The following is a 45615-nucleotide window of genomic DNA, read 5'->3' on the forward strand; positions in this document are numbered from 1 at the left end:
GGGTCAGCCCGTGGGAGGCCAGGGCGCCGCTGACCGGTGGACGGCACCGAGCCGTACGCTTGGACTGAGAAGGGGGAGGCCTCGCGGCCTCCCCCTTTTTTCGTTGTATACACGTTGTGCTTTGGGACCTACCTCCCCCGTATGCGCTCTTACTCTTTGGCTGTATTTTGAGTCCTTCTAGTGTATTTGAGCGATAATTACTCGCATTGGCGTTAGGGAGGGCTTGATGTTTACCGTATTTGTCTTGGGCAATATTGCTTCGGGTAAGTCGACGGCCTGCCGCTATTTCGAATCTCGTGGCGCTATGCTTATCGATCTGGATGAGCTTGCAAAATCTCTGTATGTGCCGGGCTCTGATATCGTCAATACTCTCGCGGATGAATTCGGTTGGGACATTTTGGATGAGGAAGGCGGCATTCGCCGCAGCATCCTCGCTTCTCGAGCTTTCGCTTCTCCTGATTCGGTCGCACGGCTCAATGGCATCGTGCATCCCGTTCTGATTGAACAGCTTTCGCTTAGGATTCTCGATCCGGTTTGTTGTACGGTTTCATCTCCCCGTTATCCCTTTGCGGTGGTCGAGGTTTCTGCTCCGACTGGTTTTGAGGATGCATTTGGCTTGGCTGATGAAATTCTGGTCATCAGCGCCCCTTTGTCAGTTCGTCGCGAGCGCGCTATTCAACGTGGCATGGAGCCATCCGATTTCGATGCTCGTTCTGCTTGCCAGCCCGATGAGTCTGCGCTGTGCAATCTCGCTACAACGGTGATTGATAATGCCGCAGGCGATAATTCGCTCTTTGAGCAGCTTGACTCATGGCTTGCATGCCACGGGTTTATAGATACTCCGGATAAGGAGGAGGCCGATGCCTAAGGCACGTTTCTTTACGTGGTATCGCGTGGCGCCACTTGCCGTTGTGTTCGTCTTCGGCCTTATTTCGCTCGTCTACTCGTGTGCCCCTGCCGCTTTCTTTAAGCCGCTGTATCCGATTGACTACGAGGCGTATGTAAAGCAATCCAGTATTTCGCATAATCTGGATCCGTATCTGGTGTGCGCTGTCATTAAGTCGGAATCGAATTGGGATCCCGAGGCCGAGTCGAATCAGGGTGCTCAGGGATTGATGCAGCTGATGCCCGAGACTGCCCAGGATATGATTGCCAAGGGCCTTGTCGACGGAGGGGAGTATTCGGCCGACAATCTTAACGATCCGGCTACGAATATCGAGTTTGGCTGCGCATACCTCTCGTATCTTCTCGCCTATTTCAACGGGTCGACGGATAGTGCCATCGCCGCCTATAACGTCGGCATGGGCAATGTCGACGGATGGGCGCAGCAGGGTACGTCGCTTCATAATGCAATTACCTTTCCCGAGACGCAGGCGTATCTGATTCGTGTCAATAATGCCTGGGCTCGCTACAAGACCCTCTATCCCGATCGGTTCGTATAGGACTATGCCTGCCGCCTGCGTATACTGCAGATATATGAGTTAGGAGTATCCATGGCGGAATTTGAAGTAGAACGCGTTGGTGGTGAACTTAAGCGCTTTGGCGTTGAAGGCTCTGACGTGCCGTTTAAGGTCGTTTCTCCCTATGAGCCTGCCGGTTCCCAGCCTAAAGCCATTGAGTCGCTTGTGCAGGGCGTGAGGGACGGAGACCGCTATCAGGTTTTGCTGGGCGTGACTGGTTCGGGCAAGACCTTCACGATGGCAAAGACTATTGAGGCCCTGGGAAAGCCGACGCTGGTCATGGCTCCGAATAAAACGCTCGCTGCTCAGCTTGCGAGCGAGCTCAAAGAGTTCTTTCCCAATAACGCTGTGGTCTACTTTGTCTCGTATTACGACTACTATCAGCCCGAGGCGTATGTGCCGCAAAGCGATACATATATCGAGAAAGACTCCTCGATTAACGAAGAGGTCGAGATGCTGCGCCATCAGGCGACCGCGTCACTGCTCTCTCGACGTGATGTGATCGTTGTCGCATCGGTCTCGTGTATCTATGGCATTGGCTCTCCTGAGGACTATGCGGGTCTGGCTCCAAACGTCGACAAGAAGGTGCCGCTCGAGCGCGATGACTTTATCCATGCACTTATCGACATTCAATATGATCGCAATGACTATGACCTGGCACGTGGCACGTTCCGCGTGCGCGGCGATGTTGTTGACGTGTATCCGCCTTATGCCGAGCATCCGTTGCGGTTTGAGTTCTTTGGCGACGAGGTCGAGCTGATTGCCGAGATCGATGAGGTCACCGGTGAGATGCTTCGTGAGTACGAGGCCATTCCCGTATGGCCGGCATCGCACTACGTGACCGAGAAGCCGAAGGTCAAGGCGGCTCTGAAGTCGATCAGCGAAGAATGCGAGAAGCGCGTGGCGGAGCTCAAGGCGACCGACAAGTTGCTCGAGGCGCAGCGTCTGCAGCAGCGTACCGATTATGATCTTGAGATGCTCGAGACGATGGGCTTTTGCAACGGCATCGAGAACTACTCGCGTCATCTGGACGGTCGCAAGCCGGGTGAGCCGCCGTTTACCCTAATCGATTACTTTCCCAAGGATATGCTCTGCATCATCGATGAGAGCCATGTGACGGTGCCGCAGATTCGCGGCATGCACGAAGGTGACCGCTCGCGTAAGGTGACGCTGGTGGAACACGGTTTTCGCCTGCCCTCGGCGCTCGATAACCGCCCGCTTCGTTTCGATGAGTTTGAGGCAAGGATCCCCCAGTTTATCTATGTTTCGGCCACGCCGGGCGACTACGAGCTGCGGGTGAGCCAAAACGACGTGGAGCAGATTATTCGTCCGACCGGCCTGCTCGACCCCAAGATTGACGTGCGTCCAGTTCGCGGTCAGATTGACGATCTTGAGGACGAGATTCGCGAGCGCGTTGCCCGCAAGGAGCGCGTGCTGGTGACCACGTTGACCAAACGCATGGCCGAGGACCTGACCGACCATCTACTTGATGCGGGCATTAAGGTCAATTACATGCACTCTGATACGGCGACAATGGACCGTGTCGAGATCCTGCGAACGCTGCGCGAGGGCAAGATCGATGTTCTCGTTGGCATCAACCTGCTCCGCGAGGGCTTGGATCTTCCCGAGGTCTCACTGGTGGCAATTCTCGATGCCGATAAGGAAGGCTTCTTGCGCAACCGCCGTTCGCTGATTCAGACGATTGGCCGTGCGGCCCGTAACGCCGATGGCGAAGTCATCATGTATGCAGACGTTGTGACCGATTCGATGAAAGAGGCCATCGAGGAGACGCAGCGCCGTCGCGAGATTCAGATGGCATATAACGAAGAACATGGCATTGTGCCCAAGACAGTGCGCAAGGCCATCAACGACATCTCAAGTTTTATTGCCGAGGCCGAAAAAACTGTGGGCTCCAAGGGACGCTCGAAGGGCGACTCTCTTGGCCATGGCGCATTCTATACGCCCGATGAGTCGGGCGAGGGCGGTGTGCCGGAAACGGTGGCGCCCGAGCAGACACTTGCGGAGCAGTTGGAAGAACTGCCGCATGACGAGCTTGTGCGGATCGTCGAAACCATGGAAGAGGATATGCGTAACGCTTCTGCCGCTATGGACTTTGAGGAGGCGGCGCGCCTGCGCGATGTTGTCGTTCAGATTCGGGCGATGCTCGAGGGTGCGTCTGAGGACGAGACGATCGAGCGCTTACGCTCGCAGGCCCGCAAGGGTTCCACGTTCGCATCGGGCAGAAAACGCCAGGGTGCACGGTTTAAGAAATAGCCGCGAACAGGCCCCGAGTTCCCTGTGGAGCTCGGGGCCTATGTCTTTTGCGCGCTGGAATTTGTGCGTTAGAGGTCTGCGATCAGGGCTTCAGCACAACGGATGCCGTCGGTGGCCGCGCTCATGATGCCGCCGGCATATCCAGCTCCCTCACCACAAGGGTAGAGGCCCGGGGTCGACACGGCATGGCACGTTCGGTCTCGGGTGACAGTGACCGGTGAGCTCGAACGAGTCTCCACGCCGGTAAGAACGGCATCGGGACGGTCGTAGCCTCGTAGCTTTTTTCCGAGTAGGGGAAGTCCCAGGCGGAGCGACTCGACGATATGCTGCGGTAGGGCTTCGTCAATTGCCGTCCAGGTCACACCGAGCGGATAGGTGGGCTTTACCTTTCCGGGCGCCTTGCTGGCGCGTCCTGCGAGGAAATCTCCGACGAGTTGTGCCGGTGCGTTCCAGTTGGAACCGCCCAGGCGATAGGCGGCCGCCTCGCAGGCACGCTGGAGCTCGATGCCGGCGAGCGGGTCATCGTTGGGAAGGTCCTCAGGCGTGACGTTAACGAGCAGGGCGGCATTTGCGTTGCGTCCGTCGCGGGCATTGAGACTGGCCCCGTTGACGCACAGATGGCACGGTTCTGAAGAGGCGGCAACAACCTGTCCGCCGGGGCACATGCAAAACGAGAACACGCTGCGGCCGTTGGGAAGATGGGCGACGAGCTTGTAGGGGGCTGCCCCGAGCGCTGGATGTCCCGCCGAGGCTCCATATTGGGCTCTGTCGATGTCGCGTTGCGGATGCTCGATGCGAACGCCCATGGCAAAGGTCTTTTGTGCGAGGGCCACGTTGTGGTCCTTAAGGAGCTCAAAAATATCGCGAGCAGAATGCCCGCAGGCGAGGATGAGGTGCTTTGTCTCGATTGACTCGTAAGCGGCGTCTTGGGACGATTGGACATCAATGCCGGTGATGGCGCCAGACACGTCGATGCGAATGTCGACGAGCTTCGTTCGATAACGGACGACACCTCCGAGCTGCTCGATGCGCTGGGATATAGCGGTGACAACCGTGGGAAGGATGTCGGAGCCAATGTGCGGCTTGGCATCCCACAGAATATCGCGGGGCGCACCCGCCTCGACGAAGGTTTCGAGGATAAGGCGATGGGCGGGATTTTTTGTTCCCGTATTGAGCTTGCCGTCCGAGAAGGTCCCCGCGCCGCCCAGACCAAACTGAATATTGCTCTCGGGGTCGAGGATGCGCTCCTTTAGAAAGAGGTCGATCGCCTGCGAGCGGCGAAATGCCGGGTCGCCGCGCTCGATAAGCAAGGGCTTAAGACCTGCTTCGGCGAGCGTGAGCGCAGCGAAAAGGCCGGCGCATCCGGCGCCGACAACGACAGGGCGTTCTTGAGGTGCGTCGGAGACGGGGGAGGGGAATGAAGGCTCATCGTCTTCTATCGCGCGTACGCGCGAGCGGTCACGCTCGGCAACGCTGTCGACCGCTTCTTGCTCGAGGTGGGGACTAGTCAGCTCAACACGAAAGCTCAGGATAAAATGGACGTCTCGTTTTTTGCGAGCGTCGATTGACTTGCGGTGGAGCTCGATGGACTTGATCTCGGAGTCCTTGCAACGTAGGACGCGCTTGGCGACTCGCTTGCCAACAATGAGACAGGCATTTTCATCGCCGGCTTCATCGAGCGACGCGTTGACTTGGGTGATTTCGATCATCGAGGTCTCCTTAGAGGCAAGAAAGAGGCCGTCCGGTATTCCAGACGGCCCGAATGCGTTTTTGATTATAGACTGAGCGGCTACAGGCTGCTTGCAGCGCGAATGCCCGAGAGCCAGGCCCACGCAAGGTTAAAGCCTCCGCAATCGGCGTCGATGTCGAGCGCTTCGCCGCAGACGTAAAGCGGGGCGTCGACAACGCTGCACGCGCGTAGACTGGGTGTTGAGATGCTCTCGACAGATACGCCACCACGCGTGACCTGCGCCGAGCGCTCCTCGGCTGTTCCCTCGACGAGCAACTTAAAGTGCTTGAGGACCGAGACCAGGTGGATGACATCGTTGGAGCCTGGATGGCACTGCTCGAACGCCGTGCAGACGACGCGGGAGAGTTGCGGGGCGAGCATGCCGTCGAGCCAACGGGGATCGCGGGGCGAAAAGCCGCCGAGCAGCTCAACGCGTCGGTTGAGCATATCGAGCAGCTTGTCTTTGGAGAGGTCGGGGAAAACGTCGAGCAGGATCGTATCGCCGCGCTGGATACGACGGGAGAGGTTGAAGACAGCGACGCCCGAGATGCCGAAGGCTCGAAACAGGACTTCACCGTCTTCGTGCCAGAGCTCATTATGATTGCGGGTGAGCGTCAAGCGGGCGCGGACGCGCAGGCCATCCAACGTCTTGAGTGCCGTCCGATCGCCGACGACCGTTGCCGATACGGGGCAGAGGATGGGGCGCAGCGAAGTGAGGGGGAGGCGAAACGTATCGGCGATACCGGTGGGGTTGCCGCCCGTGGCGATAATTACGGCATGTGCCTGCAGGGCCTCGTTCTTGCGAGGGACATCGGCGAGCGCTTTCCGAAGCGAGCGGAGCTCCGATTTTCGGTCGTCGTGCTTTTTTGCCTTGAGCACCCGCGCTGGACGGTCTATTTGGAGTGCCCAGCCTTCGGAAGCTTTGTGCGCCGAGGCAACGTTGGCTCCGCAGATTAAGGTGATACCTAGGCGGTCGCAAACGTTGAGAAGCGCGTCGCGCACCGATTCAGCGCGAAGGGAGCGCGGGTACAGCCGGCCTTCCTCGGAGGTTGTCATGATACCCAGCGAGGAGAAGAAACCCATAAGCTCTTGTTCGGGCTGGGGGCCCATGACGGATTCGACGAATGCGGGGTGGTTATACCGCTGAGGATCAATCGATTCGTTGGAGAGGTTGCAGCGGCCGTTACCGGTCGCAAGGAGCTTAAGGCCACAGGCGACATCGCGCTCAACGATGCAGACGCTTTTGCCAGCGCGTGCGGCCGTAATGGCAGCGGCGAGGCCTGAAGCCCCGCCGCCGATTACCAGGATGTCATAGAAGGCGCTCGCGTTCACTTAGGCCTCGTCGGTCTCGTGCGGGGTAATGGCCTCGACGGCAGAGACTGCCTTGGGCAACATGTCATCGGGCAGCGCGGTCTCGACCTCGCCCTTATCGCAGGCCTCGGCGAGTGCCGGATTAATGGGAAGCTGGCCCAAGATGTCGAGGTTATAGCGATCTGCGACCTCGGGGAGCTTGCTCTTGCCAAAGACCTCAATCTTCTTGCCGCAGTCGGGGCACTCAATATAGCTCATGTTCTCGACAATGCCCAGAATGGGGACGTTCATCTTCTCGGCCATGTTGACCGCCTTGGCGACGATCATCGAGACCAGATCCTGCGGGCTCGTGACGATGACGATGCCGTCGACGGGCAGCGACTGGAAGACGGTGAGCGCGACGTCGCCTGTTCCCGGAGGCATGTCGACCAGCAGGTAGTCGATGGGGCCCCACGAGGTCTCGCTCCAGAACTGCCTAATGGCGCCTGCGATGACCGGACCGCGCCAAAGGACGGGGTCGGTCTCGTTTTGGAGCAGCAGGTTGGAGCTCATGACCTTGACGCCGTGCTCGGAGATTTCGGGCAGCATAAGGTTGCCAAGGGCATGGACGTGGCGTCCGCTCATACCGAACATCTTGGGGATGGAGGGACCGGTGATGTCGGCATCGAGGACGCCGACCTTGTGGCCGTGACGGGCAAGCTCGGTGGCGATGGCACCGGTGACAAACGACTTGCCGACACCGCCCTTGCCGGAAAGCACGGCGATGACGCGTTTGACCTCGGACAGCGTGTTCTCCTCAAATTGCGACGGCGACGTTTGTCCGCCGGCGGCCTGTGCGTGCTCGCAACCCATGTATGACTCCTTTGTATATGTTGGGGCCGGGGCCCCGTGATGTGACACGAGCGTCATTGTACCCTCGTTTGCGAGCGGGAGTCATTTGCGATGCATTTGGGCCGAGCGTGCTTGCAATACGATGGGTCCAAGCGAATGGGCGGGCTTACTGAACTTTGCTGGCAAACTCGAGGTATTGCATGCGCTGCAGCTTGTCGATCGTCGAGGCGTATGGGCTGTCTTCAGATTCCAAGTCGTAGCGCAGCCCGTCGGCACCAAGGTAGCCGGCGACATTGATGGTGGGCACATCTGACCTTGTTGCAAGCAGGGCCTTTTGATAGTCGGTGAGCGGGGCGCCGATCTTATTAAGGGTAATGGCTGCAATCTCGTTTGCCCCGACGGTGTCGTAGACGTTGAGCTCGGTATTGCCGGCGATTTCATAGTTAGCCCAGACGAAATAGGTCGACTGATAGATACGGAAAGCGTGGCTTGCCGTATCTTCCTGAGGGTACAGCTCATCGTTGAGAGTCGTTGCGGCGCTCGGCTGATGGTCGCCAAAAAAGACAAGGACAACCGGTCTGCTGATATTGCGGAGCTCGTTGATAAAATACTCGAGGTCCCGGTCGGACGCGTTGATGCAGGTAAGATAGGTGTTGAGCGCGCTATTGGCGCCCTCGCTGGCTCCCTCGACCCAATAGTTTGTCAGCTCTTCGGCGGGAACGGTGCCATAGTCGTAGCCGCCGTGATTTTGCATCGTGACGTCAAAGATGAACTGCGGCGCTTCGTCGGTTCTAAGCAGGTCGAGTATCTTGTCGTAGGTGGCGTAGTCGCATACGCCGGCATGGTAACAGGGCGCACCTTCGAAATCGCCGATTGAAAGAAAGTCTCCAAAGCCCAGCTGCTGATAGATCTTATCTCGATGGTAGTTGACGGGGTTTTGCGGGTGCATAGCGGTAGCGGTATACCCAAGCTCTTTAAGGTCCTTTGCCAGGCTGTTGACGCCATTCATCTGATACAGCTGATAGGGGATCTTGCCTAATCCGACAAAGGCCGTTGTCGCTCCGGTCAAAAATTCGAATTCGGAGTTTGCCGTTCCGCCACCGGTGACCGAAGCGAGCATGGTGCCGCGAACAAGTGTGTCGGGAAGCGAGTTGTAGAATGCGGGGCCGGTGTACCCGGCCGCCTGGAGCTGCTCAAAGCACGAAAGGTCGCTAAAACTCTCGTTCATGACGGCAACAATCGTCGGCTTGATTTCATTGAACTGGGCAACGGCAGCCGCGCGCTGCTCGCTCGAGCCATACGTGCTGTCGTAGGCGGCGGCGAGCTCCTGCTCGATGCTCTGCGCCTCATCGGGCGTATAGCCTTCGGGCTTCTCAATGGGCAACTCGTTGGCCATTTCGGTGAACGAAGTGATAAAACCCTGAGACGTATATGTGGTGATGGGCTGCCAACGGTCAAATCCAAAATCCAGCGCCTGCTCCAAGTCGATGCTGGAAAAGCCCGAGAGCTCCACAACGGTCACTAGCAGAAAAGCGCAGAGGTTAGCGGCGATTGCGGGGAAGACATGGGTGGGCGTACGGAGCTTTCGCGGTCGGATAAGCGAAAGAAGCCCCAGGGAAATCTCCAGCAGGGCGAGAGAGGTTACGATTCCGGCGGTAAAGGTAAACTCGTATCCCTCGCTCACTTCCATTGCGGTGCCGAGGGCCAAGATATCGCTTGGCAGGATGGCTTCGCCTTTAAACGTTATGACGAAGTGCTCGGCAATGCCAAGGATGCAACAGGCGACGGGCACGAGGGCCATGACGCCTCCATGACGCTGTCCCAGCAAATAAAGGGAGAGCAGAACCGTCGCGAGCAGCCCGACGGAAAACCCGAATGAGTTGGCGGGAATGCGATAGAACGTTTCGTTACAGGCAATTTCGAGTGAAACGAACGAGAGCGCTGAAACAGCGGCGATGACAAGGATGTCACGGCAAATACAGGCAACCGTTCCCGTCGCAAGATCGGTTTGGTCGATAAGTCCCGAAACCAAGGGCTCGACAAGAAGTATGACGGCGGCAGCACCGAGCGCCGAATAAGAAAGGACCCATAGGGAATTGTCCTCATTTACGAGCAATTGATTCGTAATCCATGCAGCTACCATGCCGAGCGGGATGAGGAGCGTCGCGCACCAAAAGACGCGGGCAATGGGCGGCTTTTCATTGTGTTTGATTGAAAAATACACGCGCACGACGACGGTGGCCACGATAAGGACGGCGATGAATATGGGCAGATTGGCCATGTCGCTCGAAGTGATTTCAAGGGGGATATCTTCGGTCATGGACGTTCCTCTGTTACAGCAAATTAAGTTCAGTAGTAGATTACTGTAACCTTTCCACGGCATTTCGAGAAACAAAGCATCCGATACGCAAAGCTAAAGGTCTGCGAATCTTGTATTACGAACATCTGTGCGCGTCGAGTGCGCTAAACTCATCGACAGTATGATTCGATGCAATAGGAGGCAAGGAGCTTCCATGTCTGATTCTTCTATCGTTATTCGCGGCGCTCGTGAGCACAACCTCCGTGATATCGATGTTTCCATTCCGCGTGACCAACTCGTGGTCATTACCGGTCTTTCTGGCTCGGGCAAGAGTTCGCTGGCATTTGACACTATCTATGCCGAGGGCCAGCGTCGATACGTCGAGAGCCTTTCGAGCTATGCGCGCCAGTTCTTGGGCCAGATGGACAAACCCGACTTGGATTCAATCGACGGCCTTTCGCCGGCGGTGTCGATCGACCAAAAGACGACGTCTAAAAACCCTCGCTCGACGGTTGGCACCGTAACCGAGATTTATGACTATCTGCGCCTGCTGTTCGCCCGTGTGGGCACCCCGCACTGTCCCGAATGCGGCCGCGTCATTGAGCGTCAGACGACCGACCAGGTTGCCGACAAGGTCTTGGCGGCGGGGGAGGGCCGCCGCGCGTTTGTGCTGGCACCGGTGGTGCGCGGGCGAAAAGGCGAGTACACCAAACTGTTTGAGGACCTTCGCGCCGAGGGCTTTAGCCGCGTGCGTGTCGACGGTGAAGTGCGCTCGCTCGACGATCCGATCGATCTGGACAAGAAGTTCAAGCACGATATCGAGGTCGTAGTCGATCGCATCGTGATCCGTGAGAACTCTCTGGGCCGTATCGCCGAGTCTGTTGAGCAGGCGACCGCGCTGGCTCACGGCAATGTAAACGTGTACATGCTGCCCGATCGTGATGCTCCCGAGGGGACCGAGGGCGAGCTGCTGGAGTATTCGTTGGCCTTGGCGTGCCCGGAGCATGGTCACTCCATTGACGATCTTCAGCCGCGTGATTTTTCGTTCAACGCTCCCTATGGCGCATGTCCTGAGTGCGACGGCCTGGGCTTTAAGAAAACCGTTGATGCCGAGGCGTTGATCGAGGACCCCTCGAAGTCCATTGCCGACGGAGTCTTTGGTAGCCTGTTTGGCAACTCGAACTACTATCCGCAGATTTTTGCTGCGGTCTGCAAACACTTTAAGGTGAGCACCGATACGCCGTGGGAGGACTTGCCCCCTCGCGTGCGTCGTGCATTCTTGGATGGCCTGGGCGATACGAAGATCTCGGTCGACTACCAAAAGCTCGACGGACGTCGCAGCCAGTGGGATACCAAGTTTTCGGGCGTTCGCAACATCCTGTACGAACGCTATACCGAGACGACGAACGAGAACACCAAGGCGCGCCTGGAGAAGTACATTCGCGAGGAGCCGTGCTCGAGCTGCCACGGCGCTCGTTTGCGCCCTGAGATGCTCGCCGTCACCGTGGGCGGCAAGTCCATTTACGAGGTTTGTTGCCTGTCGTGCCGTGAATCGCTCGAGTTTTTTGAGGGCCTGGAACTCACCGAGCGCCAACAGTTTATCGGCGGCCGTATCGTCAAGGAAATCCTGGAGCGCTTGCGTTTTCTGGTCGATGTTGGACTCGACTATCTGACGCTCGATCGTGCCTCGGCGACGCTTTCCGGTGGCGAGGCGCAGCGTATTCGCCTGGCAACGCAGATCGGCGCGGGTCTCATGGGCGTGCTCTATATTCTGGACGAGCCCTCGATCGGTCTTCATCAGCGTGACAACGAGCGCTTGATCAAGACGCTCGAGCGCCTGCGCGATATCGGCAATACCGTTATCGTCGTCGAACACGACGAGGATACAATCCGTGCCGCCGATTACGTGATCGACATGGGGCCCGGCGCCGGCGTCAACGGCGGACACGTAGTCGCGGCGGGAACGCCTGCCGATATCATGGCGTGTCCTGAGTCGATGACGGGCGCTTATCTGACCGGCAAACGAATGATCCGGGTGCCTGATGAACGGCGCAAGCCCGGTCGCGGCTGCCTTAAAATTACGGGCGCTCGAGCCAACAACCTCAAAAACGTTACTGCCAAAATCGAGTTTGGTACGCTTACGGTTGTTACCGGCGTGTCGGGATCGGGCAAGAGCTCCCTGGTTACCGATACCATTGCGCCTGCCCTTACGAATGCCATTCACCGTTCGACGCGCCCTGTGGGTCCATATAAGAAAATCGAGGGCATCGAGTGTATCGATAAGGTTATCGATATCGACCAGTCGCCGATTGGCCGCACGCCGCGTTCCAACCCTGCTACCTATATCGGCCTGTGGGATGATCTTCGCGCGCTGTTTGCGAGTACGCCGGAGTCGAAGGCGCGCGGCTACTCGCCGGGTCGTTTCTCCTTTAATGTGAGTGGCGGGCGCTGTGAGGCGTGCAAGGGCGACGGGCAGATCAAGATCGAGATGCACTTCCTTCCTGATATCTACGTTCCCTGCGAAGTTTGCGGCGGTAAACGCTACAACCGCGAGACACTCGAGGTCACCTACCGTGGCAAGACCATCTCGGACGTGCTCGACATGAGCGTCACCGAGGCGCTGGCCTTCTTTGGGAATATCCCGCAGATTAAGCGCAAGCTCCAGACGCTGTACGATGTAGGCTTGGGCTACGTGAGCCTGGGCCAGCCCGCCACGACGCTTTCGGGCGGCGAGGCGCAGCGTGTGAAACTCGCCAAGGAGCTTCATCGACGCCAGACGGGCAAGACGTTCTATATTTTGGACGAGCCGACGACCGGCCTTCATTTTGAGGACGTCCGCCAGCTGCTCGATGTGCTGCAGCGCTTGGTCGATGCGGGCAACACGGTGCTGGTGATTGAACACAACCTTGATGTCATCAAGGTTGCCGACCGCCTGATCGATATGGGTCCCGAGGGCGGTAACGGCGGCGGAACCGTCGTGGTTTCGGGCACACCGGAGCAGGTTGCGGACTGTCCGCAGAGTTATACGGGCAAGTTTTTGGCGCCGTTGCTCAGGCGTGACCGGGAGCGTCAGGCTCAACTTGATGCTCAATAAATAGGCGATTCAGTTTATGGGCGCCATCGACTCCTTGTGATTCGATGGCGCTTGCTGTGCCGAAGTGACGTATGCAGCCGAATTGGACATATACTTAATCCTTGCGTCCGAATGCGAGGGAAAGGATATGTCATGGCAAAGGCTGTAAAGACGCCAAAAACCAATGCGATGCGCGAGCTGGAAAGCGCCGGCATTTCCTATGTTCTACATACGTACGAAGACGATGGTGATGAGTCGGTGGGCCTGGGTGTCGCGATTTCGGAGCAGCTTGGCGAGGAGCCCGGTCAAGGATTTAAGACTTTGGTCTGCGTGACACCGTCCAACGACTATGTCGTGTGCTGTATCCCTGTTGCCGACGAGCTCGATCTAAAGTCCGCCGCGCGTGCCGCGGGGGAGAAGTCCTTGGCCATGATGCATGTGAAGGATTTGCTTGCGGCGACTGGCTACGTTCGCGGCGGCTGCAGCCCGGTCGGTATGAAAAAACGCTACCGGACGCTCATTGATGAGACATGTGTCCTTTGGGATACCATTTTTATTTCGGGAGGCAAGCGTGGTTATCAGCTCGAGCTTGCACCCGATGATTTAATTGCATTTTGCGGGGCGACGGTTGCCGCGATTACGAGAGAGGACTGAGCGATGCCGCAGGAAGAATTGAAGCGCGGAGCTCATTTTGCAAAAGAATCTGCGCCTCAGACACCCTCATCCGAAGCTTCTTCGTCGCGAGATGACACTGACGACATGGGCTCGTCGGACTACTCCACGGTTGGTCGTTCCGCCGGGCTTATGACCATCCTGACCATTGTGTCTCGCGTCACCGGTTTTATCCGCACGTGGGCAATGGCGGCCGCTATCGGCATGTCGCTACTTTCGTCCTCCTATCAGGTCGCCAACAACCTGCCCAATATGCTCTACGAACTCGTGATGGGCGGCATGCTCGTGACGGCGTTTTTGCCCGTGTACATGGGCGTGAGGCGTGAGCAGGGTCGCGAGGCCTCGAACGAGTACGTGGGCAACCTGCTCGGCATTCTGCTTTTGGTGCTGGGTGGCATTTCGTTGCTGGGGACCGTGTTCGCCCCGGGCTTTATCTGGACGCAATCGTTCCTTTCGGGTGACGGCGGCAGCATGGATACCGCTGCGTTCATGTTCCGTTTCTTTGCCATCCAGATTCTGTTTTATGGTTTGGGCTCGGTGTTCTCGGGCGTTCTCAACGCACACCGCGACTACTTCTGGTCGACGTTTGCCCCGGTCCTCAACAATGTGATCGTCATTGCGAGCTTTATGGGTTTTGCGCCCGTGTCCGCACAGTTTGGCGAACGTGCCGGCATCATCTTGATTGCGGCCGGTACGACCCTCGGTGTCTTTGTTCAGATGGCATGTCAGATTCCCGCGCTTAGCAAGCACGGCGTGCATCCCCATATCCATATCGACTTTAAGGACCCCGCGCTGCGCCAGACGATTGCGCTCGGTATCCCGACGCTGCTCGCCACGGTGTGCATGTTTGTCTCGACTTCTATCACCAACGCTGCCGCGCTGGTGGTCCAGCCCGAGACTGGTCCTTCCGTCATCGCCTATGCGCGCCTGTGGTACACGCTGCCCTACGCGCTGATTGCCGCCTCGCTTTCGACGGCGCTCTATACCGAGCTCTCTCACGACGCACAGGAGAAGGATTACGACAGCGTACGCACGGGCATTTCGCGTGGCGTCGCCCAGATGCTGTTCTTCCTGATTCCGTTCGCACTGTACCTGATTGTCTTCGCACGTCCGCTCAACATGATCTACTGTGCTGGCAAGTTCGATGAATCCGGAGTGGCGCTGGTGTCCGAGTACCTTGTCTACCTGGCGCTCTCGCTGCCGCTCTACGGCGTGGTCGTGTTGATGCAGAAGAGCTTCTCTGCCTTGCTCGACATGAAGCCCTATAGCCGCTATTGCCTGTATTCTGCCATCGGCCAGGCCGGCTCGGTTCTGCTGTTTGGCGTTGTGCTGGGCTTCGGTATGCCGGCAATCGCGCTTTCGTATGTTGTCGACTACGTGATCTTGGTCGGCTGTTCGCTGTGGTGGCTGCGTCGTCGCCTGCGTGGCCTTCAGGTCAAATCTATCCTGCATGGCGGTTTCTTTGGCCTTTTGCTCGGTGGCCTAGGTGCTGCCGCAGGCGCCGGCGTCATGTGGGTGCTTGAACACTTTGTCGGGGCACTTGGCGGCTCGATTCTGATTACTCTTGGCTACGTTTGCGTTGCGGGTGTCGTCTCGCTTGCTGTTACCTTTGGCCTTGCCGTCGTCCTTAAGATGCCTGAGGTCTCGGCGCTGCTTCGTCGCAAGTAGGTGCGTGTGGCCGGTCACGACAACATTCCAACGCTTGCCGAGCAGGTTTCGCGCGTTCCCACACAGCCCGGATGCTACCTTTGGAAGGATGCCAAGGGCGATGTCATCTACGTGGGCAAGGCAAAAAACTTGCGTTCCCGTATGCGCCAGTACGTGACACTGCAGGATGAGCGTCAAAAGATCCCGCTGATGATGCAGCTGGTGGCGAGCTTTGACTATATCGTGGTGGAGACCGAGCACGAGGCGTTGGTGCTCGAGCGCAATTTGATTGGTCAGTACCATCCGTACTTTAACGTCGACCTCAAGGATGACAAGAGCTACCCCTTTATCGCCATTACAAAGGGCGACCTGTATCCCGCTATCAAATATACGCGCGAGCGTCATAAGCCGGGAACGCGTTATTTTGGTCCCTATACCGATAGCCGTGCGGCACGTGAGACGATAGATACGCTGCGCAAGGTTATCCCCATCTGCTCCGCATCCTGTGCGGAGTGGCGTCGTTGTCGTCGTATCGTCGAGTCCCACAGGGGCGAGGAAGACATCGTCAATATGATTTGCGCGCAAAACGGGCGTCCCTGCTTTGACTACCATGTCGGGCGCGGCCCGGGTGCGTGTGTCGGCGCGATTTCTCCTACGGACTATGCCAAGAACGTCAAACGTGTCGAACGTTTTTTGTCGGGCCATCGCAAGGATGTCGTCGATGAGCTGACCTCCGAGATGACGGATGCCGCCGAGGCGCTCGACTTTGAGCGCGCGGCACGCGTCAAACGTCGTTTGGAGGTCATCAGGGGTCTGGACGACCGTCAGCAAGTCGTTTTTCCCTCCAGTGTCGATATCGATGTCATCGGTTTCTATCGCGAGGAGACCATCTCCGCCGCTTGCGTCTTTGTCGTGCGTGAGGGTCGAACGGTTCGAACCTGCGAGTTTATTCTCGATAAGGGTTTGGATGTCGACGAAGAGGAGCTTCAATCGGGCTTTCTTAAGCGCTATTACGACGAGACGGCTGATATTCCAGCTGAGATAAACCTCTCTGTCGAGCTTGAGGATGCGGAGGCGCTGGGGGAGTGGCTTGCAGGCAAGCGCGAGCGTTCCTGCCATCTCCATAGGCCGCAGCGTGGCGAAAAGCACCGTTTGCTCGATATGGCATCCAAAAATGCGCGCCATGCCCTCATGCGCTACATGATGCGAACGGGGTACGCTGACGACCGCACCAATCAAGCGCTCCTGGAGCTCGAAAGCGCGCTGGCGCTGCCGGCGCCGCCGATGCGTATCGAGTGCTTCGATATCTCGACGCTGCATGGAACCTTTACCGTCGCCTCGATGGTGGTGTTTACCAACGGACGCGCCGACAAGAGCCAGTACCGTCGTTTTAAAATTCAGGCCGAATTGGACGAGGCAAACGACTTCGTGTCGATGTCCGAGGTTTTGGGACGACGCTATGCTCCCGAGCGCATGGCCGACGAGCGTTTTGGCTCGCGCCCCGATTTGCTCGTTGTCGATGGCGGTAAGCCGCAATTGACCGCTGCGATCAAGCAACTTGAGGCTCTTGGGCTCGATATACCAGTTTGTGGCTTGGCAAAGGCCGATGAGGAAGTTTTTGTGCCTTGGGACGAGACTCCCGTCGTGCTGCCGACCGGGTCTGCTTCGCTCTATCTAATTAAACAGGTGCGCGATGAATCGCACCGTTTTGCAATCACATTCCATCGTGAGTTGCGCGATAAAGCCATGACAGTTTCGGTACTCGATGACGTTCCAGGCGTGGGACCCACCAGAAAACGTGCCCTTATGCGCCATTTTGGTTCGATGAAGCGTTTGCGCGCGGCGAGCGAGCAAGAGATCGCGGAAGTTCGCGGCATACCTGCCGATGTTGCCAAGGCGGTCCACGAGGCGCTCGTTGCGTGGAATGCCGAGCGCGCCGAGGCGGCGGCTGGCCATTCCGATAGCTAAACACGAGCCTAAACTACTGATATACATGATTGCGTGATTTTCAACCATTTATTTCGCCATGATTGCATGCTGGTTTCGGGTTTTATTAACGCTAAAACGTTTGACTAGTCATGGTGAACAACCCTGCTATCCTGCGGGTTGACGAAGACTGATATCTCACCTCGTCGATACATACTGTCTGGCGAATCATTTGTCAATGAATTCGGTGAACGGTAGTAAATACCGTTCAAGCGTATGTATGTATCGGTCGCCGAGCGCGGCACCTCAGTTGGGTTCGTCGGTAGGTAAGGTATATATCGTCCGCAAGTTGCGCGGGGGCAAGTCTAGGTGCTCCCGAGTAAGATTCTCTATTGATAGGAGAAGACATGGCCATCATCAACAAGGGTATGTCCAGGCGTTCGTTCCTCGGCCTCACCGGCAGCGTCGCTGCTGTCGCCGGCCTTGGTCTCACTGGCTGCGGTGGCAGCTCTAGCGACGAGGGTTCCGCTTCCGGCTCCACCGATTCCGCCAACCGTGGCGGCGGCGTGATCACCGCTGGTTCCGCTTACGCTCCGTCCAGCTTCGATCCCGCCAGCACCGGCTCCGCTGTGGGCCTGGGTGCTAACTGGCACGTCGTCGAGGGCCTCTACGGCATCGATTACCACGACTACAGCACCTTCAACGAGCTCGCCACCGACGATCCCAAGTCTGTGGACGACACCACTTTCGAGGTCACCATCCGCAAGGGCGCCAAGTTCTCCGATGGCACCGAGGTCACCGCTGACGATGTCGTTGCCTCCTACACCGCTTGCGCCGCTTCCGCTACCTATGCTCCGTTCTTCCAGCCCTTCGAGTCCATCGAGGCCAAGGACGCCAGCACCGTGACGGTCAAGACCAAGGTCCCCAACTTCTCCCTGCTCAAGGATCGTCTGGCCATCGTCCGCGTTACCCCGGCCACCCAGACCGAGGAGGATCGCGCCAAGCAGCCGATCGGCTCCGGCCCCTGGATGTACGACTCTATCTCCGATACCGAGATCACCCTGGTTCCCAACCCCGAGTACAACGGTGAGTATGCTGCCGAGGATAAGAAGATCCAGTACAGCATCCTGACCGACCCCACTGCTCGCGTTACCGCTCAGCAGGAGGGCTCCACGCTCGTTATGGAGCTCGTTACCGCTGACGCCGTCGACCAGCTCGAGAGCGCCGGCTGCAAGATTGACAACGTTCAGGGTTTCGGCACCCGCTTCATCATGTTCAACGTCGCCAAGGAGCCTTGGAACAACGTCAAGGTCCGTCAGGCTGTCATGTATGCGCTCGACACCGAGAAGATGGTCAGCAACACCTTCGCCGGCCTTGCCACCGCTGCCAGCTGCTACCTGCCCAAGAGCTTCACCAACTATCATGAGGCTTCCACGGTGTACAAGACCGACACCAAGAAGGCTAAGAAGCTCATCGAGGAGTCTGGCATCACCCCGGGTGCCATCACCCTGCGCACCACCGACAACGAGCAGATTAAGGGCATGGCCGCCCAGGTCAAGAACGACCTCGACGCTCTCGGCTTCGATGTGACCATCCAGACCGATACCTCGCCGGCCACCTACGCCGCCATCGACGGCGGCGAGGCCTACGATATCCTCCTTGCCCCTGGCGATCCTTCCTGCTTCGGCGCCGACCCCGACCTGCTGCTCAACTGGTGGTACGGCGACAACGTCTGGATGCAGACCCGTTGCCCGTGGAAGGAGTCCGCTGAGTGGCAGAAGCTCCACGGTCTCATGGACGAGGCTCTTGCCGCCGAGGGCGACGAGCAGCAGAAGAAGTGGAACGAGTGTTTCGACATCATTGCCGACAACGCCGTTCTGTACCCCGTTGTCCACGTCAAGACCGTCTCCGCTTCTTGGGACGATCCGTCCACTGCGCCCAATGGCGAGGCCCTCGATGGTTTCAAGGGCATCGGCACGACGAGCATGTCCTTCAGGGGCGTTGCGACCGTCAAGGCGTAAGACTCGCTTGAGTCTATATGCAGGATGTCGGTCGTTGGGACCGTATCCTCATAGTTGAAACAAAGACCCGGGCGGCAACGATGTCGCTCGGGTCTTGTAATGAGTATCCGTACTCATATACCAGTTGGTCCTACCGACAAAAGAAAGGGGAGAGAACGTGAACAACTTGCTACGTTTGATTGGAAGGCGTCTTGTGGCGCTGCCGATCATGGCATTGGGCGTCACCGTCCTGGTGTTCTTCCTTATGTCGTTCTCCAAGACCGACCCCGCCTACACGGCGTTGGGTGACGGTGCCTCGCCCGAGGCGGTTGCCGAGTACCATGAGAAGTATGGTCTGGACGACCCCTGGCCCGTGCGCTACGTGCGCTATATGGGCGATTTGATCCATGGCGACATGGGCACCTATGGTGCTGCTCGCAACTCCGTTGCCAAGCGCATCTCCACGGCCCTGCCCGTCACGATGCAGCTGACCTTCATCGGTCTTGCCATCGGTGCGGTCGTTTCGTTTTTGCTCGGCGTCATCGCGGCACTGTATCGCGACAAATGGCCGGACCAAGTAATCCGTGTCTTTTCCATCGCCGGCTTGGCAACCCCGTCGTTCTGGCTTGCCGTTCTGTTGATCCTGCTGTTCTCTTCCTACCTTAAGGTGCTCCCGGCATCGGGCGCTCTGCCTCACTTCACCACGAATCCGGTTGGCTATCTGGGGCGTATGATCATGCCCGCTATCGCCTTGGCATTTCCGCTGACGGGCCAGATGACTCGTATCGTGCGTACCGCCATGGTCGAGGAGCTCGACAAGGATTATGTCCGTATGGCTCGCGGCGCCGGCGTTCCCGAGAAGGTCGTCGTCGGCATCAACGTTCTTCGCAATGCGCTGATCACCCCGGTCACCACCCTCGGTCTTAAGATCGGTTACCTCATGGGCGGCGCCGTCGTCATCGAGGTTATCTTCAACCTCCCCGGCATGGGCACCGCGATTCTGCAGGGCGTTCAGGGCAACGAGGCGAACCTGGTTCAGGGCGTCGTCATCGTCGTTGCTCTTGCCTTCATCATCATCAACATCGTGGTTGACATGCTCTACCTGCTCATCAACCCGCGCATCAGGACGGTGTAGATTATGGTAAAGATTCGAGAGAAGCAAACCGAGCAGCTCGAGAAGGCTGCCTCCAAGGGGCTCAAGCTCGGTGGCTGGAAGAAGATGACGCTGTCTTCTAAGATTGCCGCCGTCGTGCTGGTGCTGGTCGCCCTGACTGCGATTCTGGCGCCCCTTCTTGCCCCCTATAGCCCGGTCGAGATCTTTACGGCTCGCCAGGCTCCCGGCAACGGATTTATCTTCGGTACCGACGATAAGGGTCGCGACATTCTGTCGCGTATGCTCTACGGTGGTCGTTACTCGCTGATTATCGGCTTTGGCGCCACCGCCATGGCTCTGGTCTGCGGCTCGGTCGTGGGCGCCCTTGCAGCGGTTTCGCGCAAGGCCGTCTCCGAGACGATCATGCGTATCTTGGACATCATCATGTCCATCCCGGGCATCGCCCTCGCGGCCGTCTTCGTCTCCATCCTGGGCAACTCCGTGCCGTCGATCATCTTCGCCATCGGCTTTATGTACACTCCGCAGATTGCCCGTATCGTACGCGCCAATATCGTGTCCGAGTACGGCGAGGACTATGTCCGCGCGGTCATCGTTTCCGGCGCCAAGGCTCCGTGGATTTTGATTAAGCATGTTCTGCGTAACTGCATCGCCCCGATCATGGTCTTCACCGTTACCCTGGTCGCCGACGCCATCATCTTCGAGGCCTCGCTGACCTTCATCGGCGCTGGTATCCAGGAGCCCACCGCTACCTGGGGCAACATCCTCGCCGACGCCCGCGGCGGCGTGCTCGCCGGCCGTTGGTGGCAGGCGCTGTTCCCGGGCCTAGCCATCATGATCACCTGCCTGGCGCTCAACATCCTCTCCGAGGGCATTACCGACGCCATGGCCGCTGCTCCCTCCGCTGCCCTGGATCCTACCGATTCCTCCAAGCGTCGCGAGGCCGACCTGCTGGTCTCCGACCCCGTTCGCGCCTACAAGGAGCAGGCCCAGTCCCTCTCCGCTCGCCTTGGCGCCCTGCGCGATGTCGAGCTCAAGCGTGACGATCGCCACGTGCCCGACGAGTCCGTTGAGCCGATTCTCTCGGTCCGTGACTTCTGCATCCAGTTTGAGCATCACGGTGATATCAACGTCGTCGACCATGTCAACTTTGACGTTCGTCCTGGTCAGACCATGGGCCTGGTGGGCGAGTCCGGTTGCGGTAAGTCCATCACCACGCTGGCCATCATGGGCCTGACCGACGATGACGAGCATCTTTCCGGCGAGGTTCTCTGGGAGGGTCGCGACCTGCTCAAGATGAGCAAGAAGGAGTGGTTCGGCCTGCGCGGTACCGATATCGCTATGGTCTATCAGGACGCCCTGTCCTCGCTTAATCCCTCCATGCTCATCTCTGCCCAGATGAAGCAGCTCACCAAGCGCGGCGGAACCCGCAGCGCCGAGGAGCTCCTGGAGCTCGTCGGCCTCGATCCCAAGCGCACGCTCGAGAGCTATCCGCACGAGCTTTCCGGCGGCCAGCGTCAGCGTGTCCTGATCGCTATGGCCCTTACCCGCGACCCCAAGCTGGTCATCTGCGACGAGCCCACGACCGCTCTGGACGTTACCGTCCAGAAGCAGGTCATCAAGCTGCTCAACGATCTTCAGGCCAAGCTCGGCTTTGCCATGATCTTTGTTTCGCATGACCTGGCTCTGGTCGCCGAGGTTGCCCATAACATCACGGTTATGTACGCTGGCCAGGTTATCGAGCAGGCACCCACCAAGGAGCTGCTCACCAACCCGATCCACGAGTACACCCGCGGTCTTCTGGGCTCCGTTCTGTCCATCGAGAGCGGCTCGGGCCGTCTGCACCAGGTCCCCGGCGCCGTTCCCAGCCCGCGCGATTTCCCCAAGGGCGATCGCTTCGCACCCCGCTCGAGCCATCCGCGTATTGGCCTGGATACCCGTCCGGTCTTCAAGCGCGTGCCCGGCACCGAGCACTTCTATTCCGAGCTCCCCGACGAGGTGCTCAAGGCAAATGGTTTGACCCCTCACGCGGAGGTGATGTAGATGAGCGATACCGCAGTCAACGGCGTCGAGCCGATCATCTTCCTTGATGACGTCCACGTCACCTTTAGGACCCGTACCGGCTCGATTCTGCACCCCAACCTGGTTCACGCCGTCCAGGGTGTAACGATTAAGCTCATGCCCGGTCAGACGATCGGCATCGTCGGCGAGTCCGGTTGCGGTAAGTCCACCACCGCTAACGTCATGTGCGGCCTGCAGGCCCCCACGAGCGGCAAGGTCTACTTTAAGGGCAAGGACGTTACCAAACGTACCGCCGAGGACCGTCGCCACATGGGTCGCGTCATCTCGGTCGTGTTCCAGAACCCGGCCACGGCGCTCAACCCCCGCATGGTCGTTCGCGAGCAGCTGCTCGACCCCATGCGCGTCCACAACTTGGGTACCGAGGCCGAGCAGGAGAAGCGCGTCAAGGAACTCTTGGAGCTCACCGGTCTGCCCAGCTCCGCTGCCGAGGTTCTTCCCGGCCAGCTTTCGGGCGGCCAGCGTCAGCGCGTCGCAATTGCCCGTGCCCTGTCGCTGAACCCCGATGCCATCATCGCCGACGAGCCTACCTCGGCTCTGGACGTTTCGGTCCGCGCGCAGATTCTGAACCTGCTGACCGACCTTAAGAAGGAGCTCGGCCTGGCCATGGTGTTCATCAGCCATGACATCCAGACGGTCCGCTATATCTCTGACGACATCATCGTTATGAATGGCGGCAAGATCGTCGAGCAGGGCGAGGCCAAGCAGGTCTTCCAGCACCCCCAGGACCCCTACACCAAGATGCTGCTCGGCGCTGCGCCGTCGCTGCTGCATCCCAAGCTCGGCGAGTAACCTCGCTTTCCCTCCCGTGCGCCCGGTTCCCTTGCCGGGCGCACCTCCGTTGCGATTTCGAAAGGTTGGGTTCACGAGCCATGCCAAGTGCTCAGGAGCTACAACATCAATTTGGTGAATATCGAGGCGCCATGCCCCGTCCATCAGATTTCGATCTCTTTTGGAAGGATCGCATGGCCGAGGCCGACGCCGTCGGGCTTGACTATGCGATCGAGACGGCATCGGTCACCGATGCCGCGACCTGCCAGCTTTTCGACCTCTGGTATACCGGCATGTGTGGCGCTCGCCTGCATGCCAAGTACCTTAAACCCGTCTCGGACGAGCCCGTGCCATTGGTGCTTCAGTTTCATGGGTATCCGGGTGCAAGCCGCAGCTGGTTTGAGCAGGCGTCGTTTGCGGGCATGGGCATGGCACTCATCGCCCTCGACTGCCCCGGCCAAGGAGGTCCCTCCGAGGACATTGGTGGATTTGAGGGCACAACGGTTGCCGGGCATATCGTCGCCGGCATCGACGGCGACCCGGCCAACCTCTACTATGTCCGCTTACACCAAGATATTCGAATCCTGTGCCGTATTGTTCGTGAGCTCGAGGGCATCGATCTTGCCCGTGTGTTTGTGAACGGCGCGTCGCAGGGCGGCGGTTTGGGTATTGCGACCTGTGCGCTTAATAGCGAGCTTATCAATCGTGCCGCCATCCTCTATCCCTTCCTGTCGGATTTCCGCCTGGTCTGGGATTTGGATGCCGACGACATTGCCTACGAAGGCCTGCGCTATTGGTCTCGCTGGTTTGATGAGGACTCGACTCGTATTGACGAAGCCTATGCCAAGCTGGCGTACTTCGATTCCAAGAACTTTGCCCCTATGGTCAAATGCCCCGTGCTGTTTGGCACTGGCACAGCCGATATCGTCTGTCCGCCAGCGACGCAGTTTGCGGTCTATAACAACCTGACCTGCGAAAAGCGTCATGAGTTCTTTGAAGGCTTTGGCCACGAAGAGATACAGGATTTTGACGATTTGATCATTCCGTTTTTCTGCAAGGGAGGGGAGGCTCATGTCTAAGTGCGAGAGCAATGTTGACGAGCTGATTGTCCCCGGGCTCGTGGGAATTCCTGGAACGGTTTCGTCAAGGCTCGCAGAATATCGGGACTGGCGCGGTGATGTCCAAGCAGATGTTTCTGATTTAGAGACATGCGCTTCGAATCTTGAGATTCAAGGCCTGGCCATTACGGCGATTGACTTTGTTAACCCCTGCGCCCGTTACTCGGAGGTCTCCTTTGAGCTCGGTGACGATGCGATTCACGCTCGTTTGATCGAGCCTGTCGGTCGTGCCCGAGTATCTGAGCGCGTGCCGCTGTGCCTGATGTTCCACGACATCGATCGGCCTGTGCGCGGCTGGCATCACATGACGAGATTTGCCGCCATGGGGTATGCCGTCCTCGCGCTGGATGACGATGTTGCTGGTGCGGACGACCTGCAGCGGGGGATTTCTTCGCCCGCTTTTGTCGAGCGCGTCCGTTGGGGTTGCGCGTTGGCGAAGGTGGCGCGCAATCTTGATGGCATGGACCCCGACCGCATCTTTGCATGGGGCGAGGGCCTTGGCGGCGGAGTCGCGCTGGCGGTTTCTGCTCTGGACGAGCGGGGCCTCGCCTGCACGGCGGTTGCCAATCCAATTCCCGGTGGCCTTGAGGCGCTGTCGTCTCGGGTGCGCGGATCGGTGCTCATGGGCACATCGCTCATGGATGCCGCGAGCGACCCCAAGGGCCAGTTTGCCGTATTCAACGGTCTTGAGTGTGACCGGAGGCATATCGTCTATGCCAAATACGCTCACGAGCGCATCAATGCGTTCGAAAGCGAAGTCGTCGACTTCTTTAACCAAACGTTCTACCCGTGTTCTTTGGCCTAGGCGGCCTGGACACTGCCAACAAGAGTGGGCGGCATAGGGCTGCCCGCCAGACAACTAAGGAGATTCTTGTGGCAACTCAGAAATTCACCGGCGTTATCCCTCCCGTCGTTGTTCCCGATACCGAAGATCACCAGCTCGACGTTGCCTCCTTTGAGCGCAGCATCAACCGCATGATCGATGCCGGCGTCGATGGCTTGTTCTTCCTGGGCTCCTCGGGCGAGGTCGTCTTCTCCACCGACGAGCGTCGCCGTCAGATCATCGCCGAGGCCGTCCGTATCGTCGACCACCGCGTTCCCGTTCTGGTCGGCATCATCGACACCGAGACCGAGCGCATGATCGAGCACGGTAAGGTCGCTCAGGAGCTGGGCGCCGATGCTCTCGTCGCCACCTGCCCGTTCTATGCCCTGCAGGGCATGACCGAGGTCGAGGAGCACTTCCGCATCCTGCATGAGGAACTCGACCTGCCCATCTTCGCCTACGACATCCCCGTGTGTGTCCACACCAAGCTCCCCTGGAAGCTCCTTGCCAAGCTCGGTGCCGAGGGCGTTCTGGCCGGCGTCAAGGATTCCTCGGGTGATGACATCTCGTTCCGCTACCTCGTTCAGGAGAACGAGAAGAACGGCCATCCGATGAGCATCCTCACCGGTCACGAGGTTGTTGTCGACGGCGCCTATCTCGGCGGCGCTGACGGTTCCGTCCCGGGTCTCGCCAACGTTGAGCCCGAGGGCTACGTGCGTCAGTGGAAGGCCGCTCAGGCTGGTGACTGGGCTACCGTCAAGGCCGAGCAGGATCGTCTCAATGAGATCTCCCACATCTGGGATGTCACCTCGGGCGTCCAGGGCTATGCCGGTGGCGTCGGCGCCTTCAAGACCGCTATGAACCTCATGGGCATCTTCGACAGCCCGACCATGCCGCGCCCGGTGAAGGCCATGACCGGTGAGAACGTCGAGGCGATTAAGAAGGTCCTCCAGGACAACGGCCTCCTTTAAAGCTTTCCCAGGCACCCGACCTCGCCGTTCAACCGTGCGGCCATGACCCATTAGGTCAATGGCCACACGGCTTCTCGGCGATCTCGGGCACCTGGAAAACCTTTACCGCGCTGTGACGGCTAGCCTGACGGCGCATTTCCTGTAGTTGTTTATATCTCCTAAGGAGAGCGACATGGAGAACAAGTACGTTTGCTCCGTCGATATCGGCGGCACCAAGATTGCGACTGCCATTATGGAGTATCCGGCTGATGGCGGCGTGCCCCATCCGGTCTTTGAAGCCGAGGTTCCCACCGAGGCCCAAGAAGGCGGCGAGGCAGTTTTCCAGCGCATCGAGGCGTCCATCAAGGCTGCTCTCGAGGCGAACCCCGATGTCGAGGTCCTCGGTATCGGTATTGGCGCCGCCGGTGTCGTCGACCCCAAGACGGGCGCCATCGCCTACGCCAACGAGATCATGCCCGGCTGGTCTGGCGTTCAGTTGGGGCCGCGTCTGCGCGAGGACCTTGGTCTTCCCGTTGCCGTGGTGGGCGACGTGCAGGCTCATGCTCTGGGCGAGGCCCACTGGGGCGTCGGCAAGGGCAAGTTCTCCGTCTTGTGTCTGGGCATCGGTACGGGCATCGGCGGCGCATATGTCGAGAACGGCCGCGTGATGCAGGGCTTCCACGGTGCTGCCGGTCATATGGGCCACATCGAGTGCTCGGCTGCCGCCGGCATTCCCTGCGCCTGCGGGCGTTCTGGCCATCTTGAGTCTGTTGCTTCGGGCACTTCCATTGGTCGCATGTACGACGAGCGCTTTGGCCGCGTCGACCCCAGCCGTCCTTCGGTCGGTCGCGATGTAAACGACCTGTGCCGCGCGGGCGACGCAAAGGCGACTGAGGTCATCCATGACGCCGGCTTTGCGCTGGGTGCCAGCTTGGGCTCGCTCGCTAACATCCTGGACCCTGAGGTCATCGTGCTTTCGGGTGGCGTGATTCACCAAGGTCCCGATTGGCGTTCACAGACGTGGAAGGATTCGGTACACGAGGGCTATGCCAGCCAGGCGCTCGATCCGCTTCAGGACACGCCGATCCTCATCGGTTCTCTTGAGGGCGATGCTCCGCTCATCGGTGCCGCCGAACACCTTCTTGCGTCGTTGAAATAAACATAGCTACCAAGTGCGCCTTCTGAGGTGCCGCAGATTGACGTGAAAGAGGAGCGAAGCGTACTTCGGTACGCGAGCGACGGTTTGAACGTCAAGGTGCGGTGTCTCAGAAGGCTGTTTTTGAGAAAGGTTGAGTCGAACATGACCGTTGATCCTTTGATCCAGTCCCTGAAGGGCAAGCTCGTCGTGAGCGTTCAGGCGTATATGGGCGAGCCGCTTCGTACGCCCGAGACCATGGCTCAAATGTCTCGTGCTTGCGAGCTCGGCGGCGCCGCCGCCATTCGCTGCCAGGGCCTTGCCGACATTGCCGCCATTAAGGGTCGCTGTGAGGTCCCCGTTATCGGCCTGTGGAAGGATGGGCACGAGGGCGTTTACATCACGCCGACGCTGCGTCACGCTCGCGCCTGCGTTGCTGCGGGTGCCGATATCGTGGCGATCGACGCCACCGATCGTCCGCGTCCCGACGGCAAGTCGGTCGAGGATACCTTCCGCCCGCTGCACGAGGAGGGTGTGCTCCTGATGGCGGATTGTGCCACCATCGAGGATATTCGCCGTGCGGTTGATATGGGCTTCGACCTTGTATCTACCACGCTTTCTCACGGTGTCGCTGCCATCGACTGCACCATGGCCGATGGCCCCGATCTGCCGCTCCTGCGTCAGGCGACCGAGGAATTCCCCGGTCTTCCCATCATCTGCGAGGGCCGCGTGCACACGCCCGAGGAGGCCCGCGCCGCGATCGATGCGGGCGCCTGGGCAGTTGTCGTAGGCACTGCCATTACGCACCCCACGAGTATTACAAGTTGGTTCAAGGCTGCGCTTGGGGCGTAAGACAGGCCTCGTATCCGCTTGGGGCGGTATACTCAATAAAGGCAATTGATCGCGCGGGATCCGCTGGCCGGGTCCCGCGCTTGTTTTAGGAGGCACACATGCAAAAGGGAGATGCCATGGATGCGGCGGAGCGCTCGGAGCGCATCCCCGATATCGTCATCATCACCGGAATGTCCGGATCGGGCCGAACGCAGGCCATGCATGTGTTTGAGGACATGGGCTACTTTTGCATCGACAACTTGCCTCCGCGTCTGATCGCCCAGCTTGCCGAACTCGTCGGCATCAATACGGGCGTGGGCAGGCATCTTGCCGTCACCTGCGACCTGCGCAGCCAGGGTTTGTTCGATGAGCTGCTCGATGCCGTTGCCGCGCTCGAGGAGCGCGAGATGAGCTGTGACATCGTGTTTCTCGAGGCCTCTGACGAGGTGCTGATTCGTCGTTATAGCGAAAACCGCCGCCGCCACCCCATTGCCAAGCCGGGAGAGACTACGGCCGATGCGATTCAGCGCGAGCGCCTGCAGCTGCAGGGCGTGCGCGACCGAGCCGATATGATCATCGACACGAGCCGCCTGCGCACCTCTGCCCTGCGCAACAAATTGCGCATGGCGTTCTCCGAGCTGTCCGACCAGCAGCTCATGGACGTTCACGTGTTCTCGTTTGGCTTTAAGCACGGCATGCCCGTCGAGGCGGACATTATGATCGACGTCCGCTTCCTGCCCAATCCGTTCTACGATCCCGAGATGCGCACCATGACCGGTCTCGATAAGAAAGTCTCCGACTTTGTTCTGGACCATCCCAAGACCCAGGAGTTCTGGAAGGCCTGGACGCAGCTGCTCGATACGGTCATGCCCGGCTATATCGCGGAGGGCAAGCCACAGCTTTCTATTGCCATCGGCTGCACGGGCGGTCAACACCGCAGCGTTGCCATCGCCGAGGCCACGGCACGTTATTTAGAAGGTGCCCAGTATCACGTGAGTATTTCCCATCGCGACCTGTCGCGCGCCAACACGAAAGCATAGGTCTGCATGTCGTTTACCGCCGAGGTGCGTGACGAGCTCGCGCGCTGCGAACCCGAATGTGAATACTGCGATTTGTCGACGCTTGCCGCCCTGACGCGTGTGAGCGGTACACTTTCGCTGGCCGGCTCCGGGCGGTATCGTTTGACGGTCGCGACCGAGACGGGTGCCGTCGCGCGCACGATGATCACACTGACGCATCGCATCCTTAAGCTCAAAACGGAATTCACCGTTCGTAAATCGGTCTTGCATAAGGTCCGTAACTATCTCATTACCCTGCCCGATCAGCCCGACCTGGACAAGGCTCTGGTGCTGCTGGGCATTCTCGACCGCAGGGGAGGGCTCGTCGCTGGTGTTCCCCGGCACATCGTTGCCCGTCCCTGCTGCAGGCTTGCCTACATCCGCGGCGCGCTCATCGCCGGCGGTTTCGTGGCCGATCCACGCGGCGATTTTCATTTGGAGATTGCGGTGCAGGGCGAGCAGTATGCCCGGGGGCTTTGCGATCTATTGGAGCAGATTGGGGTCCATGCGCGCGTTAACGCGCGGCGCGGATCCTTTGCCGTCTACATTAAGAGCGCCGAGGAGATCGAGCAGCTTCTAAAGCTGGTCGGCGCCAAGCGCAGCGTTGCCGAGATCGAGGAAGCGCGCGCGGTCAAATTGGTTAAGAACGACGTAAACCGTCGCGTGAATGCCGAGCTGGCCAATCAGACCAGAAGTGCGGGTGCCGCCCAGCATCAGCTTGCGTTGATCGATGAGCTCGAACAGCGGGGTTTGCGCGACACGCTTCCGGACGCCTTGGCGGTCTTTTGCGACCTGCGCGAGCGCTATCCTGATCTGTCACTGCGCGATCTGGGGGAGATGGCTGACCCTCCCTTGTCGAAGTCGGCCCTCTACCATCGAGTTTTGAGGCTTGAAAAGCTCATTGAAGCAAACAGGTAGTTGAGCGAAACTGCTTATATAGGGATTGAACTGCTGTTTTACTCTTTAAAACGTTTTAACGTAAATTTGATTTTCAATTTCGAGCATTCTCGTGAAATTCAAGTCAAAAAAAAGGTATATTAGGCGAGTGGTTAGTTTGTGGGCCTCAACGGCGGGCGCTGTAGCTCGCGGGGGCCTTACGAAAGGAGACACAATGGCAGTAAAGGTTGCTATTAACGGCTTCGGTCGCATCGGTCGTCTGGCTTTCCGTCAGATGTTCGGTCATGAGGGCTCCGAGATCGTCGCTATCAACGACCTCACCTCTCCCGATATGCTCGCTTACCTGCTGAAGTACGACTCCACGCAGGGCAACTACGCTCGCGATCACGAGGTCGTTGCTGGCGAGGATTCCATCACCGTTGACGGCAAGGAGATCAAGATCTACAAGGAGGCCGACGCCAACAACCTGCCTTGGGGCGACCTCGACGTCGACGTCGTTCTCGAGTGCACCGGCTTCTACACCAGCAAGGCTAAGGCTCAGGCCCACATCAACGCTGGCGCCAAGAAGGTCGTCATCTCCGCTCCGGCCGGCAGCGATCTGCCCACCATCGTGTACAACGTCAACCATGAGACGCTGACCGCTGAGGACAACATCATCTCCGCTGCTTCCTGCACCACCAACTGCCTCGCCCCGATGGCCAAGGGTCTGAACGACTTCGCTCCCATCGTGTCCGGCATCATGACCACCATTCACGCCTGGACTGGCGACCAGATGCCGCTCGACGGCCCGCAGCGCAAGGGCAACAAGCGTCGTAGCCGCGCCTGCGCCGTCAACATCGTCCCCAACACCACCGGTGCTGCCAAGGCTATCGGCCTGGTTCTCCCCGAGCTCAACGGTAAGCTCATCGGTGCCGCCCAGCGCGTCCCGACGCCGACCGGCTCCATCACCAACCTCTACGCTGTCGTTGACAAGAAGGTCACCGTCGACGAGGTCAACGCTGCTATGAAGGCCTACGCTGCCACCATCTCCGAGACCTTCGGTTACAACGAGGACGACATCGTCTCCACCGACATCATCGGCGAGACCCACGGCTCCATCTTCGACGCCACTCAGACCATGTGCTCTGACCTCGGCAACGGCCAGACCCTCGTTCAGGTCACCTCTTGGTACGACAACGAGAACTCCTACACCTCTCAGATGGTCCGCACCATCAAGTACTTCGAGAAGTTCGTTGCTTAATTTAGCTTTTAACGAATAGCTCGTTGAGCGTCTAAAGAAGGGCGCGGCCTTATAGGGCTTACACCCTAGGGTCGCGCCCTTTTTATAAGAAATCGTCTGCCGTAATGGGAGGCAGACACGTACGAAAGGTAGAAGCAAACATGGCCTTTACCAAGAAGACCGTCCGCGACATCGATGTCGACGGCAAGCGCGTTCTCGTCCGCGTTGACTTCAACGTGCCTATCAAGGATGGCGTCGTTGGCGACACCACCCGTATCAAGGCTGCCCTGCCCACCATCAACTATCTCGTTGAGCACAACGCTCGCGTCATCCTCATGAGCCACCTCGGCCGTCCCGATGGCACCGGCTTCCAGCCCGAGCTGTCCCTCGAGCCCGTCGCCAAGAAGCTCGCCGAGCTCTCTGGTCTCGACGTTGCCTTTGTCGCCGACACCTACGGCGAGAAGGCTGCCGAGGCTGTCGCTGCCGTCGAGCCGGGCAAGGTTCTCGTTCTCGAGAACGTCCGCTTCGATAAGCGTGAGAAGAAGAACGATCCCGAGATCGCCAAGAAGCTCGCTTCCTATGGTGACGTCTTCGTTCTCGATGCCTTCGGCACCGCTCACCGCGCCCAGGGTTCCGTCGTGGGCCCCGCCGCTTACCTGCCTGCCGTCGCCGGCTTCCTGCTCGAGAAGGAGGTCGACACGCTGACCGGCATCTTCGCCGAGCCCGAGCGCCCCTTCGTCGCTATCGTCGGCGGTTCCAAGGTTTCCTCCAAGATCGGCGTTCTCGATCACCTCATCGACTCCGCTGACACCCTGATCATCGGTGGCGGCATGGCCTATACCTTCTTCCTGGCTCAGGGCCTGTCCGTCGGTCAGTCCCTCAAGGAAGAGGATTGGGTCGAGCGCGCCGGCGAGATGCTTAAGAAGGCCGAGGAGAAGGGCGTCAAGATCCTGCTCCCCATCGACAACCGCGTTGCCGATCACTTTGGCGAGGACGCTGTCCCCGAGGTTGTCGCTTCCGACGCTATCCCCGACGATCGTGAGGGTATGGACATCGGCCCCAAGACCGAGGAGCTTTACGCCGAGGCCGTCAAGGGCGCCAAGACCGTGTTCTGGAACGGCCCCATGGGCGTCTTCGAGTTCGACAACTTCGCTCACGGCACCCAGGCTATTGCCGAGGCTGTCGCCGAGGCCGACTGCACCTCGATCATCGGCGGTGGCGACTCTGTCGCAGCTGTCAACAAGTTCAACCTGGCCGACAAGATGAGCTGGATCTCCACCGGTGGTGGCGCTTCCATGGAGCTCGTCGAGGGTAAGGCCCTGCCCGGAGTGGAGGCGCTTCTCGATGCCTAATCGCACCCTTCTTATCGCTGGCAACTGGAAGATGAACAACGACGTCGCCGAGGCCGCCAAGCTCGCCGACGAGCTGGCTCAGGCTCTGCCCGAGGTTCCGGCTGGCGTCGAGGTGCTCGTCTGCCCTCCGACCATCGACATCACCACGGTTCATGACCGCATTCAGGCTGCCCCCATCGCCCTCGGTGCACAGAACGTGTACTGGGAGGCCAAGGGTGCCTTCACCGGTGAGTCCTCTTGCGACATGCTCAAGTCCGCTGGCTGCACCTACTGCATCATCGGTCACTCTGAGCGTCGCGACTACTTCCACGAGACCGACGAGGATCAGAACATGAAGGCCAAGGCCCTCGTTGCCGCAGGTCTTGTTCCCGTCTTCTGCTGCGGCGAGTCCCTTGAGGTCCGCGAGGCTGGCACCTATGTCGAGCACGTCGTGAACCAGGTCAAGGCTGGCCTTGCTGGTCTTGAGATCACCTGCCCCAAGCAGGTCGTCGTGGCCTACGAGCCCATCTGGGCCATCGGCACCGGCAAGACCGCTACCGCCGAGGACGCTCAGGAGGTCTGCGGCGCTATCCGTGAGACCCTCAAGGAGATGTTCGGCGAGGAGCTCGCTAACGGCATTCGCGTTCTCTATGGTGGCTCTGCCAAGCCCGGTAACATCGCCGAGCTCGTCGCCAAGCCCGACGTTGACGGCGCCCTCGTGGGCGGCGCTTCGCTCAAGGCTGCCGACTTCGCCTCTATGGTCGTCAAGGCAGGCGAGTAGGACATATGGCACAACGTCATCTTCCTGCACTCCTGATCATCATGGACGGCTGCGGCCTGGCTCCGTCCGATGGCGAGAACGCCGTCGCCGCTGCCAAGACGCCCTTCCTTGATAGCCTGTATGAGAAGTACCCCCACACCACGCTCGGCGCTTCGGGCGAGGACGTGGGTCTTCCCGATGGCCAGATGGGCAACTCCGAGGTGGGTCACCTCAACATCGGTGCCGGCCGCATCGTGTTCCAGGAGCTTTCGCGCATCAACAACGCCATCAAGGACGGCTCCATCGCCAAGAACGAGGTCTTCGTCAAGGCTATGGACGACGTCAAGGCTGACGCCAAGACTCTTCACCTCATGGGCCTTATGAGCCCTGGCGGTGTTCATTCTCACATGAACCACGTCGAGGCTCTGGTCAAGATGGCTGCCGAGCACGGTGTCAAGACCGTTCGCGTCCACGCCTTCATGGATGGCCGCGACGTTGACCCGCAGTCCGGCGCTGGCTACATGAGTGAGTTCTGCGCCTTCCTGGCTAAGATCTCCGAGGAGACCGGTTGCGACGCTCGCGTTGCCACCGTCTCGGGCCGTTATTGGGCCATGGACCGCGACAACCGTTGGGAGCGCATCCAGCGTGCCTACGACGTCATGGTCAACGCGTCCGATGCCGATGTCGACCCTGTTGCCGGTATCAAGGCCTACTACGAGAAGGATCCGCGCGGCGACGAGTTCGTCGAGCCCTTCGCTGCCCACAACGAGGGCATCCACGAGGGCGACGCGGCCATCTTCTTCAACTTCCGTCCCGACCGCGCTCGTCAGATGACCCGCGTGTTCACGGACAAGGAGTTCGACGGCTTTGAGCGCGAGCAGATCAAGCTTTCTCACTTTGTGACGATGACCGAGTACGATCCGACGTTTGACGTCGAGGTCGCCTTCCCCAAGACGTTCCCCGAGAACGTCCTGGCCGACGTTATCGCCGCCAACGGCCTGAAGCAGCTGCACACCGCCGAGACCGAGAAGTACGCCCACGTGACGTTCTTCCTCAACGGCGGCATCGAGGAGCCCAAGGAGGGCGAGGAGCGCGTGCTCGTCGCTTCCCCCAAGGTCGCTACCTACGATCTGCAGCCCGAGATGAGCGCTCCCGAGGTTACCGAGAAGCTTGTCGCCGCCATCAACGAGGATCGCGCTGATTTCTACATCGTGAACTTCGCGAACTGCGACATGGTTGGTCACACCGGTGTCTTCGACGCCGCCGTTAAGGCCGTCGAGGCCGTTGACGATGCCCTGTCTAAGGTTGTCCCGGCGATTCTCGCCAAGGGCGGCTTTGCGCTGATCACCGCCGACCACGGCAACGCCGATCACATGTTTGACGTTGCTTCCGACGGTTCCAAGCATCCGTTTACGGCTCACACCACCAACCGCGTTCCGTTCATCATCGTTGATGAGAAGGCCAAGCTCACCGGTATCGAGGACGGCCGTCTTTCCGATATCGCTCCGACCATGCTCACCATGGCTGGTATTGAGCCTTCCGCCGAGATGACGGGCCGCGTGCTCGCCACCGAGGCCTAATAGAAAACAAATACCGTTTTCTAGTAAGGGGGTTGTCCACAACCGGACAACCCCCTTTTTGGTATTTCTGCCATTTCCACCCCGTCCTTGAGTGGCAGGTAGGGGAGAGCGGGGGATTGTGGTACAGTACTGGAGTTTAAACTGTTCTATTAAGGAGCTTATCTATGGGTCCGTTCCAGATTCTTCTGTTTGTCGTTTGGGCTGTCTCTGCCGTGGCGCTGACGATTCTCGTCCTGATGCATTCCGGTAAGGGCACCGGCGTTTCGGATATGATCGCTAGCTCGCTGTATAACTCCAGCTCTGCCACGGGCGTCATGGAGCAGAACCTCGACCGACTGACCGTCATCATGGCTGTCGTGTTTGCCGTGTGCGTCGTGCTGTGCATGTTCTTCTTCCCGCAGGGCATCGTCGGCTACTAAGCACGAGCCGCATAAATATTCAAAAAGGGTCCCGTAAGTGCGGGACCCTTTTTGTTTACATATTTGTAACAGAGTCAAAATATCCCCACATACTTCGCCCAACTAAAGAAATTCTCGACCGTTAACCGGAATTAGCCCCAAATTGTGTATAAAATGCGCTACTGTATTGCAAAACGTTGGTCCGTTGTGCATAACCAGCCATAGCAGCGGGCGGCGTTTTGATGGTTCGGATCGGATTGTTTCGACATGTGTCCGACTGAACATTTCTTTGTCCTATCTCATAAGGAGGATGGCATGGCTGATTCTATGTTCCACCAGCCCGTTATGGGTCGTCGCGCCTTTGTTGGCGGCACCCTTGCTGCGAGCTCCATGGCTTTTCTTGCCGCATGTGGCAAGAAGGGTGGCGACGCTTCCGGTTCTGAGTCCGGTTCGACGCTGAACTTCTACATCAACAACCCGGTCTGCATCGACCCCTACAATGTCCAGGAGGACCAGGGCACTCAGGTCGAGTACCAGCTCTTTGACGCTCTGACCTCTTACGACGCCGAGAAGGGCGAGATCGTTCCGCTGGCTTGCGAGTCCTTTGAGTCCAACGACGACGCCACCGAGTTTACCTTCAAGATCAAGAAGGCCAAGTTCCACAACGGTGACGACGTTACCTCCAAGTCCTTCAAGCTCGGTTGGGAGCGTCTGGTCAACACCAAGTCGGCCATCGCTACCGAGTACGGTCCTTCCGAGGTCTCCTATCACCTTTCCATGGTCGAGGGTTATGACGATCTGCTTGCCGGAAACGCTACCGAGCTCAGCGGTGTTACGTGCCCCGACGATGAGACCCTCGTCGTCAAGCTGTCTTCCGCTTACGCTGACTTCCCCTTCGTCGCCTCTCATCCGGCTCTGGCCCCGGTTCCCGAGTGCGCCGAGTCCGATGTCAAGAGCTTCTATCTTGCCCCGGTCGGTAACGGCCCGTTCATGATGGACGGCAAGTGGGAGGATGGCCAGGAGATCAACGTCAAGAAGTTCGACGATTACTATGGCGACAAGGCCAAGATCGATGGCATCCACTTCCAGGTCATCAAGGACATGGAGACCGCTTACAAGGAGTTCCAGGCCGGTAACCTCGATGTCTGCGACGTTCCCGTCGCTCAGATCGATGCCGCCAAGAAGGATCGCGGCGTGTCCAAGGACGGCTACACCATGGGTGACGGCGAGCGCATGCTGCTCGGCGCCGAGCCTTCCACGTACTATCTGACCTGCAACACCACGGCCGAGCCGTTCAACAACGCCGACCTGCGTAGGGGCATCTCCCTGGCCATTAACCGTGAGGCCATCTGCAAGACCATCTTCAAGGGTACCCGTACCCCTGCCGACGGCATTGTTCCTCCGGGCATCGATGGCTACAAGGAGGGCGCATGGGAGTTCTGCGCCTACGATGTCGACAAGGCTAACGAGTACCTCGACAAGGTTGCTCCCGCTGGCGCTAACGGGGATCGTGGCATTAGCGTGACCCTGTCCTACAACCAGGACGGCGGTCACAAGGAGATCATGGAGTCCATCATCGGCGACCTCGCCAAGGTTGGCGTTACCGCTGTCTCCGATACCCCTGAGTGGTCTGCCCTGCTCGAGCAGTATCAGAACTTTAACTATCAGTTCGGTCGTCTGGGTTGGATTGCCGACTACCCGATCATGGACAACTTCCTGTATCCGCTGTTCCACTCCGACTCCCTCGGTGGCGACAACCGCTCCGGTTACAACAACCCCGAGTTCGACGCCAAGGTCGACGAGGCTCGTACTATTGTTGACGACGAGGAGCGCGTCGCTAAGATGCAGGAGGCCGATGCAATGGTCGCTGCCGACTGCCCGGTCATCCCGATTATGTTCTACACGCACACCATCGCCGGCTCCGATCGCATCAAGCACCTCTATGTCGATCCGCAGAAGCACGCCGATCTGGGTACCGCTGAGCTCGCCTAAGAGTTTGCAGCTTCCGTGAGGGTCAAGTATTTACGTAGACCTCATGGGAAACATACAGTTCTCCCTAACCTGGGGTAAACTGGCTGATGGTAATTTTGGGATGCCGGTCTGGCGATCGGCATCCCATTTAGGTTAATCCCTAGATAGGGGAGTGGTATGGGTAAGTACATCGTTAAACGTGTGCTTCAGTTCATCCCGGTGTTTTTGGGCGTTACGCTGATTCTGTTCGCCCTCCAGAATATCGTGCCGGGAGATCCGATCAAGCTGATCGGTGGAGACAAGGCTCTGTCCCCCGAGGTGGAGCTTCAGCTTCGCGTCCGCTATCACCTGGTCCAGACGGACGAGGACGGCAACGCGATCCTTGACGAGAACGGCGACCCCGTTCAAACGTCGCTCGTGGACCGTTACTTGTATTACATGAACGGCCTGCTTCATGGCGATCTGGGCAATTCGTATCAGCGCAAGCTGCCGGTTACGGAAATCTTCGCCCAGAAGTATCCGTATACGGTCAAACTTGCCGCGTGCGCCATCGTGCTCGAGGCAATCATGGGTATCGGTGCGGGTATCATTTCGGCGGTAAAGCGTTATTCCTTCTGGGATATTTTGGTAACGCTCACCACGTCGATCCTCGTTGCGGTCCCGGCCTTTTGGCTCGGTATGTTGCTGCAGCTGTTCTTTGGCGTCATCCTCAAGGACGCCACGGGCGGTGCAATCTCCATGCCGATCTCGGGTGCCGGCGGTTCCAGCTCTCAGTATCAGGATTGGATGCACTATGTGCTTCCGACCATTACGCTGGCTTCGGTTTCGACCGCTTATGCTGCCCGCATTATGCGCTCGCAGCTGCTTGACGTCATGAACCAGGATTACATCCGTACGGCAAAGGCGAAGGGTCTCTCCAATCGCGCGATCATCGTCAAGCATGCGCTTAAGAATGCACTCATCCCCGTCGTTACCTATATTGGTGTCGACTTTGGTGGCATGCTTTCGGGCGCCATCCTGACCGAGACGGTCTTTAACTGGCCCGGTATCGGCTATGAGGTCTATCGCGCCATTAGCATGCGTGACTGGCCCATCGTTATGGGCGGCGTTACGCTCATCGTCGTCGTCGTTATGGTGATCAACCTGCTCGTCGACATTAGCTATGCATTCCTCGACCCACGCATCCGCCTTGGCGGTCCGTCGGATAAGGCCTAAGGGAGGTACGTCTCATGCAGGAAACTGATTCTCAGTCTCAGGAGCAGGCTACCGCCACCAAGGCCGCATCTGCTCCCGCCAAGTCCCGCACGCTGTGGGGCGACGCTTTTAAGCGTCTTCGTAAGAACAAGCTCGCCGTTATCGGTGTCTGCTGGATCATCATCGTCGTTGTGGTTGCACTGACCGCAGATCTGTGGGCTAAGCCCTGGCTCGGTTCGCCGACGGCTTCCGACTCGACCACCATGGCCGAGACGTCGCTGCTGGCTCCGTGTGCAGAGCACCCGTTTGGCACCGACGCCCTTGGTCGTGACATTCTCGTCCGCGTTATCTACGGTGCGCGCGTTTCGCTGTCCGTCGGCATTATGGCCACCGCGATCTCCACGCTGATCGGTCTGGTCATGGGTGCTCTGGCGGGTTTCTACGGCGGCATCTGGGATACGATCATCATGCGCTGTGCGGACATCTTCCTAGCGTTCCCGTACGTGCTGTTCGTTGTCGCCATGATCGCCGTTATCGGCCGTGGCCTTCAGAACGTCTTTATCGCCATCGGTATTCTCGGCTGGCCTTCGATTGCGCGCGTCTTCCGCTCTGCAATCTTGACGGTCAAGGAAAACGACTATGTTGATGCTGCGCGCGCGATGGGTGCATCTGATGCTCGTATCGTCGTGCGTCACATCTTCCCGAACTCCGTCGCTTCCATCGTGGTCTACGCGACCATGAACATTGGTGGCGCCATTCTGACCGAGTCCGCTCTGTCCTTCCTCGGCATGGGCGTTATTCCGCCTACGCCTTCGTGGGGCTCCATGATTCAGGACGGTCAGCAGTATCTTCTGACCGCTCCCTGGATGATGATCATGCCCGGTCTGGCAATTCTCTCGACGGTGCTCGCCTTCACCCTGTTGGGTGATGGTCTGCGCGACGCCCTCGACGTCAAGATGAAGGACGCATAAGGATGAAGAAGAACAAGAACTATGTGGACCTGAAGGACCAGCCGGTTCCTGAGGGCCAGCATCTGCTCGAGGTCGATGACCTTAAGATGTATTTCCACACCGAGGATGGCGTCGTTCGCGCTGTCGACGGTGTCTCCTACACGCTCGATCGCGGCGAGACCCTGGGAGTCGTCGGTGAATCCGGCTCCGGTAAGTCCGTGACCGCCATGACCATCATGGGCCTTATCTCGATGCCTCCGGGAAAGATCGAGGGCGGTGACGTTCGCTATCGCGGCCGCTCCATCCTCGAGATGACCGAGGAAGAGATGCAGCACATTCGCGGCAACGATATCGCGATGATCTTCCAGGATCCTATGACCTCCTTGAACCCGGTCTATAAGATCGGCAAGCAGGTGGGCGAGGGCCTTCGTCTGCACCGTGGCTACTCCAAGCAGGAGGCGCTCAAGCGTGCCACCGAGCTTTTGGACCTCGTTGGTATTCCCGAGCCCGAGAAGCGCGTCAACGAGTATCCGCACCAGTTCTCTGGCGGTATGCGTCAGCGCGTCATGATTGCCATGGCTCTTGCCTGCGATCCCGATATTCTGATTGCCGACGAGCCCACGACTGCTCTGGACGTTACCATCCAGGCTCAGATTATTGAGCTTATGCAGGAAATGCAGGAGAAGAACGGCAACGCCATCATCATGATTACCCATGACCTGGGCGTCGTCGCCGACATGGCCGACAAGATCATGGTTATGTACGCCGGCCGTCCCGTCGAGTTCGGTACTGCTGAGGAAATCTTCTACGAGAGCCGCCACCCCTACACCTGGGGCCTTATCCGCTCCATCCCGGAGCAGGCCATCGAAGAGAAGAAGCCGCTTACGCCGATTCACGGCAACCCGCCTTCGCTCATGAACCTGCCCGAGGGCTGCGTGTTCTCGCCTCGTTGTCCCTATGCGACCGATAAGTGCCGCAAGCAGCGCCCCGAGCGCGTTGTCACCGAGTCTGGTCATTACTCTGCGTGCCACTACTCCGGTGACCCCGAGTTTCTCAAGAACGCTCCTGAGACGTCCCGTACGCGCAAGGATTCCAAGAAGGGAGGCGAGGCGTAATGGCAGATACCAACGAGCGTACTCCGTTGCTGAAGGTCGAGCACCTCTCTAAGGAGTTCCCCGCTGAGTCCGGCATGTTCGCCAAGCGTTTTTCCAAGCGTGTCGTCTCTGCTGTAAATGACATCTCTTTTGAGATTTATCCTGGCGAGACCTTTGGTCTGGTTGGTGAGTCTGGTTGCGGTAAGTCCACGACGGGTCGCACCATCATGCGCTTGACCAAGCCGACCGCCGGTAAGGTGTTCTTCCAGGGCAAAGATGTTGCCGAGATGAGCAAACATGAGATCAAGGACATGCGTCGCGAGATGCAGTTTATCTTCCAGGATCCCTATGCTTCGCTCAACCCTCGTATGACCATCGGCGAGATCGTCTCCGAGCCCATGACCATTCACGGCGTGGGCACCAAGGAGGAGCGTATTGAGCGTGTCCGCGAGCTGCTGGACGTCGTCGGTCTGAACCCCGAGCACATCAACCGCTATCCGCACGAGTTCTCCGGCGGTCAGCGTCAGCGTGTCGGCATTGCCCGCGCGTTCGCTCTGAAGCCCAAGCTGATCATCTGCGACGAGCCTGTCTCTGCACTTGACGTTTCCATTCAGGCCCAGGTTTTGAACCTGCTGAAGGAGCTTCAGGATAAGTTCGGTACTGCTTATCTCTTCATTGCTCACGACCTCTCTGTCGTGCAGCACATCTCCGATCGCGTTGCCGTTATGTACCTGGGTAAGATGGTCGAGGTTTCGGACTGGAAGACGCTCTACAGCGAGCCTCACCATCCGTACACGCAGTCGCTGCTGTCTGCCGTGCCGGTGCCCGATCCTGATATCCAGAAGACCCGCAAGCGCATCATCCTCGCCGGCGATCCGCCGTCACCGCTGGATCCGCCGACCGGCTGCCGTTTCCACACGCGCTGCCCGATCGCGCAGGGCATCTGCTCCGAGAAGCTGCCTGAGTTTAAAGAAGTTGCCCCGGGCCACTGCTGCGCGTGCCACTTCGCCGAGCCGTTCCCGATCAAGGAATCGCACATCGACCTGTAGTCGGTTGTTTTCGTCCGGGCCCGTGCTGGACTTAGTTTTCAGAACGTCCTCGACCATGGAAACCCCCTTATCCTGCTCCTTCGGAGCTGCGGATAAGGGGGTTTCCTGGTCTGCGGAATGTTCTGAAAACTAAGTCCAGCACGGGCCCTGCGGTAACTCGGCAGGGGTGTGCGATTCCCTGATCGCTCACTTAATCTAATGGGAAAGATAGTGAGGCCGGAGCTTTAGCTCCGGCCTCCTTATATAAGGGCTCGGCAAAGCCGAGCCACTAAATTTATATCAGCCCCAGAACATGTTTGAGAACTGTGCATGGAGTACGTAGACGTAGGGCCGGAATGGGGGCAACTTCCCAACGCATTCCGCAGGGGGCGGTACATTTTGTAGCGCGAAGCGCGAATCAAAATGTACCGCATGCCCGAGGACGCGTTGGGAAGTTGCCCCCATTCCGGCCCGGACATATAGATCTACCTGCGCATTTACAAATTCGTAAACTTTTTTCAAAAAAGTGCTTGCACAGTTCTCGAATCATAGGTTATTATCTTCCTCGTTGAACGCGCGGGTCCAACAAAACGAGCCGCGATTCAACAACATAGCATGTCGGAGTGGCGGAATTGGCAGACGCGCTAGCTTGAGGTGCTAGTGACCGCTTTTTGGTCATGCGGGTTCAAGTCCCGCCTCCGACACCATCGCATTTGAGAAGCCTCTTCGGAGGCTTTTTTGTTACCGATAGACGGTGGGGTCCACGATGGAAACGCTTGAACGCAACGAGTGGGCAGACGTTGCCCAACTAGTCGAGATCACGAGCGATGCTGTCATCATCTGCGAGCTCGACGGAACCATTCTGCATGTGAATAATCGCTTACTTGGTTTGATGTGCGAGGAACGCGCCGACGTCATCGGTGGAGATGTTAAAGACGTCCTGTACTCGTCCGCTTTTGAACGTGCGACGGAACATCGTCTGCCATTTGAAACTGATGGCTCCGAGAGCGAACTTATGCTCAAGTTGAGCGACGGCTCTTTTATTCCCGTCTTGGTTCGTGCGGGCTCCGTAACGCCTCCGCGCATCTTTGGGCGCCGCGCGCCACGTGTCCTGGTGGCACTTCACAGTATCGAGGAACAGTATTCTCACGACCGTCAACTCAAGCGTGCGTTATCGGAGCTTAGAGTGGCGAACAAGCGTCTCTCTGGCACGCTCTCGGTCATTATGAGCACTGTGGGATCCGATGAGTTACCCAGCCTGCTTGATACCGTTTTGAACCAGCTTGTAGGAACGCTCGATGCTTCGGGTGCCGCTATCTATTTTTCTGAGAGCGGCGGCTTTAAGCTTCGCGGTGTTTCCAAGGAGCTGCTCGACAGCTACCTGCCCGAGTTTTTGCCGTATGGCGCTGGCATTCCGACGTATGTTCTTCGCGAGTCGCGTGCTTGTCGCTTGTCGATTCAACAGGACCTTGAGGGCGATAAGGCCGCCTCCGGTATGTTCATGGACCTGGATAATCGTTCTAAGCACCTGTTGCGCATGCAGGATATGCCTCCGTACCGCAGTGAAATCTGTCTTCCCGTTTTTTACGGTACGCAGATCCTTGGCGTGCTGGAAGTTGGTTGGAAACGCCCCCAGGCACCGCTTTCCTATGACGTTAATGTGCTCGAGGTCATTTGCGATTACCTGTCTATCCAGCTGGTCGGCATGGCATCGAGCCTTCGCTCCCGTCGCACGGCCGAGCTTGGCCGCTCGCTCAATGTCTTGCGGGATGAGTTGTTTACCTTTCTAGACGATTCCGCCGCGGCTACCCAGGCGGTATCGTCCGAGATCTGCAATATGCTCAACTGCCATTTTTGCCCTATTGAGTATGACGCCAGTCTGGATTCCTACGTCATAGATTTTGAAGGCGGCAGTCGCGTTGCTTTGCCGGACGATCCCGAGAAGCTTTTCTTTTCCACGACGGCGCCAGCGGCACGTTTGGGGGCTGCCCCCGATGGCTTTGAGGCATCTGTTTTGGGCGGCACGAGTGCCGAGGACCTTAAACACGTCCGTATAACTCGCGTTGACGAATCGATGCCTATGGGAGGCTGGCTTAGGGCACATGGCCTGCCTTGCCAGGGTCTCTACGTCGACGCCGGCATCGAGGCGGGGCGCCCGCGCTCTGAGGGCGATGGCAAGCACAGTAACGACGCGATCGTTCCTGCTTCTGTTGCGAAGGGCCCGACGACGCGCGCGCTGCTGCTTCGTGATGGTAGCCAAGAGCCGATTGATGACCTTGAATATGACTACTTGGTGCACTTGGCTCATGACTTTGAACTGATCTATGAAGGCGAATCTCAAAAGCGTGAGGAGCGCCATATCGCTCAGACCCTCCAGATTGGCATGAGAAATTCACTGGGGGATGTTCCGGGTATCGCAACCGATTCGGTGTACCTGTCGGCCACGAACTCGGCGTTGGTCGGCGGCGATTTCTATACGCTCATCCGTCTTCCCGACGATTGCGCCGTCATGATTCTGGGCGATGTGTCTGGCAAAGGCATTGAGGCTGCATCGATGTCCGCGCTCGTCAAGACGGCCCTGACGGCATATGCCTGGGAGGGCGCTGGACCGGCCCGCATGGCACGCTCCCTTAACAGCATGCTCATGGGCTTTTCGAGGGTCGAGACGTTTGTGACGGCCTTTATCGCCAAGATTGACCTTAAAGCCGGACGCGCAACGTATTGTTCGGCGGGCCATCCTCCGACCATGGTCATCAGGCCAGAGTCGATGCCGCTGGGTGGCGACGAGGCTCGTGGGGGAGAGGTCGAGCTGCTTGGATGCCAATCGGGGGTAATCGGTGCCTTTGAGAGCATGGTGTACGAGACAGGCGTGTTTACGTTCGCTCCTGGTGACATGCTCTTCATGTATACGGATGGAACGATTGAGGCCCGCGACCGCACCGGAGCGTTCTTTGGTGAGCAGCGCCTTCGTGACCTTCTGCTCTCTGTCTCGGGTGAGGGCGTATCGGGAATCTGCGGCAAGGTCTTGGGCGAGCTTGACCGATTTACCGAATCGGCGCTGGACGATGACATTGCATTGGTGTCCCTTGAGTTTTTACGGGGTCGTTCATAGACGACGCTGGGCGGGCTGAATCCGTACGGTTGGGGAAACGAATGCATCGAGTGGGCTTTTTTGGGGAACCATGGTCGTATGAATGAGTGGAATGACATAGCGGTTTTGACGCCTCCAGGCGATATCGACATCGCCACGGTGCCTGCGCTGCGTCGGCGGTTGGATGCTTTGATTGGTCGCGGCGTGCGTCGTGTTGTCATCAACTGTCAGGCTGTTAGCTTTATCGATTCGACGGGCTTGGCATTCCTGCTTACGCGCGCTCGTGAGCTCATGAGGCGAGAAGGCCTGCTTTCGCTCGTCAATGCATCGGGTGAAGTTGTTCGCTTTTTGGAGATTGCTCGTCTTGTCGATATCCTTCATGTCGCGGGGCCGGCACGGGAGTCTATTCCCGCCATTCCGGTGGGGGAGCTGCCTCGCTGGAGTAAGAGCGTCGAGGTCCGTCAGGGTATCGAGAATCTTCCATACTACCGACATCGCATCGCCGAACTCCTTGAATCGCTTCCGTTGCGCCGTGACGAGCGCTACGATGTCGCATTGGCGTCGGGGGAGGCGCTGGGTAATGCCTATGACCATGCGGGCGGTATCGGGTGCGTCCTGACGGTTCAGGCCTATGGCGATCGCGTTGTGGTTGAGGTGCTTGATCGAGGTGCCGGCTATTCTATCGATGAAACGAGCGAGCCGGTCGCATCCGAGGAGCGCGGCCGTGGCATCAAGCTTATGCGTATGCTCGTCGATAACGTGGAGGTTGCTCGTCGTACGGACGGCGCCGGCACGCGCGTACAGATGGTGAAGCTGTTTAGCGGAGCGCTGGAATCGTGTGCCTAGCCAATCGCTTTAGCGCGTTTAGCTACTAAGAACATGCGGCAGACAAGTTTTTTGAAAAAAGTACTTGCGTCTTTTGGACAACTCGCGTAAATTAATAACCCGCAAGCGGACATGGCTCAGTTGGTAGAGCACAACCTTGCCAAGGTTGGGGTCGCGGG

The 45615-nt window shown here is 58.6% G+C and carries 34 protein-coding genes and 1 tRNA gene; 31 read left to right on the forward strand and 4 right to left on the reverse strand.

The window, feature by feature from the left end:
• The first annotated feature begins 226 nt into the window (after positions 1-226).
• Genes coaE through uvrB form a run of 3 tightly spaced genes read left to right on the forward strand, consistent with a single transcriptional unit; the run spans position 227 to position 3734 of the window.
• Positions 227-868, forward strand: coding sequence for a dephospho-CoA kinase (gene coaE, locus LK493_RS08060; protein WP_055286973.1), 642 nt, complete (start codon positions 227-229; stop codon positions 866-868).
• The gene (locus tag LK493_RS08065) at positions 861-1442 is read left to right on the forward strand and encodes a lytic transglycosylase domain-containing protein (protein ID WP_227790684.1); all 582 of its coding nucleotides are present in this window, start codon (positions 861-863) and stop codon (positions 1440-1442) included. The genes coaE and LK493_RS08065 overlap by 8 nt, the downstream gene beginning before the upstream one ends.
• Positions 1443-1493: 51 nt before the next feature.
• The gene (uvrB, locus tag LK493_RS08070) at positions 1494-3734 is read left to right on the forward strand and encodes an excinuclease ABC subunit UvrB (RefSeq protein WP_227790685.1); all 2241 of its coding nucleotides are present in this window, start codon (positions 1494-1496) and stop codon (positions 3732-3734) included.
• Between the two features lie 68 nt (positions 3735-3802).
• Here the strand turns inward: uvrB and LK493_RS08075 are convergent, their stop codons facing one another.
• The 4 genes from LK493_RS08075 to LK493_RS08090 form a co-directional block, all read right to left on the reverse strand.
• A complete protein-coding gene (locus LK493_RS08075) occupies positions 3803-5443 on the reverse strand; it encodes an NAD(P)/FAD-dependent oxidoreductase (protein WP_227790686.1) in 1641 nt (546 codons plus the stop codon).
• 80 nt (positions 5444-5523) lie between these two features.
• Positions 5524-6795 carry an NAD(P)/FAD-dependent oxidoreductase gene (locus LK493_RS08080; RefSeq protein WP_227790687.1) on the reverse strand — a complete coding sequence of 424 codons (1272 nt, stop codon included), beginning with the start codon at positions 6793-6795 and terminating at the stop codon, positions 5524-5526.
• On the reverse strand, positions 6796-7626 hold the full coding sequence (locus tag LK493_RS08085; RefSeq protein ID WP_117743842.1) for an Mrp/NBP35 family ATP-binding protein: 831 nt from the start codon (positions 7624-7626) through the stop codon (positions 6796-6798).
• Positions 7627-7771: 145 nt separating this feature from the next.
• Complete coding sequence (locus LK493_RS08090; protein ID WP_227790688.1) at positions 7772-9925, reverse strand: LTA synthase family protein; 2154 nt, start codon at positions 9923-9925, stop codon at positions 7772-7774.
• A 193-nt stretch (positions 9926-10118) separates the two neighbouring features.
• Here LK493_RS08090 and uvrA point away from each other — a divergent pair, with 193 nt between their 5' ends.
• From uvrA to LK493_RS08230, 28 genes are all read left to right on the forward strand, one after another.
• Positions 10119-12998 carry an excinuclease ABC subunit UvrA gene (uvrA, locus tag LK493_RS08095; protein ID WP_161116048.1) on the forward strand — a complete coding sequence of 960 codons (2880 nt, stop codon included), beginning with the start codon at positions 10119-10121 and terminating at the stop codon, positions 12996-12998.
• A gap of 132 nt (positions 12999-13130) precedes the next feature.
• Entirely contained in the window at positions 13131-13631 is a 501-nt protein-coding gene (ybaK, locus tag LK493_RS08100; protein ID WP_006236166.1) for a Cys-tRNA(Pro) deacylase, read from the forward strand.
• A gap of 105 nt (positions 13632-13736) precedes the next feature.
• Entirely contained in the window at positions 13737-15317 is a 1581-nt protein-coding gene (gene murJ, locus LK493_RS08105; protein WP_117794699.1) for a murein biosynthesis integral membrane protein MurJ, read from the forward strand.
• A 6-nt stretch (positions 15318-15323) separates the two neighbouring features.
• Complete coding sequence (gene uvrC, locus LK493_RS08110) at positions 15324-17264, forward strand: excinuclease ABC subunit UvrC (protein ID WP_308196330.1); 1941 nt, start codon at positions 15324-15326, stop codon at positions 17262-17264.
• A gap of 365 nt (positions 17265-17629) precedes the next feature.
• Positions 17630-19243 (forward strand): ABC transporter substrate-binding protein, encoded by a 1614-nt coding sequence (locus LK493_RS08115; RefSeq protein WP_161144836.1) that lies wholly within the window; start codon positions 17630-17632, stop codon positions 19241-19243.
• Between the two features lie 157 nt (positions 19244-19400).
• Entirely contained in the window at positions 19401-20357 is a 957-nt protein-coding gene (locus LK493_RS08120) for an ABC transporter permease (protein ID WP_035138896.1), read from the forward strand.
• Positions 20358-20360: 3 nt separating this feature from the next.
• A complete protein-coding gene (locus LK493_RS08125) occupies positions 20361-22376 on the forward strand; it encodes a dipeptide/oligopeptide/nickel ABC transporter permease/ATP-binding protein (RefSeq protein ID WP_035138893.1) in 2016 nt (671 codons plus the stop codon).
• Entirely contained in the window at positions 22377-23204 is an 828-nt protein-coding gene (locus LK493_RS08130) for an ABC transporter ATP-binding protein (protein WP_138112022.1), read from the forward strand.
• Positions 23205-23284: 80 nt separating this feature from the next.
• Entirely contained in the window at positions 23285-24262 is a 978-nt protein-coding gene (locus tag LK493_RS08135) for an acetylxylan esterase (RefSeq protein ID WP_195246822.1), read from the forward strand.
• Positions 24255-25106, forward strand: coding sequence for an acetylxylan esterase (locus LK493_RS08140; protein ID WP_227790689.1), 852 nt, complete (start codon positions 24255-24257; stop codon positions 25104-25106). The genes LK493_RS08135 and LK493_RS08140 overlap by 8 nt, the downstream gene beginning before the upstream one ends.
• A 68-nt stretch (positions 25107-25174) precedes the next feature.
• Positions 25175-26095, forward strand: coding sequence for a dihydrodipicolinate synthase family protein (locus LK493_RS08145; protein ID WP_035138887.1), 921 nt, complete (start codon positions 25175-25177; stop codon positions 26093-26095).
• Between the two features lie 172 nt (positions 26096-26267).
• Positions 26268-27233 carry an ROK family protein gene (locus tag LK493_RS08150; protein ID WP_055286945.1) on the forward strand — a complete coding sequence of 322 codons (966 nt, stop codon included), beginning with the start codon at positions 26268-26270 and terminating at the stop codon, positions 27231-27233.
• A gap of 141 nt (positions 27234-27374) precedes the next feature.
• Positions 27375-28061 (forward strand): N-acetylmannosamine-6-phosphate 2-epimerase, encoded by a 687-nt coding sequence (locus LK493_RS08155; RefSeq protein ID WP_227790690.1) that lies wholly within the window; start codon positions 27375-27377, stop codon positions 28059-28061.
• Between the two features lie 98 nt (positions 28062-28159).
• Entirely contained in the window at positions 28160-29080 is a 921-nt protein-coding gene (rapZ, locus tag LK493_RS08160) for an RNase adapter RapZ (RefSeq protein WP_022094878.1), read from the forward strand.
• Between the two features lie 6 nt (positions 29081-29086).
• On the forward strand, positions 29087-30016 hold the full coding sequence (gene whiA, locus LK493_RS08165; protein ID WP_035138886.1) for a DNA-binding protein WhiA: 930 nt from the start codon (positions 29087-29089) through the stop codon (positions 30014-30016).
• A 193-nt stretch (positions 30017-30209) separates the two neighbouring features.
• On the forward strand, positions 30210-31235 hold the full coding sequence (gene gap / locus LK493_RS08170; protein WP_022094880.1) for a type I glyceraldehyde-3-phosphate dehydrogenase: 1026 nt from the start codon (positions 30210-30212) through the stop codon (positions 31233-31235).
• Positions 31236-31375: 140 nt separating this feature from the next.
• Positions 31376-32566 (forward strand): phosphoglycerate kinase, encoded by a 1191-nt coding sequence (locus tag LK493_RS08175; protein ID WP_022094881.1) that lies wholly within the window; start codon positions 31376-31378, stop codon positions 32564-32566.
• Positions 32559-33326 carry a triose-phosphate isomerase gene (gene tpiA / locus LK493_RS08180; protein ID WP_161144841.1) on the forward strand — a complete coding sequence of 256 codons (768 nt, stop codon included), beginning with the start codon at positions 32559-32561 and terminating at the stop codon, positions 33324-33326. Before LK493_RS08175 ends, tpiA begins: the two co-directional genes overlap by 8 nt.
• A 5-nt stretch (positions 33327-33331) precedes the next feature.
• Positions 33332-34885, forward strand: a complete 1554-nt coding sequence (gene gpmI, locus LK493_RS08185; protein ID WP_227790691.1) for a 2,3-bisphosphoglycerate-independent phosphoglycerate mutase — start codon at positions 33332-33334, stop codon at positions 34883-34885.
• Positions 34886-35049: 164 nt separating this feature from the next.
• Entirely contained in the window at positions 35050-35304 is a 255-nt protein-coding gene (gene secG / locus LK493_RS08190; RefSeq protein ID WP_006236144.1) for a preprotein translocase subunit SecG, read from the forward strand.
• 294 nt (positions 35305-35598) lie between these two features.
• On the forward strand, positions 35599-37275 hold the full coding sequence (locus LK493_RS08195) for a peptide ABC transporter substrate-binding protein (protein ID WP_225093366.1): 1677 nt from the start codon (positions 35599-35601) through the stop codon (positions 37273-37275).
• A 156-nt stretch (positions 37276-37431) separates the two neighbouring features.
• Complete coding sequence (locus LK493_RS08200; RefSeq protein ID WP_117746680.1) at positions 37432-38469, forward strand: ABC transporter permease; 1038 nt, start codon at positions 37432-37434, stop codon at positions 38467-38469.
• Positions 38470-38483: 14 nt separating this feature from the next.
• A complete protein-coding gene (locus tag LK493_RS08205; RefSeq protein WP_035138881.1) occupies positions 38484-39419 on the forward strand; it encodes an ABC transporter permease in 936 nt (311 codons plus the stop codon).
• Positions 39420-39421: 2 nt separating this feature from the next.
• The gene (locus LK493_RS08210; RefSeq protein WP_022094887.1) at positions 39422-40513 is read left to right on the forward strand and encodes an ABC transporter ATP-binding protein; all 1092 of its coding nucleotides are present in this window, start codon (positions 39422-39424) and stop codon (positions 40511-40513) included.
• The gene (locus tag LK493_RS08215) at positions 40513-41541 is read left to right on the forward strand and encodes an ABC transporter ATP-binding protein (protein WP_022094888.1); all 1029 of its coding nucleotides are present in this window, start codon (positions 40513-40515) and stop codon (positions 41539-41541) included. Before LK493_RS08210 ends, LK493_RS08215 begins: the two co-directional genes overlap by 1 nt.
• A 596-nt stretch (positions 41542-42137) precedes the next feature.
• A tRNA-Leu gene (locus LK493_RS08220) sits at positions 42138-42227 on the forward strand.
• A 59-nt stretch (positions 42228-42286) separates the two neighbouring features.
• On the forward strand, positions 42287-44632 hold the full coding sequence (locus LK493_RS08225; RefSeq protein WP_227790692.1) for a GAF domain-containing SpoIIE family protein phosphatase: 2346 nt from the start codon (positions 42287-42289) through the stop codon (positions 44630-44632).
• A gap of 78 nt (positions 44633-44710) precedes the next feature.
• Entirely contained in the window at positions 44711-45457 is a 747-nt protein-coding gene (locus LK493_RS08230) for an anti-sigma factor antagonist (RefSeq protein WP_055286928.1), read from the forward strand.
• Positions 45458-45615 lie beyond the last annotated feature (158 nt).

Source organism: Collinsella aerofaciens (assembly GCF_020709435.1).
In the GTDB taxonomy this organism is placed as follows: domain Bacteria; phylum Actinomycetota; class Coriobacteriia; order Coriobacteriales; family Coriobacteriaceae; genus Collinsella; species Collinsella aerofaciens_AU.

Bases quoted from the DNA above. Each gene is read 5' to 3' on its own strand.
- LK493_RS08085 (WP_117743842.1), bottom strand. From the start codon at position 7,626: ATGGGTTGCGAGCACGCACAGGCCGCCGGCGGACAAACGTCGCCGTCG.
- LK493_RS08200 (WP_117746680.1), top strand. From the start codon at position 37,432: ATGGGTAAGTACATCGTTAAACGTGTGCTTCAGTTCATCCCGGTGTTT.
- LK493_RS08135 (WP_195246822.1), top strand. From the start codon at position 23,285: ATGCCAAGTGCTCAGGAGCTACAACATCAATTTGGTGAATATCGAGGC.
- LK493_RS08150 (WP_055286945.1), top strand. From the start codon at position 26,268: ATGGAGAACAAGTACGTTTGCTCCGTCGATATCGGCGGCACCAAGATT.
- LK493_RS08225 (WP_227790692.1), top strand. From the start codon at position 42,287: ATGGAAACGCTTGAACGCAACGAGTGGGCAGACGTTGCCCAACTAGTC.
- LK493_RS08125 (WP_035138893.1), top strand. From the start codon at position 20,361: ATGGTAAAGATTCGAGAGAAGCAAACCGAGCAGCTCGAGAAGGCTGCC.
- LK493_RS08215 (WP_022094888.1), top strand. From the start codon at position 40,513: ATGGCAGATACCAACGAGCGTACTCCGTTGCTGAAGGTCGAGCACCTC.
- LK493_RS08090 (WP_227790688.1), bottom strand. From the start codon at position 9,925: ATGACCGAAGATATCCCCCTTGAAATCACTTCGAGCGACATGGCCAAT.
- LK493_RS08175 (WP_022094881.1), top strand. From the start codon at position 31,376: ATGGCCTTTACCAAGAAGACCGTCCGCGACATCGATGTCGACGGCAAG.
- LK493_RS08210 (WP_022094887.1), top strand. From the start codon at position 39,422: ATGAAGAAGAACAAGAACTATGTGGACCTGAAGGACCAGCCGGTTCCT.
- whiA (WP_035138886.1), top strand. From the start codon at position 29,087: ATGTCGTTTACCGCCGAGGTGCGTGACGAGCTCGCGCGCTGCGAACCC.
- LK493_RS08155 (WP_227790690.1), top strand. From the start codon at position 27,375: ATGACCGTTGATCCTTTGATCCAGTCCCTGAAGGGCAAGCTCGTCGTG.
- LK493_RS08140 (WP_227790689.1), top strand. From the start codon at position 24,255: ATGTCTAAGTGCGAGAGCAATGTTGACGAGCTGATTGTCCCCGGGCTC.
- uvrB (WP_227790685.1), top strand. From the start codon at position 1,494: ATGGCGGAATTTGAAGTAGAACGCGTTGGTGGTGAACTTAAGCGCTTT.
- tpiA (WP_161144841.1), top strand. From the start codon at position 32,559: ATGCCTAATCGCACCCTTCTTATCGCTGGCAACTGGAAGATGAACAAC.
- coaE (WP_055286973.1), top strand. From the start codon at position 227: ATGTTTACCGTATTTGTCTTGGGCAATATTGCTTCGGGTAAGTCGACG.
- LK493_RS08075 (WP_227790686.1), bottom strand. From the start codon at position 5,443: ATGATCGAAATCACCCAAGTCAACGCGTCGCTCGATGAAGCCGGCGAT.
- LK493_RS08195 (WP_225093366.1), top strand. From the start codon at position 35,599: ATGGCTGATTCTATGTTCCACCAGCCCGTTATGGGTCGTCGCGCCTTT.
- murJ (WP_117794699.1), top strand. From the start codon at position 13,737: ATGGGCTCGTCGGACTACTCCACGGTTGGTCGTTCCGCCGGGCTTATG.
- LK493_RS08115 (WP_161144836.1), top strand. From the start codon at position 17,630: ATGGCCATCATCAACAAGGGTATGTCCAGGCGTTCGTTCCTCGGCCTC.
- LK493_RS08230 (WP_055286928.1), top strand. From the start codon at position 44,711: ATGAATGAGTGGAATGACATAGCGGTTTTGACGCCTCCAGGCGATATC.
- secG (WP_006236144.1), top strand. From the start codon at position 35,050: ATGGGTCCGTTCCAGATTCTTCTGTTTGTCGTTTGGGCTGTCTCTGCC.
- uvrA (WP_161116048.1), top strand. From the start codon at position 10,119: ATGTCTGATTCTTCTATCGTTATTCGCGGCGCTCGTGAGCACAACCTC.
- gpmI (WP_227790691.1), top strand. From the start codon at position 33,332: ATGGCACAACGTCATCTTCCTGCACTCCTGATCATCATGGACGGCTGC.
- LK493_RS08205 (WP_035138881.1), top strand. From the start codon at position 38,484: ATGCAGGAAACTGATTCTCAGTCTCAGGAGCAGGCTACCGCCACCAAG.
- LK493_RS08130 (WP_138112022.1), top strand. From the start codon at position 22,377: ATGAGCGATACCGCAGTCAACGGCGTCGAGCCGATCATCTTCCTTGAT.
- ybaK (WP_006236166.1), top strand. From the start codon at position 13,131: ATGGCAAAGGCTGTAAAGACGCCAAAAACCAATGCGATGCGCGAGCTG.
- rapZ (WP_022094878.1), top strand. From the start codon at position 28,160: ATGCAAAAGGGAGATGCCATGGATGCGGCGGAGCGCTCGGAGCGCATC.
- gap (WP_022094880.1), top strand. From the start codon at position 30,210: ATGGCAGTAAAGGTTGCTATTAACGGCTTCGGTCGCATCGGTCGTCTG.
- LK493_RS08065 (WP_227790684.1), top strand. From the start codon at position 861: ATGCCTAAGGCACGTTTCTTTACGTGGTATCGCGTGGCGCCACTTGCC.